The sequence below is a fragment of the Steroidobacter flavus genome (genome assembly GCF_042651805.1).
Lineage (GTDB): Bacteria > Pseudomonadota > Gammaproteobacteria > Steroidobacterales > Steroidobacteraceae > Steroidobacter > Steroidobacter flavus.
This window is the reverse complement of the sequence record NZ_JBHSDU010000015.1, coordinates 2,225,324-2,282,748: the sequence shown is the minus strand read 5'-3', so window position 1 is coordinate 2,282,748 and position 57,425 is coordinate 2,225,324. Positions and strand designations below refer to the sequence as shown.

At 62.3% G+C, this 57,425-nt stretch carries 48 protein-coding genes and 1 pseudogene (1 of these 49 cut by a window edge); 32 read left to right on the top strand and 17 right to left on the bottom strand.

Annotated features, from left to right (window positions below):
* The 3 genes in view from thiL to ACFPN2_RS36890 are tightly spaced (at most 15 nt apart) and all read left to right on the top strand, a layout consistent with a single transcriptional unit that may run on beyond the window.
* Window positions 1–803, top strand: the 3' portion of a protein-coding gene (gene thiL, locus ACFPN2_RS36900) for a thiamine-phosphate kinase (RefSeq protein WP_380606105.1). Its footprint begins 157 nt before the window's first position; only the last 803 of its 960 coding nucleotides appear in the window; its start codon lies beyond the left edge, outside the window; the stop codon is at window positions 801–803.
* The gene (locus ACFPN2_RS36895) at window positions 804–1,292 is read left to right on the top strand and encodes a phosphatidylglycerophosphatase A family protein (protein ID WP_380606103.1); all 489 of its coding nucleotides are present in this window, start codon (window positions 804–806) and stop codon (window positions 1,290–1,292) included.
* A 15-nt stretch (window positions 1,293–1,307) separates the two neighbouring features.
* On the top strand, window positions 1,308–2,621 hold the full coding sequence (locus ACFPN2_RS36890; protein ID WP_380606101.1) for a protein kinase domain-containing protein: 1,314 nt from the start codon (window positions 1,308–1,310) through the stop codon (window positions 2,619–2,621).
* A gap of 1 nt (window position 2,622) precedes the next feature.
* On the opposite strand, the gene ACFPN2_RS36885 is transcribed toward ACFPN2_RS36890, so the two are convergent.
* A complete protein-coding gene (locus ACFPN2_RS36885) occupies window positions 2,623–3,165 on the bottom strand; it encodes a hypothetical protein (protein WP_380606099.1) in 543 nt (180 codons plus the stop codon).
* A gap of 169 nt (window positions 3,166–3,334) precedes the next feature.
* Here ACFPN2_RS36885 and ACFPN2_RS36880 point away from each other — a divergent pair, with 169 nt between their 5' ends.
* Both ACFPN2_RS36880 and ACFPN2_RS36875 read left to right on the top strand, forming a co-directional pair.
* Window positions 3,335–3,790: a helix-turn-helix domain-containing protein gene (locus ACFPN2_RS36880; RefSeq protein WP_380606097.1), complete on the top strand. Its 456-nt coding sequence runs from the start codon at window positions 3,335–3,337 to the stop codon at window positions 3,788–3,790.
* Window positions 3,791–3,808: 18 nt separating this feature from the next.
* On the top strand, window positions 3,809–4,381 hold the full coding sequence (locus tag ACFPN2_RS36875) for a VapC50 family PIN domain-containing toxin (RefSeq protein WP_380606095.1): 573 nt from the start codon (window positions 3,809–3,811) through the stop codon (window positions 4,379–4,381).
* A gap of 6 nt (window positions 4,382–4,387) precedes the next feature.
* On the opposite strand, the gene folE2 is transcribed toward ACFPN2_RS36875, so the two are convergent.
* The 4 genes from folE2 to ACFPN2_RS36855 form a co-directional block, all read right to left on the bottom strand.
* Complete coding sequence (folE2, locus tag ACFPN2_RS36870) at window positions 4,388–5,221, bottom strand: GTP cyclohydrolase FolE2 (RefSeq protein ID WP_380606093.1); 834 nt, start codon at window positions 5,219–5,221, stop codon at window positions 4,388–4,390.
* A 142-nt stretch (window positions 5,222–5,363) separates the two neighbouring features.
* Entirely contained in the window at window positions 5,364–7,250 is a 1,887-nt protein-coding gene (dxs, locus tag ACFPN2_RS36865; RefSeq protein WP_380606091.1) for a 1-deoxy-D-xylulose-5-phosphate synthase, read from the bottom strand.
* Between the two features lie 82 nt (window positions 7,251–7,332).
* Complete coding sequence (locus ACFPN2_RS36860) at window positions 7,333–8,283, bottom strand: polyprenyl synthetase family protein (protein ID WP_380606089.1); 951 nt, start codon at window positions 8,281–8,283, stop codon at window positions 7,333–7,335.
* Between the two features lie 4 nt (window positions 8,284–8,287).
* Window positions 8,288–8,584, bottom strand: a complete 297-nt coding sequence (locus tag ACFPN2_RS36855) for an exodeoxyribonuclease VII small subunit (protein ID WP_380606087.1) — start codon at window positions 8,582–8,584, stop codon at window positions 8,288–8,290.
* A 163-nt stretch (window positions 8,585–8,747) separates the two neighbouring features.
* Between ACFPN2_RS36855 and ACFPN2_RS36850 the strand changes: the two genes are divergently transcribed.
* From ACFPN2_RS36850 to parC, 5 genes are all read left to right on the top strand, one after another.
* Window positions 8,748–9,164 carry a rubrerythrin family protein gene (locus tag ACFPN2_RS36850; RefSeq protein ID WP_129780524.1) on the top strand — a complete coding sequence of 139 codons (417 nt, stop codon included), beginning with the start codon at window positions 8,748–8,750 and terminating at the stop codon, window positions 9,162–9,164.
* Window positions 9,165–9,314: 150 nt separating this feature from the next.
* Entirely contained in the window at window positions 9,315–10,688 is a 1,374-nt protein-coding gene (locus ACFPN2_RS36845) for a heterodisulfide reductase-related iron-sulfur binding cluster (RefSeq protein WP_380606085.1), read from the top strand.
* A complete protein-coding gene (locus ACFPN2_RS36840) occupies window positions 10,678–11,280 on the top strand; it encodes a DUF3501 family protein (RefSeq protein WP_380606083.1) in 603 nt (200 codons plus the stop codon). Before ACFPN2_RS36845 ends, ACFPN2_RS36840 begins: the two co-directional genes overlap by 11 nt.
* A gap of 121 nt (window positions 11,281–11,401) precedes the next feature.
* A complete protein-coding gene (gene parE, locus ACFPN2_RS36835) occupies window positions 11,402–13,291 on the top strand; it encodes a DNA topoisomerase IV subunit B (protein WP_380606081.1) in 1,890 nt (629 codons plus the stop codon).
* Window positions 13,292–13,334: 43 nt separating this feature from the next.
* The gene (gene parC, locus ACFPN2_RS36830) at window positions 13,335–15,578 is read left to right on the top strand and encodes a DNA topoisomerase IV subunit A (RefSeq protein WP_380606079.1); all 2,244 of its coding nucleotides are present in this window, start codon (window positions 13,335–13,337) and stop codon (window positions 15,576–15,578) included.
* A gap of 15 nt (window positions 15,579–15,593) precedes the next feature.
* On the opposite strand, the gene ACFPN2_RS36825 is transcribed toward parC, so the two are convergent.
* The 3 genes from ACFPN2_RS36825 to ACFPN2_RS36815 all read right to left on the bottom strand — a co-directional run bounded on the left by ACFPN2_RS36825 (window position 15,594) and on the right by ACFPN2_RS36815 (window position 18,371).
* Entirely contained in the window at window positions 15,594–16,625 is a 1,032-nt protein-coding gene (locus ACFPN2_RS36825; RefSeq protein ID WP_380606077.1) for an AraC family transcriptional regulator, read from the bottom strand.
* Window positions 16,626–16,704: 79 nt separating this feature from the next.
* Window positions 16,705–17,136 (bottom strand): ester cyclase, encoded by a 432-nt coding sequence (locus tag ACFPN2_RS36820; RefSeq protein ID WP_380606075.1) that lies wholly within the window; start codon window positions 17,134–17,136, stop codon window positions 16,705–16,707.
* Window positions 17,133–18,371 (bottom strand): MFS transporter, encoded by a 1,239-nt coding sequence (locus ACFPN2_RS36815; RefSeq protein WP_380606073.1) that lies wholly within the window; start codon window positions 18,369–18,371, stop codon window positions 17,133–17,135. The genes ACFPN2_RS36820 and ACFPN2_RS36815 overlap by 4 nt, the downstream gene beginning before the upstream one ends.
* A gap of 238 nt (window positions 18,372–18,609) precedes the next feature.
* Between ACFPN2_RS36815 and ACFPN2_RS36810 the strand changes: the two genes are divergently transcribed.
* From ACFPN2_RS36810 to cofH, 5 genes are read left to right on the top strand one after another with little or no spacing between them, the layout of a single operon-like run.
* Complete coding sequence (locus ACFPN2_RS36810) at window positions 18,610–21,006, top strand: TonB-dependent receptor (RefSeq protein WP_380606071.1); 2,397 nt, start codon at window positions 18,610–18,612, stop codon at window positions 21,004–21,006.
* Window positions 21,006–22,004, top strand: a complete 999-nt coding sequence (locus tag ACFPN2_RS36805) for an LLM class flavin-dependent oxidoreductase (protein WP_380606069.1) — start codon at window positions 21,006–21,008, stop codon at window positions 22,002–22,004. The genes ACFPN2_RS36810 and ACFPN2_RS36805 overlap by 1 nt, the downstream gene beginning before the upstream one ends.
* A gap of 3 nt (window positions 22,005–22,007) precedes the next feature.
* The gene (gene npdG / locus ACFPN2_RS36800; RefSeq protein ID WP_380606067.1) at window positions 22,008–22,691 is read left to right on the top strand and encodes an NADPH-dependent F420 reductase; all 684 of its coding nucleotides are present in this window, start codon (window positions 22,008–22,010) and stop codon (window positions 22,689–22,691) included.
* The gene (gene cofC, locus ACFPN2_RS36795) at window positions 22,691–23,296 is read left to right on the top strand and encodes a 2-phospho-L-lactate guanylyltransferase (RefSeq protein WP_380606065.1); all 606 of its coding nucleotides are present in this window, start codon (window positions 22,691–22,693) and stop codon (window positions 23,294–23,296) included. Before npdG ends, cofC begins: the two co-directional genes overlap by 1 nt.
* Window positions 23,297–23,340: 44 nt before the next feature.
* The gene (cofH, locus tag ACFPN2_RS36790) at window positions 23,341–25,638 is read left to right on the top strand and encodes a 5-amino-6-(D-ribitylamino)uracil--L-tyrosine 4-hydroxyphenyl transferase CofH (protein ID WP_380606063.1); all 2,298 of its coding nucleotides are present in this window, start codon (window positions 23,341–23,343) and stop codon (window positions 25,636–25,638) included.
* On the opposite strand, the gene fic is transcribed toward cofH, so the two are convergent.
* From fic to epmB, 3 genes are all read right to left on the bottom strand, one after another.
* Window positions 25,620–26,774, bottom strand: coding sequence for a protein adenylyltransferase Fic (gene fic / locus ACFPN2_RS36785; protein ID WP_380606061.1), 1,155 nt, complete (start codon window positions 26,772–26,774; stop codon window positions 25,620–25,622). The genes cofH and fic overlap by 19 nt on opposite strands.
* A gap of 121 nt (window positions 26,775–26,895) precedes the next feature.
* Window positions 26,896–28,947, bottom strand: coding sequence for an EAL domain-containing protein (locus ACFPN2_RS36780; protein ID WP_380606059.1), 2,052 nt, complete (start codon window positions 28,945–28,947; stop codon window positions 26,896–26,898).
* 32 nt (window positions 28,948–28,979) lie between these two features.
* Window positions 28,980–30,029: an EF-P beta-lysylation protein EpmB gene (gene epmB, locus ACFPN2_RS36775; RefSeq protein ID WP_380606057.1), complete on the bottom strand. Its 1,050-nt coding sequence runs from the start codon at window positions 30,027–30,029 to the stop codon at window positions 28,980–28,982.
* A gap of 73 nt (window positions 30,030–30,102) precedes the next feature.
* Between epmB and efp the strand changes: the two genes are divergently transcribed.
* Window positions 30,103–30,678: an elongation factor P gene (gene efp / locus ACFPN2_RS36770; RefSeq protein ID WP_129780537.1), complete on the top strand. Its 576-nt coding sequence runs from the start codon at window positions 30,103–30,105 to the stop codon at window positions 30,676–30,678.
* Window positions 30,679–30,688: 10 nt separating this feature from the next.
* Here the strand turns inward: efp and ACFPN2_RS36765 are convergent, their stop codons facing one another.
* Window positions 30,689–31,171 (bottom strand): GAF domain-containing protein, encoded by a 483-nt coding sequence (locus ACFPN2_RS36765; protein ID WP_380606755.1) that lies wholly within the window; start codon window positions 31,169–31,171, stop codon window positions 30,689–30,691.
* Window positions 31,172–31,299: 128 nt separating this feature from the next.
* On the opposite strand from ACFPN2_RS36765, the gene ACFPN2_RS36760 reads away from it, so the two are divergent.
* Window positions 31,300–33,897, top strand: coding sequence for a serine/threonine-protein kinase (locus tag ACFPN2_RS36760; RefSeq protein WP_380606054.1), 2,598 nt, complete (start codon window positions 31,300–31,302; stop codon window positions 33,895–33,897).
* A 133-nt stretch (window positions 33,898–34,030) separates the two neighbouring features.
* Window positions 34,031–35,014 (top strand): aldo/keto reductase, encoded by a 984-nt coding sequence (locus ACFPN2_RS36755; protein WP_380606052.1) that lies wholly within the window; start codon window positions 34,031–34,033, stop codon window positions 35,012–35,014.
* A gap of 80 nt (window positions 35,015–35,094) precedes the next feature.
* Here ACFPN2_RS36755 and epmA read toward each other — a convergent pair whose 3' ends face one another.
* The 3 genes from epmA to ACFPN2_RS36740 form a co-directional block, all read right to left on the bottom strand.
* Window positions 35,095–36,051, bottom strand: a complete 957-nt coding sequence (gene epmA, locus ACFPN2_RS36750; RefSeq protein WP_380606050.1) for an EF-P lysine aminoacylase EpmA — start codon at window positions 36,049–36,051, stop codon at window positions 35,095–35,097.
* An 89-nt stretch (window positions 36,052–36,140) separates the two neighbouring features.
* Window positions 36,141–37,022, bottom strand: a complete 882-nt coding sequence (asd, locus tag ACFPN2_RS36745; RefSeq protein ID WP_380606048.1) for an archaetidylserine decarboxylase — start codon at window positions 37,020–37,022, stop codon at window positions 36,141–36,143.
* A complete protein-coding gene (locus ACFPN2_RS36740) occupies window positions 37,019–37,657 on the bottom strand; it encodes an SCO family protein (RefSeq protein ID WP_380606046.1) in 639 nt (212 codons plus the stop codon). The genes asd and ACFPN2_RS36740 overlap by 4 nt, the downstream gene beginning before the upstream one ends.
* Window positions 37,658–37,684: 27 nt before the next feature.
* Between ACFPN2_RS36740 and prmB the strand changes: the two genes are divergently transcribed.
* From prmB to ACFPN2_RS36680, 12 genes and pseudogenes are all read left to right on the top strand, one after another.
* Window positions 37,685–38,692, top strand: coding sequence for a 50S ribosomal protein L3 N(5)-glutamine methyltransferase (gene prmB, locus ACFPN2_RS36735; RefSeq protein ID WP_380606044.1), 1,008 nt, complete (start codon window positions 37,685–37,687; stop codon window positions 38,690–38,692).
* Between the two features lie 104 nt (window positions 38,693–38,796).
* Complete coding sequence (gene aroC, locus ACFPN2_RS36730) at window positions 38,797–39,903, top strand: chorismate synthase (protein WP_380606042.1); 1,107 nt, start codon at window positions 38,797–38,799, stop codon at window positions 39,901–39,903.
* A gap of 179 nt (window positions 39,904–40,082) precedes the next feature.
* Window positions 40,083–41,105 (top strand): aspartate-semialdehyde dehydrogenase, encoded by a 1,023-nt coding sequence (locus ACFPN2_RS36725; RefSeq protein WP_380606040.1) that lies wholly within the window; start codon window positions 40,083–40,085, stop codon window positions 41,103–41,105.
* Between the two features lie 176 nt (window positions 41,106–41,281).
* Window positions 41,282–44,305, top strand: coding sequence for a motility hub landmark protein FimV (locus tag ACFPN2_RS36720; RefSeq protein WP_380606038.1), 3,024 nt, complete (start codon window positions 41,282–41,284; stop codon window positions 44,303–44,305).
* 163 nt (window positions 44,306–44,468) lie between these two features.
* Window positions 44,469–45,290 (top strand): tRNA pseudouridine(38-40) synthase TruA, encoded by an 822-nt coding sequence (gene truA, locus ACFPN2_RS36715; RefSeq protein WP_380606036.1) that lies wholly within the window; start codon window positions 44,469–44,471, stop codon window positions 45,288–45,290.
* A gap of 29 nt (window positions 45,291–45,319) precedes the next feature.
* Window positions 45,320–46,174, top strand: a pseudogene (gene accD, locus ACFPN2_RS36710) (acetyl-CoA carboxylase, carboxyltransferase subunit beta); the annotation flags it as partial.
* A gap of 157 nt (window positions 46,175–46,331) precedes the next feature.
* Window positions 46,332–47,657, top strand: a complete 1,326-nt coding sequence (gene folC / locus ACFPN2_RS36705; protein ID WP_380606034.1) for a bifunctional tetrahydrofolate synthase/dihydrofolate synthase — start codon at window positions 46,332–46,334, stop codon at window positions 47,655–47,657.
* A 56-nt stretch (window positions 47,658–47,713) separates the two neighbouring features.
* Complete coding sequence (locus ACFPN2_RS36700) at window positions 47,714–48,478, top strand: SPOR domain-containing protein (protein ID WP_380606032.1); 765 nt, start codon at window positions 47,714–47,716, stop codon at window positions 48,476–48,478.
* A gap of 82 nt (window positions 48,479–48,560) precedes the next feature.
* Entirely contained in the window at window positions 48,561–49,085 is a 525-nt protein-coding gene (locus ACFPN2_RS36695) for a CvpA family protein (RefSeq protein WP_380606030.1), read from the top strand.
* A 2-nt stretch (window positions 49,086–49,087) separates the two neighbouring features.
* Window positions 49,088–50,593 carry an amidophosphoribosyltransferase gene (gene purF, locus ACFPN2_RS36690; RefSeq protein WP_380606028.1) on the top strand — a complete coding sequence of 502 codons (1,506 nt, stop codon included), beginning with the start codon at window positions 49,088–49,090 and terminating at the stop codon, window positions 50,591–50,593.
* Between the two features lie 30 nt (window positions 50,594–50,623).
* Complete coding sequence (locus ACFPN2_RS36685) at window positions 50,624–51,922, top strand: protein kinase domain-containing protein (protein ID WP_380606026.1); 1,299 nt, start codon at window positions 50,624–50,626, stop codon at window positions 51,920–51,922.
* The gene (locus ACFPN2_RS36680; RefSeq protein ID WP_380606024.1) at window positions 51,919–52,698 is read left to right on the top strand and encodes a MiaE family protein; all 780 of its coding nucleotides are present in this window, start codon (window positions 51,919–51,921) and stop codon (window positions 52,696–52,698) included. The genes ACFPN2_RS36685 and ACFPN2_RS36680 overlap by 4 nt, the downstream gene beginning before the upstream one ends.
* Before the next feature lie 83 nt (window positions 52,699–52,781).
* Here the strand turns inward: ACFPN2_RS36680 and lpxH are convergent, their stop codons facing one another.
* Complete coding sequence (gene lpxH / locus ACFPN2_RS36675) at window positions 52,782–53,525, bottom strand: UDP-2,3-diacylglucosamine diphosphatase (RefSeq protein WP_380606022.1); 744 nt, start codon at window positions 53,523–53,525, stop codon at window positions 52,782–52,784.
* Window positions 53,522–54,103 (bottom strand): peptidylprolyl isomerase, encoded by a 582-nt coding sequence (locus ACFPN2_RS36670; protein WP_380606020.1) that lies wholly within the window; start codon window positions 54,101–54,103, stop codon window positions 53,522–53,524. Before ACFPN2_RS36670 ends, lpxH begins: the two co-directional genes overlap by 4 nt.
* A 194-nt stretch (window positions 54,104–54,297) precedes the next feature.
* Here ACFPN2_RS36670 and gltX point away from each other — a divergent pair, with 194 nt between their 5' ends.
* Window positions 54,298–55,725 carry a glutamate--tRNA ligase gene (gene gltX, locus ACFPN2_RS36665; protein WP_380606018.1) on the top strand — a complete coding sequence of 476 codons (1,428 nt, stop codon included), beginning with the start codon at window positions 54,298–54,300 and terminating at the stop codon, window positions 55,723–55,725.
* Window positions 55,726–55,737: 12 nt separating this feature from the next.
* A complete protein-coding gene (gene cysS / locus ACFPN2_RS36660) occupies window positions 55,738–57,132 on the top strand; it encodes a cysteine--tRNA ligase (RefSeq protein WP_380606016.1) in 1,395 nt (464 codons plus the stop codon).
* Window positions 57,133–57,425: the final 293 nt, after the last annotated feature.

Here is a 57,425-nt window from a genome sequence, read left to right as displayed (position 1 = left end):
CTGTCGAGACCGATGCGGCTGACATCGGCTATCGCGCCCTCGCGGTGAATCTCAGCGACCTCGCCGCCATGGGCGCTGAGCCTGCCTGGATGACTTTGTCTCTCTCGCTGTCGCGCGCGAACGAGCAATGGCTCGATGGCTTTGCGAGCGGGCTGTTCGAGCTGGCGGATGAATACAACGTCGCGCTCGTCGGGGGCGATACGGTGCGCGGGCCGCTGGTGATCACGGTGCAAATCGCGGGCTGGGTTGAGTCCGATGCGTGGCTCACGCGTTCGGGCGCCAAGCCGGGCGATTTGTTATTTGTCTCTGGCATTCCAGGCGAGGCGGCCGCCGGTCTGGCGGTGATTCAGCGACGTATCCTGGGCGGCGAGCCTGCTGCCTTTCTCACGCATCGTTTCCTTCGGCCGCGGCCGCGAATCGAACTGGGCCGACAGTTGCGAACGGTAGCCACAGCAGCCATGGATGTTTCCGATGGTCTGCTGACGGATCTGAAGAAACTGTGTGCGGCGAGCGGTGTCGGCGCGCAGCTGAATGTCGATTTGTTGCCTGAGTCCGCCGCCATGCGCGAGCTGTTCGAAGCAGACGATGGATTGCAGTACGCGCTCGCCGGTGGCGACGACTATGAGCTGTTGTTCACCTTGCCGGCCGATCGTGCTGCCGCGGTGGTGAGCTCGTTGCAGCTTCAGCAACGGGTGACGCAAATCGGCGTCATTACGGCGGATACGGATGTGGTGTGCCTGCGGAACGGTCAGCCGTTCAGGATCAAACGTGCCGGTTACGATCATTTCGCGGCGGGCCAATAAATGATCAAAGCCATGAAATGGAGCGCGGACCCCGCGCTGATGCGCGACCCCGTGCATCTGGTCGCCTTCGGCTTCGGCAGCGGCCTGAGTCCCTGGGCGCCGGGCACGTTCGGCACCTTGATCGCAATCCCAATCGTGCTTTTTGTGATGCAGTTCGGCTTTGCCGTGCATCTAGCTTTCGCCGTCCTGGCCGCTATCTTCGGCATCTACGTGTGCGGCGAGAGCGCGAAGCGGCTCGGCGTGCACGATCATCCTGGTATCGTATGGGATGAGATCACCGGCCTCGCCGTCACCCTGTTGACGGTGCCTGCCAATCTTTACTCGGTAGTCGCCGGTTTTGCTTTGTTTCGGTTGTTCGATATCTGGAAGCCCTGGCCGATCCGTGTGGCTGATCACAGTCTCTCCGGGGGGCTGGGAATTATGCTTGATGACGTTATTGCGGGCATTTTCGCGGCAGCGGTTTTGTTCGCGGTACGACACCTCTTCTAGTCCAGTGAGCCCGAAGTGAGCCCGAGCAGTGAGATGGGCGGTCTGATGGCACAGCGCAACGCCACACGCGAACAGCGCATTCCCGAGAAGATCGGGAAATATGTCATCGTCAAAGAAGTCGGTCGCGGCAGCACCGGCGTCGTATATCTTTCTCACGATCCGTACTACCGGCGAGACGTCGCGATCAAGGTCTACAACCTCGAGTCGCACGACGAAGACCGCGCCCGGGTCACGCGCAAGATGTTCCTTTCCGAAGCGCACATGGTCGGTATGCTTCAACATCCGAACATCCTGCCGATCTTCGACGCCGGCGAGGAAAACGGTCACTACTACATCGTCACCGAGCACGTGCACGGCGCCCGCACGCTGTCGGCTTACTGCAAACCGGACAATCTGCTGCCCGTCGATGACGTGGTGGAGATCATGTACAAGTGCGCCAAGGCGCTGCACTACGCGCACAGCCGCGGCGTCATTCATCGCGACATCAAGCCGTCGAACATCATGCTCACGCAGGCGAACGACGTGCGCATCATCGACTTCGGTATCGCGCTGGTCGCTGATTCGGATATTTCGCGCATCGAAGGCATCGCGGGCAGCCCGTCGTATATGTCGCCCGAGCAGGTGCAGTCGCTCGAGATCACCAACCGATCCGATCTTTATTCGCTCGGTGCGGTGCTGTACGAAATGTTGACCGGCTTCCGTCCGTTCCGCGGCGGCAATCTATCCAAACTGTTGCATCAGATCGTGTATGCCACCGCGCAGCCGATCCATGCATTGCGCCCGGATATTCCAGAAGTGCTGGAGACGGCGATCGCCAAGGCGCTGCAGAAGGATCCAGCCAAGCGTTATCGCAACGGCCTGGAACTGGCGGCTGATCTCACGCGCGTTCACCAGGTCCTGCGCGATGGGACGTCGAAGCTCGATCGTCAGGAACAGTTTTCGATTCTGCGCACGCTCAAGTTCTTCCATGACTTCTCGCAGTCGGAGATTCTTGAGGTGCTGCGTGCGAGCACGTGGCAGGACTACGATCAGGGTGAAGAGATCGTCAAAGAAGGCGAGATGGACGATCGCTTCTACGTCATCGTGTCGGGCAGCGTTGCGGTGATGCGCGCGGGCAATGTGGTTGGTCAACTGGAAGCGGGCGATTGCTTCGGTGAGACCAGCTACGTTCGCGGTGCGAAGCGTCTCGCGACCATCAAAGCGCTGACGGGCGTGACGTTGATGAAGGTGAGCTCGACGTTGCTGGAGCAGAGTTCAGCGGCGTGCCAGCTGCGTTTCAACAAGGTGTTCCTGCGTAGCTTGATCAGCCGACTGCAGAGCGCCAGCTAAATTACAAGCCGGCGGCTTCCATCAACGCCGGCACGACGCGCTCCAGGTGTTGGATAACGATCGGCTCCACCCGAAACAGTCGGGGCTCCTTCGTAAAGATCCCTTCGAGCGTGTGCGCTATTTCTTCCAGCGGATTGTTCTCATATCCGCCCCCGGCGAGATGTCCGAGCGCATAGGCGAGGATGAATCGATCGACGCCGAGGTTGTGCCACTGGATCGTGTGCACCAGCTCGTGAAAGTGCAACGACTCATCGTTCGCCCGCGCCTTGACCACGAAATACACATCCCCGTAGGTCAGCCCGGCGCCGTTTAGCTGTTCGAAATCGGCGAACTGATGCAGCCCCAGCGCCGCCAGCGGCGGCTTCGGTACCACATCGACCTCGATCACCGAGACCCGCTTGAGCGTCGCCGCATCAAAGTAATGCCCGAGCCTCGCGAACCCAAACGACGCCAGCGGCCGCGCCGCGGGCCGATGCTCCTCGACAGTGGTATCGATCCACTTGCGGATGGCGGGAAGCCGGGTCTGGAGGGGCGAGATATCCATCAAGGGCTCTCTGGCAGTTCATGGGCGAGGAGGGGCTTCCCTCCCATTAACAACGTATTGCCTTGTAAGTTAATTATTTACAAGCATCTAGATTGGTTTTGATAGTTTCGACTATTGTTTCGATTATTTCGTTTGTGTACCCTGGGGCTGTCCGATCTCGGGAGATGCCATGTCCGCCGTACTTGCTGAGCCAGTGCAGCCCACCGAAGAAGTGTCCGCTCTTGCCGCGGATGCCAGTCGTCGGCTGTTCCGTGTGATCGGCGCGAGCCAAGGGGAAACTTGTGTCGTGCGCTTCGAGAGCGCGCCTGACGAGCCGGTAGTCCTGCCCGCGGCAGCCGTGCGGCTGCTGGGTGCGCTACTGGCGGAACTCGCGAAGGGTAACGCCGTGACACTCATGCCGTACCACGCGGAATTGACGACACAGGAGGCGGCGGATCTTCTGAATGTCTCGCGCCCGTTTTTAGTGGGCCTGCTCGAGAGCGGACAGCTGCCCTATCACAAAGTGGGCACGCATCGGCGCGTTAGATTCTCTGATTTGATGACTTATAAGAGGCAGAGAGATTCCGAGAGTGAGGCAGCATTGCGCGAGCTGGCTTCGCTGTCCCAGGACATGAAGCTCGACTAACAAACTTGAGGGGAGTGCTTGGCGAGCTTCACGGTCGTTTACGATGCCTGCGTACTCTATCCCGCATCGATTCGCGATCTGACGGTGGAGATTGCGAGAACGGGATTGGTGCGAGCGAAGTGGACGGATCGAATCCACTCCGAATGGATCGCTGCGGTGAGTCGTGAGAGGCCCGATCTTGATCGTGCTCGGCTCGAACGAGTCGCTCAGCTTATGAACGCTGCCGTGCTGGATTGTCTGGTGACAGGGTTCGAGTCGCTTGAGGCTGGGCTTTCAGCGTTACCCGATCCCGATGATCGTCACGTACTCGCCGCGGCGATTCACTGCGGCGCTCAGGAAATCGTCACTTTCAATCTCAGGCACTTTCCGAAGGAGGCGCTGCGTCCGTATGGAGTTTGCGCCATTCATCCGGATGCATTCATTGCGCATCTGCTCGATCTGAACGCCGAGGTTGTTTGCGAGGCCGTCCGTAGAATTCGACGCAGGCTGACAAATCCGCCGCGAACGGCCGAAGAGATGATCGTCGGTTATGAACGAAATGGCCTGGCGGGCAGCGCGTCGATTCTGAGGGCGCGCATCAAATCGCTTTGAACCGAGTTAGCTGCCGACGACCTCGTCCTTATCCTTCTCAATCAGCGCGTACGCCGAGTGGTTATGGATGGACTCGAAGTTCTCCGCTTCGACGACGTAGGCGCGAACGCGATCCTCGTTGTTCATTCGTACGGCCACATCGCGGACGATGTCTTCGACGAACTTGGGGTTCTCGTAGGCGCGCTCGGTGACGTGTTTTTCGTCGGCGCGTTTGAGGATGCCGTAGACCTCGCAGGAGGCTTCCGACTCGGCGATGTCGATCAGTTCTTCCAGCCACATGTGACCATCGACCTTGGCCTTGATGGTGATGTGGGAGCGCTGGTTGTGGGCGCCGTACTTGGAAATGTCCTTGGAGCAAGGGCACAGGCTGGTCGCCGCGACCACGACCTTGAGCCACAGCTCGGACACGCCGTTGTGAAGCTCGCCGATCAGCGAGGCTTGATAGTTCATCAAGCTCTCGACGCCGGACACCGGCGCCTTCTTCATCACGAAGAACGGAAACGCCATTTCGATGTGACCGGTCTGCGCATTCAGCTTCTCAGTCATCTGCGCGAGGATGTCCCGGAACGATTCGACGGAGATCTCGCGCTCGTTACCGTGAAGCAGCTCGACGAAGCGTGACATGTGCGTGCCCTTGAAGTTGTGGGGCAGGGCCACGTACATGTTGAAGTTGGCGATGGTGTGCTGCTCGCCGCTGGAGCGATCTTTCACCCGCACGGGGTGATACACGTCCTTGATGCCGACCTTGTTGATCGGAATGCGGCGGGAATCGGCGCGTGCCTGGACGTCCTCGATGGAGGTCGGGGGCGGGGAGGCGACGCTTTTCGGCAATGTCGACATACAGGATTTCCGGACCGGGCCGGGGCGCCGGCCTAAGACTGCTATCGATTTGGTCGAGCGCAGTATAGATCAAGGGGCGGGAAGGCCGTTCCCCCGCCCTGGAAATACTCAAATGCCCAAAAAGTGAGGTATTTCGACCGACTCAGCCGACGGCCAGGCGCTTCTCGCCCTGCCACCACCGGGTAATGGCCGACTCCAGCGACGCCAGGTCCAGCCCGGCGGCTGCCAGGCAGTCCTCGCGGGAGCCGTGTTCCATGAAGCGGTCGGGGATGCCCAGGTTCAGGGTCGGTGGAATATGACCGTGCGCGGCCAGGCACTCGGCGATGGCCGAGCCGGCGCCGCCCGCCACCACATTCTCCTCAACCGTCACGAGGGCGCGGTGATTGGCCGCCACGCGCACGATCAGCTCCTCATCCAGCGGCTTGATGAAGCGCAGGTTCACGACGGTCGCGTCGATTTTCTCGGCGATCCGTTCGCACAGCGGGACCATCGCGCCGACGGCGAAGATCGCCAGCCCGCAACGGCCCTCGCGCCGGATCTGCGCCTTGCCGATGGGCAGGGCGCGCATGGTCGATTCGATGGCGGTGCCCGGGCCTTGGCCGCGCGGGTAACGCACGGCTGCGGGCACGTTGGATTGAACCGCCGTGTACAGCATCTGACGGCACTCGTTCTCGTCGGCCGGCGCCATCACGAGCAGATTCGGAATACAGCGCATGAACGACAGGTCGTAACTGCCCTGGTGAGTCGCGCCGTCGCCGCCGACCAGGCCGGCGCGATCGATCGCAAACGTCACGGGCAAATTCTGAATCGCGACGTCGTGAATCAATTGATCGTACGCACGCTGCAGAAACGTCGAATAGATCGCGACCACCGGCCGCAACCCTTCGCACGCCATGCCGGCCGCCAAGGTCACCGCATGTTGTTCGGCAATCGCCACGTCGAAGTAACGAGAGGCGAAACGTTTGGAATATTCGACCAGCCCGGAGCCTTCGCGCATCGCCGGCGTGATCGCGACCACTTTCGGGTCGGCCGCCGCCATGTCGCACATCCACTGGCCGAACACTTGAGAGTAGCTCGGGCCGCTGGCCTTCTCTTTGAAGATCACGCCGCTCTTGGGATCGAACGGGCCCGGGCCGTGCCACTTGATCGGATCGGCTTCGGCCGGCGCATAGCCCTTACCCTTGCGCGTGATCACATGCAGGAACTGCGGGCCTTTCAGATCGCGCAGATTTCGCAGGGTCGCAACCAGTGCATTCACATCGTGACCGTCGATGGGCCCGATGTAGTTGAAGCCCATTTCCTCGAAGATCGTCCCGGGCAGCACCATGCCTTTCATGTGCTCTTCGGAACGGCGCGCCAGCTCCCACACCGTGGGCATGCGGCTCAGCACTTTCTTGCTGCCTTCACGCAGCGTTGCATACAACTTGCCGGACAGGACACGTGCGAAGTAATTCGAGAACGCACCGACGTTCTCCGAGATCGACATGTCGTTGTCGTTGAGGATCACGAGCATGTCGACATCGAGGCTGCCGGCGTGATTCAGCGCTTCGAACGCCATGCCGGCGCTCATCGCGCCATCGCCGATCACGGCCACGACGCGACGATCTTCCTTCTTGGCGGCGGCACCGATGGCCATGCCGAGCGCGGCACTGATCGAAGTGCTGGAATGACCGACGCCAAACGTGTCGTATTCGCTTTCGCTGCGCGTTGGAAACGGCGCGAGACCATCCTTTTGTTTGATGGTGTGCAGCTGATCGCGACGACCGGTCAGCACCTTATGTGGATACGCCTGATGTCCCACATCCCACACCAGCCGGTCGTGAGGAGTATCGAAGACATAATGCAAAGCGACCGTGAGCTCGACCGTGCCGAGGCCGGCGGCGAAATGGCCGCCCATCTGGCTGACGGTGTCGATCAGGTACTGGCGCAGTTCCGAGGTGACTTGCGGTAACTCGCTGGCCGGGAGCTTGCGCAGGTCGGCAGGTGAGTTGAGCGCAGCCAACAACGGATGAGGCGTGGCGGAATTCATGTCCGGTGAATTCTACAGGAAACCAGGCGGGTGATTGCTGGCGCAGTCGGGGCAGGCACGGGATGAATTCTGGCGCCCAAGATCAGTATTTCCGCAGAACCAGCCAATCCGACATCGCGGCCAATGGCGCGCTCTGCAGGCCCGCTGCATCCAGCTTGGCGAGCGCCGCCAGGGCGCGAGTATGTAGCTCGTGCATGCGCTGGCGCGACGGCTCGATGCCGGCGACGGAAGGATAGGTGGGTTTATCGAGCGCTTTATCCGCGCCCGTGGCTTTACCGATGACCGCGACATCGCCTTCGACATCCAGCAAGTCATCCTGAATCTGAAATGCGAGTCCGATGGCGCGAGCATATTCATCCAATACACGCGTGACGCTCTCGGAAGGTTGCGGAGCGCAGGCGCCGGCCATCATCACGCATGCATGAATGAGCGCGCCGGTCTTGCGAACATGCATCTCTTCGACTTCAGCCAACGAGAGCTTGCGACCGATGGCGGCGAGATCGAGCGCCTGTCCGCCGGCCATGCCGCTCGTGCCACTGGCGACCGCGAGCAACTGAACGAGCTTGAGTCGCACGCTTGGTTGGGACGGCAATCCCGGCCCGTCGGCGAGCAGTTCGAACGCCAGACATTGCAACGAATCGCCGACCAGAATCGCGGTCGCTTCATCGAACTTCTTGTGACAGGTCGGCAGCCCGCGGCGCAGATCGTCGTTGTCCATGGCCGGCAGGTCGTCATGCACCAGCGAATACGCGTGAATCAACTCGACCGCGCACGCCGCGCCATCGAGGATTGATTCGGGAATGCCGAGGGCCGCGCCGGTCGCATAAACGAGCGCCGGGCGTACGCGCTTACCGCCGCCGAGTACGCTATAGCGAATGGCTTCGTGCAGTCGTTGCGGTTGAATCTCGGGGGAAGGCAGCCGCGCCAGGAGCTCGCGCTCGATGCGGGCCTGCCATTGCTTGAGCTGAGCCGCAAAGTCCGGATGCCGGCCCGCGACGGGCGAGGGCTGGACGACGCTGGAATGGACCGCCATGCGGTTAACGCTCGTCGTCCGTATCGGCGTCGAACGGGGCCGCTGCGAAATCGCCCTCGGCGCCGCTGCGACGAAGGAGAATTTCTACTTTCTGTTCGGCCTGCTTGAGCGCACTCTGACAGGAGCGCGTCAACTGCACGCCGCGCTCAAAGTGGCGCAGCGAGTCGTCCAGCGACAGATCGCCATGCTCGAGCTTGTCGACGATGGCTTCGAGCTCGGCGAGCGATCGTTCGAAGTCCGCAGTCGTCTCCGCGGGTTCGGTGGAAGGGGTTTTGCTGGTCACGATGGGCGTGGGCGTCATTGGCGGCGCGGCAAGCTTATAGCTTCTCGGTCGGCAGCGACAGTTACTGTCTCCCGCCGTTGACTCCGCGCGCGGCCAGGACTAGATTCTTGCTCGATTAGACTATGTCTAATGGTGAGTGTTTTTGCCACTTCCTACCCGCCGGCAATCGAGGTGAGCTGCAATGAAGAGTCTGAAAGGGTCGAGTACCGAAAAGAATTTGAAGGACGCCTTTGCGGGCGAATCCCAGGCCAACCGTCGTTATCTTTATTTCGCAGCCAAGGCGGACGTCGAAGGTTTCAACGATGTCGCCGCGGTGTTCCGCTCGACGGCCGAGGGTGAAACCGGCCACGCACACGGACATCTGGAATACCTGGAGGCTGTGGGCGATCCGGCGACGGGCCTGCCGATCGGCCCGACCGGGGCGAATTTGAAGGCGGCCATCGCTGGCGAGACGCACGAGTACACCGACATGTACCCGGGCATGGCCAAGCAGGCTCGCGACGAGGGCTTCGAGGAAATCGCCGACTGGTTCGAGACGCTGGCCAAGGCCGAGCGCTCGCATGCCAATCGCTTCCAGAAGGCGCTCGATACGCTGTAATTATTCCGCTCGCGCCGTTCATCGTGCGCGCTCGCGGTCAATGAAAAGCCGGCCGGCAGGGAGATCTCTGCCGGCCGTTGGCTTTACGGCTCGCGTGTTTCTCCCGTTTCATTTGCTTCACTCAGTCCCAGCCATTCGCCAGGTAACTGCGTGTCCGAACAAAAAGTAGCCCGCGAGGGCAGCCTCGAAGCGCCGACCCGTCATCCGATCGCGTGGAAAGATCCGGAGTACGGCAACGAAGCGTCGCTGTTCAAAGAGCTCGAGCGCGTCTTCGATATCTGCCACGGCTGTCGCCGCTGCTTCAGCCTGTGCAACTCATTTCCGACGCTGTTCGACGCGGTCGATGAATCCTCGACCGGCGAAGTGGATGGCGTCGACAAGAAGGTCTACTGGGACGTCGTCGACCACTGTTATCTCTGCGACATGTGCTACATGACCAAGTGTCCGTACGTGCCGCCGCATCCCTGGAACGTCGACTTCCCGCACTTGATGCTTCGAGCCAAGGCATTCAAGTTCAACAATGCTCCCGAGGGGGCGAAGCCGATCACGACGCGAGACAAGATTCTCAGCGCCACCGATCTGGTCGGCAGCATCGCCGGCATTCCGGTGGTCGCCGAAGCGGTCAACGCCATCAACAAGACCGAGTTCGGTCGCAAGATGCTGGATAAGACGCTCGGCGTGCATCCGAAAGCGCCGGTACCGGAATATCACAGCAACACGTATCGCAAGCGGCACGCAAGAAACGAACATCCGACGTTCGATGCGAAACCCGCGGGCGACACTCGTGGCAAAGTGGTGTTGTTTGCGACGTGCTACGGCAATCGCAACGAGCCGCAGCTCGGCGAAGATCTCACCGCGATCTTCGAGCACAACGGCATCCCGGTGAGGATCGCAGGCCGCGAGAAGTGCTGTGGCATGCCGAAGCTCGAGCTCGGCGATCTGAAAGCAATAGAACAGCTGAAAAACGAGAACATTCCGGAACTGGCTAAACTCGTGGACGAAGGCTGGGACATCGTCACGCCGGTGCCTTCCTGCACGCTGATGTTCAAGCAGGAGCTGCCGCTGATGTTCCCTGACGATCCGCAGGTCATCAAGGTGCGCGACGCGATGTTCGATCCGTTCGAATACTTGTGGGCGCGTTACAAAGAGAACCTGCTGAACACCGACTTCCCGCATCGACTGGGCAAGATCAGTTATCACGTGCCCTGTCACTTGCGCGTGCAGAATCTGGGTTTGAAGACGAGAGATGTGCTGATGCTGGTGCCGGAGACGGAGGTCGATGCGATTGAGCGTTGCTCCGGGCACAACGGAACCTATGGGGTGAAGAAGGAATATCGGGAGGTGTCGATGAAAATCGGCAAGCCGGTCATCCGCCGCGTCAACGACGCGGGCGCCGACTACTACTCCAGCGACTGTCCGATGGCCGGCCACCAGATCGAGTCCGGCCTCACCGGGGCCGACACCGGCACGGCCGCGCCGCCAGTGCATCCCCTCACTCTATTGCGGAGGGCCTATGGGATCTGATTCCGTTCAGCGCGGTCGATTGGCTCGCGCGGATTTGATGAGCTTGGAGCAGTACTCGACGGCGAGGAAGGAGTTTCGAGCCAAGGTGCTCGAGCACAAGCGCAATCGCCTGATTCCGATCGGGCCGAATGTGACCTGGGCGTTCGAGGACCGGCTCACGATCCAGTATCAGGTGCAGGAGATGCTCCGAGTCGAGCGCATCTTCGAGTCGGCCGGCATTCAGGATGAGCTCGATGCATATAACCCGCTGATTCCGGACGGCTCCAATTGGAAAGTGACGTTTCTGATCGAGTTTCCCGATCCGGACGAGCGCAAGCAGCGGCTGGCCGGGCTCAAGGGCGTGGAAGATCGCTGCTGGGTTCAGGTGGAGGGGCTGGAGCGATCATTTGCCATTGCGGATGAGGACTTGGAGCGGGAGAACGAGGAGAAGACGTCCTCGGTGCACTTCCTGCGCTTCGAGTTGAGTGCGGAGATGGCGTCCAGGGTGAAGGCGGGGGGCGCGATCAAGGTCGGTATCGATCATCCGAGTTATCGCTACGAGGTGCAGCTGTCGCAGCCGCAGCGGGATTCGTTGGCTAAAGACCTGGGCTGAGGCGTCGGTCGCGGGCGACGTCGGGGGCCGGCGGAAAATCCTGGGGGGATGTACAGCCGACCCTGCGTGCTATGATCCGCCGCCTCAATTTCCGCCCCTAACGAAATCAGCTCGTTACCCGATGGCACAATCGTATAACGCGTCCGACATTGAAGTTCTCAGCGGTCTCGACCCCGTGCGCCGGCGTCCCGGCATGTATACGGATACGAGTCGCCCCAACCATCTAGCCCACGAAGTCATCGACAACTCCGTCGACGAGGCCATGTCCGGGCACGCCAAACGTATCGACGTGAAGGTGTACAAGGACGGCTCGCTCGAAGTCGCCGACGACGGTCGCGGCATGCCGGTGGATATCCATCCCAAGGAGAAGGTCAGCGGCGTCGAGCTGATCCTGACCAAGCTCCACGCCGGCGGTAAGTTCGACGACAAGAACTACAAGTTCGCCGGCGGCCTGCACGGCGTCGGTGTGTCGGTCGTGAACGCGCTGTCCAAGAAGCTGGACACCTTCGTCAAGCGCGGCGGCAAGGAGTACCACATCGGCTTTGCCTCCGGTAAAGCGACCTCCAAGCTCAAAGTCATTGGCGATGTCGGCGGCCGCAATACCGGCACGCGCGTGCGCTTCTGGCCGGACGCGAGCTATTTCGACTCGGCGACCTTCTCGGTGCCGAAGCTGAAGCATGTGCTCAAGGCCAAGGCGGTGTTGTGCCCCGGCCTGCATGTCACGTTGGAAGTCGAAGGCGGCGAGAAGGAAGAGTGGCAGTACTCCGGCGGTCTGCAGGAGTACCTGACCGGATCGCTCGGGGAGGGCGAGTGGCTGCCGCAGGAACTGTTCACGGGCGCCATCGAAGGCGAGAAGGAAGCCGTCGATTGGGCGCTGGCCTGGCGCGTCGATGACGGTCCGCGCATCGAAGAAAGCTACGTCAACCTGATTCCGACCGAGCAAGGCGGCACGCACGTCAATGGTTTGCGCGTCGGTCTCACCGACGCCATTCGCGAGTTCTGCGAGTTTCGTAACTTGTTGCCCAAGGGCCTGAAGCTGGCGCCCGAAGACGTCTGGGACGGCGTCACCTACGTGCTGTCGATGAAGATGAAAGAGGCGCAGTTCGCCGGCCAGACCAAAGAGCGTCTGTCGTCGCGCGAAGCGGCCGCTTTCGTATCAGGCATCGTCAAGGATCAGTTCGGTCATTGGCTGAACCAGCATCCGGAGTCGGGCGAGAAGATTGCGCAGCTGGCGATCCAGAGCGCGCAGACCCGGTTGAAAGCGTCCAAAGCCGTCACTCGCAAACGGTTGACCTCCGGCCCGGCGTTGCCTGGCAAGCTGTCCGACTGCTCATCCGAGCAGCCTGAGCGCGGCGAGTTGTTCCTGGTCGAAGGTGATTCCGCCGGTGGCTCGGCCAAGCAGGCGCGCGATCGTGAGTTCCAGGCCGTCATGCCCTTGCGCGGCAAGATCCTGAACACTTGGGAAGTCGACGCCAGCGAAGTGCTGTCCTCTCAGGAAGTGCACCACATTGCCATCGCGCTCGGCGTCGATCCGGGCTCGGACAAGCTCGACGGTCTGCGCTATCACAAGGTTTGTATCCTCGCGGACGCCGACTCCGACGGTCAGCACATCGCCACGCTGTTGTGCGCGCTGTTCCTCCGTCATTTCCGTCCGTTGGTGCTGGCCGGTCACGTGTACGTCGCGATGCCGCCGTTGTATCGCATCGATCTGGGCAAGCAGGTGTTCTACGCGCTCGACGACGCCGAGCGTCAGGGCGTCCTCGATCGGCTCGCGGCGGAACATCCGCGCGGCAAGCCGACGGTCACCCGCTTCAAAGGTCTGGGTGAGATGAGCGCTCTGCAACTGCGCGAGACGACCATGGCGCCCGAGACGCGCCGGCTGGTGCAGCTGACGGTCGAAGCCAAGGACGAGGCCGATGCGACGATGGACATGCTGCTGGCGAAGAAGCGGGCGAGCGATCGCCGCGAATGGCTCGAGACCAAAGGCAACCTTGCCGAAGTCGTCCCCTGAGCACGCGCGCCTCGCCTCCATCTAACAAACATTCTCTGGATCTATGCCCACGCAACCTCCTTTGAACTTCGAAGGCGTCGAGCAGCAACCGCTGCGCACCTTCACCGAGAAGGCGTACCTCGATTATTCGATGTACGTCATCCTCGATCGCGCTCTGCCGCACATCGGCGACGGCTTGAAGCCGGTGCAACGGCGCATCGTTTACGTCATGAGCGAGCAGGGCTCGTGGCAGGCGTCGAAACACAAGAAGGCCGCCCGCGCGATCGGCGACGTCATCGGTAAGTACCATCCGCACGGCGACGCGGCGTGCTACGAAGCGATGGTGCTGATGGCACAACCTTTCTCCTATCGCTATCCGTTGGTGGATGGACAGGGGAATTTCGGTCATCCCGACGATCCGAAATCGTTCGCCGCTTATCGTTACACCGAAGCGCGTCTGACGAAATATTCCGAGCTGCTGCTGTCCGAGCTGGGGCAGGGCACGGTGGAATGGATTCCGAACTTCGACGGCACGATGGAAGAGCCGAAGCTGCTGCCCGCGCGCGTGCCGAACATTCTGTTGAACGGTGCGACCGGTATCGCGGTCGGCATGGCCACCGACATTCCGCCGCACAATCTGCGCGAAGTCGTCAGCGCCTGTATCAAGCTGCTCGAAGATCCGGACACGCCGTTGCGCGAGCTGATGAAGGACGTGAAGGGCCCGGACTTCCCGACCTATGGCGAGATCATTTCGCCCAAGGCCGATATCAAACAAATCTACGAGACCGGCAACGGTACCTTCCGCGCACGCGCGACGTACGAGCTGGAGGACGGCGAGATCGTCGTCACCTCGCTGCCGTATCAGGTGTCGGGCGCGAAGATTCAGGAGCAGGTCGCCGCGCAGATCAACGGCAAGAAACTGCCGATGGTCGAGAACATCCGCGACGAGTCCGACCACGAGAATCCTACCCGCATCGTGATCGTGCCGAAGAGCAATCGCGTGGACCTGGTGCAGGTGATGAATCACCTGTTCGCCACCACCGATCTCGAGCGCACGTATCGCGTCAACCTGAACATCATCGGCCTCGACGGCAAGCCGCGAGTGATGGGGCTGAAGGAGCTGCTGGAAGAGTGGCTCAAGTACCGCATCGACACCGTCACGCGCCGCCTGCAGTGGCGCCTCGACAAGGTGAAGGCGCGCATGCATATCTTGGAAGGCTTGCTGGTCGCCTTCCTGAACCTGGATGAAGTGATCCGGATCATTCGTCGCGAGGACGAGCCGAAGCCGGTCTTGATGAAGCGCTTCAAGATCACCGAGATTCAAGCCGACGCGATTCTCGACACGCGCCTGCGTCACCTCGCCAAGCTGGAAGAAATGAAGATCCGCGGCGAGCAGGACGAGTTGGCGGCGGAGCAGGACCGTCTCGACAAGCTGCTCGGCAGCAAGGCCAAGCTGAAGAAGCTGGTGCGCGACGAGCTGGAAGCGGATGCGAAGGAATTCGGCGACGACCGTCGCACCAAGATCGTCGAACGCGCGGCCGCGGTCGCCATCGACGAGACCGAGCTGGTGCAGACCGAGCCGACGACGGTGATTCTGTCCGAGCGTGGATGGGTGCGCGCCGCGAAGGGCCACGAAATCGATCCAACGTCGGTTTCTTACAAGACGGGCGATGCGTTCCTCGCCGCTGCGAAGGGCAAGAACACGCAGCAAGCGGTGTTCCTGGACAGCACGGGCCGCACGTACACATTGATCGCCCATTCGTTGCCGTCGGCGCGTGGTAACGGTGAGCCGTTGTCCGGTCGCCTCGATCCGCCGGAGGGTGCGACGTTCTCGGGCGTGCTCATCGGCGAAGCGGAAGAAAAGTGCGTGCTGGCTTCCGATGCGGGCTACGGCTTCATTGTGAATCTCGGCGAGCTGCACTCTCGTAACAAAGCCGGTAAGGCCGTGCTCAAGGTGCCCGAGGGCAGCAAGTCGCTCGCGCCGGCGCTCGTGCCCGCGAATGAAAAGGCATTGATCTGCGCGACCAGCAGCGAAGGCAAGATGCTGGTGTTCCCGGTGAAGGATCTGCCCGAGCTGCCGAAGGGCAAGGGCAACAAGATCTTCGGTGTGTCCCCGAAGGGCGACGAAACCATGACGGCCATCGCCGTCATCACCCCGGAGCAGAATCTGGTGGTCCGCTCCGGCGATCGCAAGATGACCATCAAGTACGCCGACCTCAAGGAATACAAGGGCGAGCGCGCTCAGCGCGGCGCCGTGTTGCCGCGAGGCTGGCGCAAGGTCGACAAGCTGGAAGTCGAGCCTGCCTAAAGCGAACGTCCGCGCTCAGCGTTGCTTGAGCGCGGACCGCAACGTCGCCGAGGGCGATTCGCCGAACAGCTTGTGATAGTTGATCGCGAATCGCCCGCCATGATGCATCCAGTAGCGATGCGCGACGTCGATCACCTGCACGCCCTCGCGAGCCCCCGCCAATAAATCCTGACGGGCCTGCTCGAATCGTTTCTCACGCAACCAGCGCATCGGCGTGCTGCTGCGAAATCGTTTGAATCCATAGTGCAGCGTCCGGGCGGGAACGCCCGCCGCTTTGACGATGTCGTCGAGCCGGATGTCGTCGGTCAGATGCTGCTGCATGAAACGTTCGGCGCGATGAACGAAGCCCGGCACGATGCTCGACTTGGTAACGCCGGACATCCGGTCCGGGAACAGCATGCTTCGAAGCATGGTGATGAAGGTGTTCTCCACACCGGCGCGCACGCCTTCCGAGCGCAGCAGGGCGCCGCCTCGATTGAACTCGTTGCAGATGAAGCCGATGTAGTCGAGCAGACTCTCGCTGGATTCATCGATGCTCACCGGATCGAGTCCTTGCGCGAGTTTTTCGTTACAGGTCGCATCGGACATCTCGATGCGGTGGCGAGGAATGCCCACCGCCAGATGCGCGTCTTTCTCGTAGTGAGTGAATCGATAGCCGACGTGGGGGCTCATCAGCATCATCGTGCCGGCGGTGAGATCCCAACTACGCTCGCGTGAATGCATCTGCATGGTCCCGCGCAGTGGAATGACCAACACGAAACGACTGCGGCGGGGCTCGTTCACCAGCACGTCCAGCTCGCCGCCATAGGTGATCTGATTGAACGAGATCTGCGACAGACGGCTGGCGCTGTGACGGAACTCCAGCAGCTGGCGTTCGTGATGCAGGCGGACGTGATGCGGAAAGAAAACGCGGCTGACACTCGCGACTGCCGTTTGGGCATCGATGGATTCGGTGCGCGACGACTTGCCCTCGGATGTTTCGACCTGAGGGGCAATGAAGTAGTCGTCAGCCGACATGCGGCTGAAGGTCGGGGAGAGTGACTGCATGATCGCGCTACACCACTTCCGTGATTTTGGGGATAAGGGCCCTCTAAGGAGGAGTAGCGGATTCCTTGCGCAAACCGGCTCACGCCGGCTCGAAAGCAACCTTTGCTCCGGGGCGCAGGACCTTGGCGAGCGCCACAAAGTCCCAGCAATCGATATTCAATCGGATCTTGTTGTCGACCAGTTCATAGCGCGACAGCCCGGTGAAGCGCGTCGCCCGGCCGGTGCAGTCGGCGCCCTCGAAGTCGCCGCGCCAGGTGCCGGTGATGATCCATTCCGACGCTGCTTGATTGCCTGCGCCGAAACGCACCGGAAACTGCAGGTAGAAGTTGGGCAGTGTGGAATAAACGTGACGGGCGAAGTCGCGCAGCCCGGCGTGACCGCGCGAAGTCACATTGAAGGCCATGTCGATGTAGGTGCAGTCGGGCGTGAACAGCGCGCACAGCGCGTCCAGGTTCTGTGAGTTCCAGGCACTGGCCAGTGAATCGAACAGGACATCGACGGGTCGTTTCATGACAGTCTTGCACTCGAAGTTTTGATGACACGGAGCGATTTGCCGGCGGCCAGATGGCGGCCCACAGCGATGAGGATCAGCGTTGCCGCCGGCAGGGCGGTCGCGACGTAATAGAGGGACGTGATCGAGGCCGTGCCTTTGATCAAACCAATGGTGTATGTGCCCAGTCCGATGCCGACCATTTGCGCGGTGATCATCATCGAAGCGATCCAAGCGACACGCTGAGGGAATGCTCCAGCGGCATAAGCAACCAGCATTGGGAAATACGCTGAACACGCGAGCCCTGCGAATGCGAACGCGCCGATCAGACCGGCCGCGCTGCCTGTGAGAGGCAACAAACAAAAGGCTGCTGTCATCAGCGGCGGGAGCGCCAGCAGGAACGCGAGCGGTGGCAGTCGAATGACGAGGAACGAAGCGAGCAGTCGGCCGCTCGTCAGTGCGCCCCAGAAGCAAGTGAGGGCAAGCGAGGCGGTCGCGGCGTCCAGCCCGCGCTCTTCCTGGATGAACAACATCGCCCAGTTGGAAAAGATGCCTTCGGCGACCGAATAGATCACCGCGATGGCTGCGCAGATCCAGAACAACGCGTCCCGCTCCGGTCGTACTGCCGTTGCGCCTGTTACTGCTTCGCTCGTTGCAATGGGCGGGAACTCGGCGAGCAGCGCGGTCAGCAAGACGATGAGCGTCACGGCGGACAGTACGAGCACGCCGAGCAACCAATGGTCGTGCTGAGCGAACGTCGACAAATACAGCGGCGCGAGCATCATGCCGACGCCCACGATCGTATGCAGTGCTGTGAGCGCGGTGTTGCTCACTGCTGGAAACAAAACGACGGGATAGGCGTTGAGCGGCCCGCTGCTCAGACCGATGCCCAAGCCGATGCAACCGGTCGTGATCATCAACGCCGCCAACGCCAGATCTGGATGTAACGTCGCGCTGGCGGCCAAAGCAAACTGCGCCACCAGCAAACATAACAGCGCCAGTACCAGCAGCCGTTTGGTTCCCAATAGGGTTGTGAGCATGCCGCCGGCCACGCCGCCGACGATGGCGCTCAACAGTTGCGGCAGATAGATCGCGCCGTACTGCGCATCGCTGAAGCCATGCAACTGTTTGAGCAGCGCACTGCTCGCGGGCACGCTCACCAGCGTCATACCCAATATCAAACCGCCCGCGTACACGCTGAACGCCGCGCCGGTCGCGCTGGAGGAATGACTCGTCGATTTGTTTGAGCTCGCCATGTGGCGGCGGAGAGTACATGGCGCGCGTGGGTCGAGCCGTTGTCGGTCCAGGCCTTGCAAACAAACTTGCGCGAACTGGATAGCAGTCGGAAAAGCCGAACGTGTCGCGGCTCACAATGCGTCGGGTGGCTTGCAGAAACCGTACTGACTTGCCGGAACTGGCTTTCTGCAAGCGAGCGTGCGCAGGGAAGATGCGCCCCGCCGGTCGTGCCGGCCTCGACTATCAACGACGGGGTTAATGATGACGTTTTCTACAGTGGGCCGCCGCGCGGTTCATGGATGGTTGGCGGTGGCTTGCGTGCCGGTGGCAATGGGCTGTGGCGGCTCGGTCTGGGCGCAGGATGTTTCGGATACGGTGCTGGAGGAGCTGACTGTCACTGCTCGCAAACGCGAGGAGAATGTTCAGACCACGCCGCTGTCGGTGAGTGCGTTCGGCGAGCGCGCTCTGCAGGAACGGAATATTCAGTCGGCCGCCGATGTCACAGGCTACGTGCCGAACGTGCAGTTCGACAGCGTCGCGAGCGAATCCGGCGGTGGCGCGGCCACGCAGATCGCGATTCGCGGCATCGGTCAGACGGACTACGTGCTCACTGTGGAGCCCGGCGTCGGCATCTATCTCGACGGCGTGTATGTCGGCAAGTCCATCGGCTCGCTGCTCGATACGGTCGACATCGAACGCTTGGAGGTGCTGCGCGGTCCGCAGGGAACCTTGTTCGGCAAGAACACGCTCGGTGGCGCGATTCAGCTGGTGTCTCGACGCCCTAGCACCGAGCCGGAGTTCTATAGCGAAGTGGTCACCGGCGCGTTCGACCGCTTCGATGTGAAGACCGGCTTGTCTTCACCCATCAATGACAGCTTGCGACTGCGCTTCACCGGCAGCTATCAAAGCCGCGACGGTCACGTGAAGCGTGTGTCTCCCGTCACCGGTCGAGACACGGGCAAGCGACAGGGCAACAAAGATCAGTTGTCGGGCCGTTTGGTTGCCGAGATCGACTTGATGGACAATCTGCTCGCGACGGTTGCGATCGATGGCTCGCGGATCGACGAAGAAGCGGCGGGTGCGGTGGTGCTCAAGGCCGATGAGAACGGCGGGTTCTCTTCTTTGTACAACGCGGGAGTACCAGGCGGCGTGTGCTTGCCCAGCGCCGGCGCGGCGCGCTTCAATAATCCGCTCTGTTACAACAGTCAGTACGATCGTTCGTTGTCGTCCCGCGAGACCACGAACAACAACGACGCGGCGAACTTCTCCGAGGCCAATATCTGGGGCACGTCGCTAACGTTAGACTGGACACTCGATGCTTTCAGCGTGCGCTCGATCTCCGCTTACCGGCGGGTGAGCGTCGACATCATGCAGGAGCTGACAGGCTCGGCGTACTACGTCGACACCATCGGTCAGAGCATCGGCACCAAGCAGCTCAGTCAGGAACTGCAGCTCACGGGCGACCTGCTCGATGACCGGCTGCACCTCGTCGCGGGCGCTTACTATCTCCATGAAGAAGGCGAGCAGCGCTTTCCGGTGGACATCACGCTCGTGCAGTTTCTCTCGGGCGGCGCTATCGAAAACGACAGCTACGCCGCGTTCAGTCAGGTTACTTACGATCTGACCGATCAGCTGTCGTTGACCGGCGGCTTGCGCTACACGCATGAGGTGCGTGAGTTCAACCCGGGCCTGCAGGCGCTGCAGGGTTATAACGGAGGCTCGTCGACGCGCATTCCTGGGTTTGTCAATCTCGTCGCCGGCGCGTTCGGTGCGCCCGGTACGCCGCTGTTTCCCGCGGGCTGGTATGAGCGCACGAGCGATTCGACCACGCCGATGGCGTCGCTCAACTATGTCTTCGCCAACGACGCGATGGCGTATGTTTCATATGCGAAAGGGTTCAAGGGTGGCGGCTTCACGATGCGCTACTTCCCGCCCGTGTTGCCGGCGGCCGGCACCGATCCGGACGACATCGTTTCCTATGCTGGGCCGGAAACCGCGGTCACGTATGAAGTGGGCTTGAAGAGCGAATGGTTCCAGCGCCGGCTGCGCTTGAACGTCGCTGCCTTCCAGACCGATTACGACGACATTCAAGTCACCTACAACATCGATCCGGATGGCGCCGGCCCGATCGGCAACTTCGTGCCGGTGCTGTCGAACGCCGCGTCAGCGGAGATTCGCGGCCTCGAGATCGAAGCCTCGTTGGCCGCGACCGATTGGTTGCGCGTCGACTCGTCCGTCGGTTACGTCGATGCCGAGTACACCTACTTCTCGCCGCTGGCACGCGCGAACTACCCCGGCATCGAGTCGGCCGAATTGCCGAATACGCCGGAGTGGACGGCAAACATCGGCGGGACCGTGACCTTCATGGACAACGTCGCGGGGCGACTCGCGCTGCGTGCGGATTACAGCTATCGCAGCGAGCAGTTCAAAGAATTCACCAACAGCCCGATTCTGAAGCAGGACGCGTACGGCGTGCTGAATGCCGCGCTCACGTATGTGACGCCAGGCGGGCAGTGGCAAGCGTCGTTGGGCGGCACCAATCTCACTGACGAAGCCTACATGGTCAACGGCGTCGCCAATCCTGGCACTGGATTTTTCCAGGCGGCCGTGTCCCGACCGCGCGAGTGGTATCTGAGCCTGCGGTACGGCTTCTAATGACGACGTTCAGCATGACCGTGACCGGCTCGCTGCCGATGCGGGACTATGTCCCCATCGCGCAGCAGGCCGAGCAATATGGGTTCGATGAGATTCACGTTTCCGACGATCTCATCATGCGGCCGGCCTGGCCCATCCTCACATTGATGGCCACGCATACGACGCGCGTGAAGTTGGGACCGTTCATCGTCACTCCGCAGGTGGCGAATCCCGTCTATCACGCTGCGAATCTCGCGGCGCTGGATGAGCTCAGCAATGGGCGCATGGTGTGCGGGCTCGGCCGCGGTGGCTTCAATCAGATGCTCGGCGTCGCGAAAGCGGTGAAGCCGGTGCGTGCGCTGAAGGAAGCGTACTTGTTGATGGAACATGTGCTGGCGGCGAAGACCGAGCACTTCGACGGCGAGTTCTTCCAGGCCACCGCGGATTTGAAGTTTCAGTTCCCCGCGCCCCGACGCATTCCGATCTTCATCGGCACCTGGGGACCGCAGATGGCGCGCATGGCGGGAGGCGTCGCCTCGGGCATCAAGGCGGATTGCATTGGCAGCGGCGCTTACTTGTCCAAGCTGCGAACCGAGATGCTTGCCGGTGCCATCGAGGCTGACCGCGATCCGTCGAGCGTGAAACTCATCGTCGGCCCGTTGTCCTCGATTGCCGAAGATCGAGCGAGCGCGGAGGATTGTATTCGCGGCATGCTTGCCCTGATTCAACCGTTCCTCGCGCCGATGACGACCGAGGCGGGCCTCGATCCAGAAGCCATCGACGCGGCCTATCGCGCTTACGTGAGTGGCGACTTGGTGCGTGCAAAAGCATTGGTGCCGCAGAAGGCCATCAGAGCGTTCACGTTAACCGGTACGCCGCGCGATGTGATCGAGCAGGTTGAAGAACTGATTGCAGCGGGCGCGGATCACGTGTCGTTCGGCACGCCGACCGGTCCCGATCCTGCGCGTGCCATGCATCTCGTCGGTACGCAGATCCTGCCTCATTTCCGACGGAACTGACCCGTGCACTCATCGATACGTATCAAAACAATCGCTGTGCTCGGTGGCACCGGTCGCGAGGGTAGAGGGCTGGCGTTGCGCTGGGCGCGTGCGGGTTATCACGTCATTCTCGGCGGCAGAGATCTGGCGCGAGCGGAGACGGCTGCGGCGAGCCTGCGCGAAAAGTTGGATTCGATAGCTCGTATCAGCGGCGCGCTCAATCTCGCCGCCGCTGAGCAAGCGGACGTAATCGTGCTTGCGGTGCCGTTCGCTGCTCAGCTCGACACGGCGCTGCATGTGCGGAGCGCTCTCAAGGGAAAGATCTTGATCGATGTGACTGTGCCACTGGTTCCGCCGAAGGTTGAGGTTGCGCAACTGCCGGGCGGATCTGCTGTGGAGCGACTGCAGGCGGTGCTCGGGTCGGACGTTGCGGTCGTGTCGGCGTTTCAGAATGTTTCGGCCCATCATCTCGCCGATCTGGATCATGCGATCGATTGTGACGTGTTGATCTGCGCCGACGACGAGCGTGCCGCGCAGACCGCGGTGGAGCTGGCTGAGGCTGCCGGGCTGCAGGGCTGGCGATGCGGCCCGCTCAAGAACTCGCTGGTGACGGAAGGGCTCACGTCTCTGCTGATCGCCATCAATCGCCGCTACAAAGTGCCGAGCGCGGGCATTCGCATCACGGGCGTCCCGACGGGCGCGCATTGATGGCGACGCAGGCGATCGTCGCGTTGAAACATCCGGATCGAGCGAAGACACGGCTGTCAGCGAAGCTGACCGCTCAGTCGCGGCGTGAGCTGTATTTTCGGATGGCCGAACATGTGCTGAAGACGCTGCTTCGGACCGAGTCGATTGCGAGTGTGGCCGTCGCGACGGCGAGCGATGAGGTGGCGAGTTTTGCGCGGGGGATGGGTGCTACGGCGATTGATCTCTATGTGGATCTCGGCACGCGCGCGGCGTATCAGCAGGCCATTGCGATCCATCGGCCGAGCGGCGAGCTGTTGCTTATCAATGGCGATCTGCCTTTCTTGCAACCGGAAGACGTTGAGACGATGGCTTGCGACCGGGATGACGTTGTCATCGCCCCCGACCGGCATGGTCGCGGCACGAATGCACTTTGGTGTCGCACGGCGGGGATGGTCGAGCCGCTGTTCGGTGAGAACAGCTTCAAGCGTCATTGCGCTGCTGCCCGGGCGATGGGCGTGACGCCTCGTATCGTCAGGAGACTGGGGTTGGGATTCGACGTCGACGATCCGCAGGATCTGGAATTGATCGGTCACAGGGATGTCGCTCGTCCGAGTTTGCTTTCGTGAGGCGGGTGACTGCGATTGGGGAACGGGCGACGGCGGAGCAGGCGATGGCCTTGCTCGATGTCGACTGGCGCTCGCTCGCGCCCGCGGCGTCGGAGCGTCGAGATGCAGGGTGGGGCTCGCTTATCACCTATTCGCGGAAGGTGTTCATTCCGCTGACGCGGTTGTGCCGGGATGTTTGTCACTACTGCACATTCGCGACGACGCCTCGTTCGTTGGAGCGCGCGTACCTGAACATCGACGATGTGCTTGCGATTGCACGCGCCGGTGCGAATGCGGGTTGTAAGGAAGCGCTGTTCACCCTTGGCGATCGACCGGAGGCGCGGTATTCACACGCGCGTCTCGCGCTGGCTGAGCTGGGACATGCGTCGACGCTGTCGTATCTGAAAGAGGTTGCTGCGCGGGTCAGGGTGGAGACGGGGCTGTTGCCGCATCTGAATCCCGGCGTGATGGATGAGGCGGAGCTTCAATCGTTGCGTCCCGTAGCGCCGTCGATGGGATTGATGCTGGAGTCCGCGTCGCCGCGATTGTCACAACGAGGTGGGCCGCACTTTGGGTCGCCGGATAAGATTCCCGAACGTCGACTGGCGAGTCTGCGCGCGGCCGGTGTTGCGAAGGTGCCGACGACCAGCGGCATTCTGATTGGCATCGGCGAGACGCGCGTCGAACGCATCGAAGCGCTGCTGGCGTTGCGAGCGTTGCATGATGAGTTCGGGCATCTGCAGGAAATCATCATTCAGAACTTCCGCGCCAAGCCGGGCACGCTGATGGCCGCTGCGCCCGAGCCGTCGATGGATGAGTTGGCGTGGACAGTGGCGGTGGCGCGTTTGTTGTTCGGGCCGAGCATGAGTATTCAGGTGCCGCCGAATCTTTACGTCGGCGATTTCGCTGAGCTGGTGGATGCGGGCATCAACGACTGCGGCGGCATTTCGCCGGTGACCCCGGATCACGTGAATCCCGAGGCGCCGTGGCCGCACGTCGAACAACTCGCCGCAACGCTGGCGTCGCGCGGCTCGATGTTGGTTGAGCGGTTGACTGTGTATCCGAGTTACATCTCACGACGCGATGAATGGATCGATCCAGGGCTGCATGCGCCTGTGTTGCGGTGGAGCGATGGTGCAGGCCTTGCGCGCATTGGATCGTGGTCCCCTGGCGGGGCCGAGGCGCCGAATGAGGCGGAGCTTCGAGAGCTTACAAGCACTGCCTCTTTCTCACGCGCGAGCTCGATTGCGTCGACGGTGAATATTTTGGCGCGCGGCGGGAAAGTAGGCGACGCGGCGATTGCTGAGTTGTTTACCGCGCGCGGCGCGGACTTTCTCTACGTGCAAGCGGCGGCGGACGAGCTTCGTCGTGAGCAGGCGGGCGATGACGTGACTTACGTCGTCAATCGAAACATCAACTACACCAACATCTGCTTGTATCGCTGCACCTTCTGCGCGTTCTCCAAAGGGCGCTCGCACGCGGCGCTGCGAGGGCCGGCGTATGTGATGGACCTGGAAGAGATCAGCCGCCGCGTCGATGAAGCGTGGCAGCGCGGGGCCACGGAAGTTTGCATGCAGGGTGGCATTCACCCCAGCTTCGACGGCAACACCTACCTCGAAATTTGCCGAACCGCCAAACGCGTGCAGCCTCAGATGCACGTGCATGCGTTCTCGCCGCTGGAGATTACGCACGGGGCGCGCACGCTGGGTATTTCTGTGGGCGAGTTTCTTGCCGAGCTGCGGAGTGTGGGGCTGGGATCGTTGCCGGGAACGGCGGCGGAAATTCTCGATGATGAAGTGCGGCGGGTGATCGCCCCTGACAAGCCGGATACGGATAGCTGGTTACAAGTGATGCGTACCGCGCATCGCCTCAACATTCGCAGCACGGCGACCATCATGTTCGGTCACGTCGATGGCTACCTGCACTGGGTGCGCCATCTGAGGAGAGTTTTGGAATTGCAGGAGGAAACGGGCGGCTTTACCGAATTTGTGCCGCTGCCGTTCGTTCACATGGAGACGCCGATGTATTTGAAGGGAAGGGCGCGTCGTGGCCCTACGCTTCGTGAAACGATCCTCATGCATGCGGTCTCACGACTCGTGCTCGGGGAGAGCATTCGCAATATCCAGGTGTCCTGGGTGAAGCTCGGGCCGCAGTGGGCGCAGCGTTGCTTACGAGCCGGCGCGAATGATCTCGGCGGCACTTTGATGAACGAGTCGATCAGCAAGGCCGCCGGCGCCAGCCATGGCCAGGAATTCGAGGTTCGTGGCATGGCGGTCTTGATCGGTGAAATCGGCCGGCGCGAGGCGCAGCGGACGACGCTGTATCGACGCGTGCAGGAGATTGCTCAGGGTGTTTTGCCATAGCTGCGGACCGGATGATCGTCACTGGTCAGCAGATGAACGAAGCTTGGATGTATGAAAAGCTTCTCGCGCCCAACCTTGACTTCCCGAAGTACGCCGATGGATTCGAGCGTCTTGAGATACGTGGAGGCCGTCTGGCGTTTTGCGATCTTCGCTTCGACGATGTTCTGGATCCGGCAGTAAGGCTGAGTGAAAACGATCTCGACGAGCTCCCGACTGTAAATTTTGGATGCGTGGGTGCGAATGTACTCTGTCGCCTGCGCCTGCAGGCGCTGAATGGCCTTGATCTTATCGGTAGTCCACGCTGCGGTTTGAGCCACCGCGTGCAGCATATAAAGAATCCAGTCTTCCCATCGGCCATCCGCCGTTACACCGAGAAGCAGTCGGTAGTAATCGCTCTTCGAACGAATGATGGCGCGCGACAGATAGAGAATCGGCAGCTCGAGCAATCCCAGCTGGACCAGGATGAGTAGATTGAGCACACGGCCGGTACGGCCATTACCATCGGTGAAAGGGTGAATGGCTTCGAATTGATAGTGCGCCACCGCCATCCGGATCAGCGGATCGACTTCGTCGTGCTCATGAACGAATCGCTCCCAATTCGCCAGCTTTGTCCGTAGCAGCGCTTCGCCTTCCGGTGGCGTGTAGATGACTTCCTTGGAGGACTGATTGCCCAGCGCGACGCCAGGTACGCGCCGTATCTGCATCTTGGTGCCTTTGATGTGTGCGCAGACTTCAATGGCTGTATTCGTAGAGAGCGGTCGCTGCTTCAGCGAACGGAAGCCACGTTCCAAGGCGGTTCGATAGCGCAGAGCTTCCTTCGTGGCAATGTCGGGACTTTGATCTTCGATCTGCGCGTAACGAAACAGCGCGTCGGAAGTGGTGACGATGTTCTCGATTTCCGAGCTCGCCTGTGCCTCCAGCAACGGAATACTGTTGATGAGGACAGTCTGATTGGGCAGCTGCGCGCCGGCTTGCTTCAGGCCTTCGAGCGCGGCTCGGGCTGAGATGCAAGCCTTTAAAACAGGCTTGGTTTCGATCTCCGCGACGGGTGGCAAAAGGGGCAGGTCATTGAAGGGCCGTTGCGGATTGAACTTGGGCGTCGTTCTGGCCGGCTTTTTGCTCGTTCTGGAAGCCATGGTCGAAACCGGATCGCGCCCGTATGTTTACGTGATCGACATTTGGCCAGGACGTGTCGAAATTTTCAAGTTTTTTCGACATGTTTTCCGGACATGTCGATGGCATCGACATATGGCTGTCTCACCCCATCACCACCTGCTCCGGCTCATTCACAAAATACCCCTGAATGAATTCAATCCCGAGCTGCCACAACACCGCCATCGTATTCGCATCTTCAACACGCTCAGCGATCGTCGCGACGTTGCGGCCTTTCGCCTGATCGACCAGCTCGCGCACGCGTTGTTGCAAGCCTTGATCGACGGCCAGGCCTTGCATCAGTGTGCCATCCACCTTCACGTAATCGATCGGTAAGTGAGCGATCAAACGTTGCGGGTCGCGGCCGGTGCCGAAGTGCTCGATAGCAAATCGGAAGCCGATCTTCCGCAGGCCGTTGGCCAGTTCGCTCGTGTCGCCCAAATATTCCGTGGCGATCTGCTCGCTCACCTGGAAGGCCAGGCGGCCGGGCTCGATGCGCGACGACTTGAGCTGATTGAGCAGCCACTGCAGGAGCGACTTATCGCGCACCGAGTCTTTCGACAGGCGCACGAACAATTGTTTCACCGGCCGGCTCGCGATGAAGGTCATGGACGCGCCGATCACCCAGCGGTCGATGTTCTTCATCAGGTCGTTGCGCTCGGCGGCGGCCATGAATTCGGCGGGCAGCAGTTCTTCGCCTTGCTCGTCGACCATGCGCACCAGCACGTCGAACATGCCTTTGTCTTCGCCGAGCAGGCTGGCGATCGGCTGTTGCATGAGGCGGAAGCGGTTTTCCATGAGGGCGGCGCGGATGCGCTTCACCCACAATTCATCGGCCGCTTCGCGCTTGGTCGATTCTTCGCGCTGGTCGACGATGTTTACTCGCGCGCCGCCGGCGGTCTCGGCGGTGCGGCGGGCGGTCAGGGCGTCGACGATGGCATTGCCGGCGTTGGGCGAGCGCGGATCGATCAGGCCGATGCCGACGCTGCACGTGCAGGAGATTTGTTTCTCGCTGAGCCGGAACACCTGGGTGCCGACTTTGCGAATCAGATTCGTCGCCCACACTTCGATATCACGCGCGGTGCCGCGTTCCATCAGCAACAGCAGCGTGCCGTCGCCGAAGCGACCGAACAGATCGGAGGCCTGGCGCGTCTCGCCGATCAGCCCGGCGAATTGGGAGATGAAATCTTCGAGGGCCAGCGGGCCGATGTCGTCGCTGATGGCTTCGAGCTTGTCGGCTTGAATGGCCACCAGTTCGCGTACGCCCGCCTTGATCGGCTGGGCCAGCGTCTTCTTCAAATGCTCGATGAAGAAGCGGCGTTGCAAAGCGCCGGTGCTCGCGTCGCGCTCCAACGCCTCGGTGAGTTGTTCGTTGAGATTACCGGTCTCGCGTTTGCGCGCGGCGAAACACAATCGTACCGCTGGTTCGCCATCGAACTCGGTGCGCGACAGTTCCATTTCCAGCGGCACGCTCGAGCCGTCGTTCAACAACGCATTCGCTTTGAGCGGATGATTCGACCACTTGCCTTGCAAACAGGCGACCAGCGCGCCCTTGAGCGCGGCATGGGCATCGGCATCGAAGACATCCATCAACGGCGTGCCGACCAGCGCGTCGGGCTCGGTGAAGCCGTACAGATCCAGCCACGCCGGATTGGCGTCGACGATGATGCCTTCCTGCACGTGGGCGATGGCGTCGGCGGAGCCGGCCATGAACGATTTCAATTGATCGCGATATTCGCGCGCCGAGCTGATGGTGCTGTTGAGCGCGCGGGCCTGGCGATTCGCTTCGAGCTCGCGGGCGACGACGCCGCGCAGTCGATGGGGATTCATCAGCGTGACCACATCGCGTGCGCCCTGTTGCATGGCGTTGGCGATGATTTCCTCATCGACCTGATCGCGCGCGAACAGCACCGGCACGTCGGCGCCGTACTGCTTGGCCACCGTCATGACCTTGGTCATGTCGGCCGGGTCCGGCCCCACGAACGCCACCAGCATGTGCGCATTGATCTGCTGCAAGGCTTCGCCGAGGTCGGTCAGCTCCTTGATCCAATTGCAACGCACGGCCACGCCGGCGTTGCGCAGGTTGCTGTTGATCGCCTCGACGTTGTCCTGATGACGGGTCAGGACGATCATCGGCACGGCGCTAGATTCGGCCAACGTTCTACTCCACAAAAACTCTTCGTTACGGCTCAAAGACCCACGACGGCGGTCTTCGCCGGGGCACCGGCGATCTCCCGGACCAGCTTCGGCACCAGGTAGCCGGGCAGCCGGGCGGTCAGCTCCCGATGGAGCTCGAGGGCCCGCGACTCGGGCAGGTCGAAATGTGCCGCGCCCCTCACTTTGTCCAATACATGGAGGTAATAAGGAAGGACGTGTGTCTCGAATAGCGCTTCACTTAATTCGGCCAGGGCGATCACGCTATCGTTGACCCCTTTGAGCAGCACCGACTGATTCAGCAGCGTGGTGCCGGCCGCCGCCAGCTTCCGGCATGCCTCGCGCACCGATTCGTCGATTTCATGGGCGTGATTGGCGTGCATGACCACCACTTTCTGCAGCCGCACGCCCTGCAGCCAGTCGAGCAACCCGGAATCGATCCGCTCCGGAAGCACGATTGGGTAGCGGGTATGAACCCGGAGGCGCCGGATATGGGGGAGGGCCTGGAGCGCGTCGGTCAGCTGCTTGAGCCGTCGATCGCTCAGACTCCAGGGATCGCCGCCGCTCAGGATCACCTCGGTGATGGTCGTATCGGCGCGCAGGTGCTCGAGGGCGCCGAGCCAGCCCTGTTGAAGCGCGGACTCTTCGCCATAGGGAAAATGCCGGCGGAAGCAGTATCGGCAATGGACCGCGCAGGCGCCGGTGGTCACCAGCAGCGCGCGGCCCTGGTACTTATGCAATAACCCCTGGGCGGCCCGTCGGTCCATGTCGCCGACCGGGTCGGTCACGAAGCCCTCGACCAGCTGCGTTTCCGCGGCAACGGGCAGGACTTGCAGCAGCAACGGATCGTTGGGATCGCCCTTGCGCATGCGGGCGACATAGCTCCGGGGCACTCGCAGGGCGAAGTCCTTGGCGGCCGCTACGGCGGGCAGCACCAGGGCCGGATCGAGCTCGAGCAGGGTGCACAGCTCCCGGGGATCGGTCACCGCGTCCGCCAGCAATTGCTGCCAGCCGGGGGCGGACGGGAGGGGAACGGGGTCGAACGGGGTGGCCAACTGGTTTGCGTGGGAGGTTGCGGCTATCATCTGCGCCCTTTGCCGGGCCCCGCTGGAACTGCGAGGCCGGTCCATTTTCGCAGACTTTAACCCTCGGTGCCCAATGGCCAGTTATTCCACCAATGAATTCAAGTCGGGCGTCAAGATCCTGCTTGAAGGTACTCCGTACTCCATCGTCGAGAACGAGATGGTCAAGCCCGGCAAAGGCCAGGCCTTCAACCGCGTCAAAGTGCGCAATCTGAAGAACGGCAAGGTGACCGAGCGCACCTTCAAGTCCGGCGATACCGCCGAGGCGGCCGACGTGGTCGAGACCGAGATGCAATATCTCTACACCGACGGCGAGTTCTGGACCTTCATGAACCCGGAGTCGTTCGAGCAGTACACCGCCGGTAAGGAAGCCCTCGGCGACGGCGCGATCTGGCTGAAGGACGGCATGAACTGCACCGTCATGTTGTGGAATGGGGAGCCGCTGAACGTGACGCCGCCGGCGCACGTCGAACTCAAGGTCATCGAGACCGACCCGGGCCTGCGCGGTGACACGGCAACTGGCGGCGGCAAGCCCGCCAAGCTGGAAACCGGCGCCACGGTGCGCGTCCCGTTGTTCATCGACCAGGGCGAGTACATCCGCGTCGACACCCGCACCGCCGAGTACATCGCTCGCGCGAAGGCGCCGGCGTAATCAGTCTGAGTTACGTGGCGGCGAGCAGCGCCGCCACGAACGCTTCGAGTCCCTGCCGATCCTCTTCATCGAATCTCGCCAGCTTCGGGCTGTCGAGATCGAGCACGCCGATCACCTCGCCATTGCGGATCATCGGCACCACGATTTCAGAGTTCGACGCCGCGTCACACGCAATGTGACCGGGAAACTCGTGCACGTCTCGCACGAGTTGAGTCTTGCGCTGAGCCGCGGCGGTTCCGCACACACCCTTGCCCATTGCGATGCGCACGCACGCAGGCTTGCCCTGAAACGGGCCGACCACCAGCTCGCCGTCTTTGAGTAAATAGAAGCCTGCCCAATTCAAATCGGGCAGCGAGTGATATATCAGCGCGGCGCTGTTGGCGAGATTGGCGATCCAATCGGCTTCGCCTGCGATCAAACTGCGCAGCTCCTCGACTAGTTGCCGATAAAGCACTGACTTTGGTTGGGTCGAATCGATGTGGCTTTCGTGCATGGCGCGAACCCGAACATTACAAGTGACGCCATTGTACCCCGCAGTGTGATGCTCCTTCTTCAGCAATGCCCGCCGCGCGTGTACGCTGCGCACGGCTCGATCATGTAACAAACTTCAGCGGACGAACTATGGAGCCGGGAGTCAGCCCTGAGCGCGCACCTGACGCGGCGCTCGATCTCACTGTGGATCATCCAAACCCTGCAGGGCCTGTCCGGCGCGAGCTGCCGCCGGGAGAAATCGTCGGTCGATATCGCATCGTGCGCCTGCTCGGGCGCGGCGGCATGGGGTCGGTGTATTTCGCGGAGCGTGCCGACGAGGAATATCAACAGTCGGTGGCGTTGAAGGTTGTCGAGTGGTGCCCGGCCGTGACGGATCTCGCCGGTCGCTTCCGTGCTGAGCGGCAGATTCTTGCCCGCCTGACGCACGAGAACATCGCGCGGCTGCTCGATGGCGGTCAGATGCCGGATGGTACGCCGTACCTGGTGATGGAGCACATCGACGGCACGCGCATCGATCACTACTGCAAGCTCGGCCGGCTCAATATCGAAGCCAGGCTCAAGTTGATGCAGCAAGTGTGCGCGAGCGTGCAGTACGCGCATCAGAACCTGGTGATCCATCGCGATCTGAAACCGTCGAACATCCTGGTGACGGAGCAGGGCGTGGTGAAGCTGCTGGATTTCGGCGTCGCCAAGCTGCTGAGCGCGGATCACGACAGCGATCCCTCGATGACACAGCAGATCGATCGCGTGTTGACGCCCGATCATGCGAGCCCGGAGCAGTTGCTGGGCCAACCGGTCGGCACGACGTCAGACATCTACGCGCTCGGCGTGCTGCTGTACGAGCTGCTGAGCGGCAAGCGTCCGTTCGAGTTCGCGAATCTGTCGCTGAGCGAGATCACGCGAATCGTCGGTCTCACCAGTCCCGCGCCACCGAGTGCGCGCATTCGCACTGAGACCGACCGACGCGGCCTCGCCAATGAGTTGCGCGGCGATCTGGATAACATCGTGCTCAAGGCAATGCATCGCGATCCGAACCGTCGTTATCCGTCAGCGGCGGCGCTCGCGGCGGACATTCAGAACTATCTCGATGGCCGACCGGTGCAGGCACGGCCGGACACCTTCACGTATCGCGCTCGCAAGTTCCTGCGCCGGAATGTGTGGGCGGTCGCGGGAGTCACGGCGTCGGTGATGATGATCGTCACGGTCATCTCGTTCTACACCGTTCGACTCTCCGAAGAGCGTGACATCGCGCAACGCGAGCGCAAGGCCGCGGATACGGTCGCCGAGTTCATGATCGACGTGTTCCGTCGTGCTAATCCCAATGAGACGCGCGGTGCCGAAGTGACGGCGCGCGATGCGCTCGATGCCGCCGCTGCTCGTATTGATCGAGATCTCAACAACGAGCCGCGGTTGCGATTGGCGCTCATGCGCAAGATGGGGCAGTCGTACAGCGGTTTGGGATTGATGCCCGAAGCGTTGAGCTTGATGGAACGGCAAGTGAGCGTGGCGCGGGAGCTGTTCGGCGAGACGGATGTCGAGCTGGCGCGGGCATTGGAAGCGCTCGGTCATGTGCATCACTCGATGTCGAAGTTCATTCTGGCGGAGCAGGCCTTCGGCGAGGCGGAGTTGATCCGCATCCGATTGGGATTGGAGCACGATGCCGAGTGGGTGCTCCTGCTGCATTCCGTCGCGACCAACTTGCGAGCCGAGCAGCGTTTCGAGGACGCAATCAAATATCACCTGCGAGCCGAGCAGGGGGCGCGAGCGCTGCCCGAATCGGAGCACGCAACGCTGGGCAACGTGTTGCAAGGGATGGCGTTCACGTACGGCGAGTCGGGGGACTACGTTCGTGCTGAACGCTACGCGCGTGAAGCATTGCCGCTGCTGGAAGGCGCGGTCTACGAAGGTCACGATCTGTACGGCAACGGCTTGAACACACTGGGCCACATCCTGCGGCGCCAGTTCAAGATCGAGGAGGCCGAGCCGTTGTTTCGTCGCTTCGTCGCGCGTCAGACAGAAATGCTCGGCAAGAATCATTTCCTCGTCGCTCGTGCGCAGAACAATCTTGCGACGCTGTTGCGAGCGAAGGCCGACTACAAAGGCGCGGAAGAGGCGCTGCTCGAAGCGTTGCGCATTTATCAGTCGGGCCGCGAGCCGGATCAGCTGGATCTCGCCATCGCGCATCACAATCTGGCGGGCGTGTATCGTGAGGCCGGCGATTTCGTGCACGCGCTCGAGCACGCCGATATAGCGATTGCACTGAAACGCGAAGCGGTCGGCCCGGGCAGTCCGCAGTTGGTGAGCTCGTTGCTGGAGCGAGCCGGTGCGTTACGCGAGCTGGGTAAGTTCGCCGATGCGCACGTGGCGTTGGCGGAAGCCGAGACGATTGCCGCTCAGCGCTTCGATCAGAAGGATCGTCGTCATGTGATGGTCACCATCGAGCGCGGTCGCTTGAATTTCGTGACTGGCAAGACAGTGGAGGCGCAACAGGATCTCGAAGCCGCTGTCGCGAGTTTGCGCAAGCAGGATGAACCGGCGCGACTCGCTGAGGCGCTGTGTAATTTGGCCGAACTGCGTACCGACGCGGGTGACATGGCGGGCGCGCGAACTTTGCTCGACGAAGCAGCGACATTGCGTCGGAAGATCATGCCGGCGGCCCATCCGGCGCTGGCGGCCGTGCAACGTCAGTTGAGTGCCCTCAAGGGGACCGATCACACCGCTCCGTAACATTCGCGCCCTTGTCGACGGCTGCGGCGAGGCGCATGTTTAGGCAAGCTTTCTGCGGCTTCGGATTACCGCCTCGCACCGGTCGGCGGCGACAATGCGTGCCGTGACGATCAGTTGAACCATCGAGGTCACCATGCAACAACGTAAATTGGGTACACAGGGTCTGACAGTGTCCGCGCTCGGTCTGGGCTGCATGGGCATGGCGCAGGTCTACGGCGAGAGCGACGATGCGGAGAGCATCGCGACCATTCATCGCGCCCTCGAGCTCGGCGTGAATTTTTTCGATACGGCTGAAGTCTACGGGCCGTACACAAATGAAGAATTGCTTGGCAGAGCACTCAAGGGCAAGCGTCAGCAAGCCATCGTCGCCACCAAGTTCGGCTTCGATCTGACCTCCAAGGACCGTCTCGGCGCCGTCAACAGCCGGCCGGAGAACGTGTTCAAGGTCGCGAATGAAAGTCTGAAGCGGCTCGACACCGACTACATCGATTTGTTTTATCAGCATCGCGTCGATCCGGCCGTGCCCATCGAAGAGACGGTCGGTGCCATGGCGGAGCTGGTGAAGCAGGGCAAGGTGCGTTATCTCGGCTTGTCCGAAGCCGGCGCGGCGAATATTCGGCGGGCGCATGCGGTCCATCCGATCTCGGCGTTGCAGAGCGAGTACTCGCTGTGGGAGCGCAATCTCGAGCCCGAGATCATTCCGTTGGTGCGCGAGTTGGGCATCGGCCTCGTGCCCTATTGTCCGCTCGGTCGCGGCTTTCTCACTGGCGCGGCGCCCCGTCTGGATTCGACGAACGAAGCTGACTTCCGTCGCCGCGATCCACGCTTCCAGGGCGAGAACTACGATCGCAATTTACATCTGGTCGAAGAAGTGAAGGCGGTCGCCAAGAAGAAGGACGTGACCGCGGCGCAGATTGCGCTCGCGTGGGTGCTGCAGAAGGGGAACGACATCGTTCCGATTCCGGGCACCAAGCGTCGCAAGTATCTCGAAGAGAATGTCGCTTCCGCGTCGGTCACGTTGACGCCGCAGGAGATGCAACAGATCGACGCCATCGGCGCCGGCGACGTGTCCGGTCCTCGCTATAACGAGACGTTCATGAAGCTGGTCGATCGCTGATCAGGCGGGAGCGAGGTATTCGCGAGATAGTCGCTGATCAGGCGCAGGGGCGAGGTATTCGCGAGTTGGTGGGTCGCTGATCAGGCGCGGTCGAACGGGAATGCGAGCACGGCGTCGATATGTTTGGCGCCGGTCGCGCACATCACGAGGCGGTCGAAGCCCAGCGCGACCCCGGAGCATTCCGGCAAGCCGTGCTCGAGCGCCGCGAGGAAACGTTCGTCCATCGGCATCGAGGGCAAACCGCGTTTGGCGCGCTCGGCGAGATCACGTTCGAACCGGGCGCGCTGTTCAGCTGCATTGGCCAGCTCGTGAAAGCCATTGCACAGCTCGAGCCCATCCATGTAAGCCTCGAAGCGCGACGCGACCGGCCCGCGAATTTGCGCGAGTGCGGCTTGCGAAGCGGGATAGTCGTAGATGAAGGTCAGGCGGTCGTGACCGAGCTGCGGGCCGACCAGGATGCCCATGATCAAGTCCAGGCAGGCGTCGCGATCGTTCCTCACATCGCGCGGCACTTCGATCTCTGCGCTCTCCAATCTCGCAATCAACATTTCGATGGGGTCGTCGAACGGATCGATGCCCGTGTGCAGATGGACGGCCTCTCGATAGGTCAGCCGTTCGGAGCGATCGAACGCCCGTGATGGCGGCAGCATCGCGCCGATCAGACGTTCGACATCCGACATCAACGCGTGATGATCCATGCCGAGCCGATACCACTCGATCATGGTGAATTCGGGGTTGTGCGAGCGGCCGCTCTCGCCGTCGCGATATACCTTGCAGATCTGCCAGATGTCGCCGCAGCCGGCGGCGAGCAGACGTTTCATCGCGTACTCGGGCGACGTATGCAGGAAAGATTGTCGGCCGATGGCGGTCGCTGCGACGCTGGCCAGATGCACGTCGGTCACAGCGGCCGAGCTGATCGTCGGCGTGTCCACTTCCAGCGCACGGGTGGCAGTGAAATATTCGCGCGCGGCCCTCAGCATGGTGGCGCGAATCTCGAGCGTCGCAATGGGCGCTGTCGGCCGCCAGTCGTTACTCATTGCGCGGTCCAGACGATGGGACAGCCGAGTGCCAGTCGTTACTCATTGCGCGGTCCAGACGATGGAACGGCTGAGTGCCGGTCGTTTACTCATTGCGAGACTCGAGCGATGGGGCGGCCCAGCTGCACGGTCGTATTCGGATGCAGCGACGAATTCCAGTGAATGCGGCTGCGCTCGAACAACAGCACGACGGTCGAGCCCATGTTGAACCGACCGAGCTCCTCACCCTTGTCGAACTCGTGGCCCACACCCTTGGCGATAATTTCCGGACGCTTGCGACGCCGCGGCGGCGGATTCACTTCGCCACAGTGCACGGTCTCGATGCTGCCGACATGCAGCGCGCCGACCAGAATCACGGCGACGCGTCCGATGGACGTGGTGAACTCACAAATCAATCGTTCATTGCGAGCAAACACGCGTGGCACGGCCCGCGCGGTCGACGCGTTGACGCTGAACAGTTCACCCGGCACATAAATGTTCTTGAACGCCGTACCCGCGTACGGCATGTGAATGCGGTGATAGTTGTACGGCGCGAGATAGATACACGCGAAGCTGCCGTTGCGATACGTGGCGATGGACTCCTCATCGCCGGCCAGCAGTTCCTGCAGCGTGTAGTGCTGTCCCTTGGCCTGCAGGATCGACTCGTTCAATAGATCGCCGACCTGACTCACGGTGCCGTCGACCGGGCTGACGACGAACTCCTGTTCGATCGCGATCGGACGGGCGCCGGGCTTCAGGGCGCGAGTGAAGAAGTCGTTGAACGTGCGATACGCAAACGGATCGGGCTGCGCCGCCTCGGCCATGTTGATATCGAACAGGTTCAGGAAGATGCGCAGGAACGTATTCTTGACGAACGACGACTGGCTGCGCGTGATCGCGTAGATCGCGCGCGACATCAGATGTTTGGGCAGGACGTACTGAAGCGCGGCGAACAGCCGGTCGCCAGTGCTGACCTCGGGTACTTCGCTCATGTGGACGGCGGGTAGGCGGCGACGAGGGCGCGATAGTCTTCGGCGATGATGGGCACTTCGTGCGGCGTCGAGGACAGGGCTCGAAGCGCGCCGTTCGGGTCGACCACGAAGATCGCGGCGGAGTGATCGACCGTGTAGTTGCCATCCGGCTGCTCCGAAATCGCGACGGGCACGCCCATCTTGAGCGCGAACTCATGAATGGCGTCCTGCTCGCCGGTGATGCCGGTGAACGTGGGGCTGAACGATTTCACGTACTGCGCCAGGCGCTCCGGCGTGTCGCGCTTGGGATCGACCGACACGAGCACGATGTGCGGTCGTTGTTCGCTCGGCATGTCGGCGAGCTTCTTCTCCACTTGCGCCAGCAGCGCGAGCGTCGTCGGGCACACATCCGGGCAGGACGTGAAGCCGAAGAACAGAATGCTCCAGTGACCGCGCAACTGCTCCGGGCCGAAGGGCTGGCCCTGCTCGTCGATGAACGCCATGGGCGGCAGCGGCCGGGCTGGATCGATCAGCGTGGCCTTGGCCAGGGTCGGGCCGCCGGAGCGATCCAGCAGTGCACGCGACAACAGCATGCCGGCCGCAATCGCTACAATGCCGACCAGCGCCGCGAGTCCTATCGTTTTTGCTCGACTCATTTGTCTCCTCGTGGCGCGAAGTATCGCATGCCCGCCAAGAAATCCGCCTCCAGGAAGTCCACCGCCAAGCTGCGCGCCGTCCCCGGCCGCGGCACTTCGACCAAGCTCAGCGCGAAGAAATCCGCGACGACCGCCTCGCCGATCGCGGGCGCGCCCGAGCCGGTCACCGTGGCACAGCTCATCAGCTTCGCCGCCGAGCGCTTCGCGCATGCCGAGCTCTGGTTCGGGCACGGCACCGACAACGCCGTCGATGAAGCCGCCGAGTTGGTGTTTTTCGCGGCCGGCCTGCGGCACGACGACGCCGATGAAGTGTACGGCCAGACGCTCAAGGCCGCGCAGCGGACCAAGGCGCTGGGGCTGATTGAACGGCGCATTCGGGAGCGCGTGCCCGCTGCCTATCTCACGCATCGCATGTGGTTCGCGGGCCATGAGTTCTACGTCGACGATCGCGTGCTTGTGCCGCGTTCGCCGATCGCCGAGCTGATCCACGCGCGCTTTCGTCCCTGGATCGATCCCACCAAGGTCAAACGCATCGTCGATATCGGCACCGGCTCGGGCTGTATCGCGATTGCCAGCGCGCTGGCGTTTCCCAAAGCCAAGGTGGATGCGGCGGATCTGTCGCCCGACGCGTTGGCGGTGACGCGCAAGAACATCGAGCGTCATGACGTTCAGGAGCGGGTGCGCGCCGTGAAGTCGGACGTGTTCGACGGATTGAAGGACGAGCGCTACGACGTGATCGTTTCCAATCCGCCCTATGTCGGCGATGAAGAGCTGGCCGGCCTGCCGGAGGAATATCGCCGCGAGCCGCTGATGGGCTTGCACGGCGGCCGCGACGGCCTCGACATCGTGCATCGGATCATCGACCAGGCCGCCGCGCACCTGCAGCCGCATGGAATATTGATCGTCGAGGTGGGGAATTCCGAGGATGCGCTGGTCGAGGCGCGGCCCAGAATGCCGTTCACCTGGCTCGAATTCGAGCGCGGCGGCGGCGGGGTGTTCCTGCTTACCAGAGAACAGCTGGTCGCAAAGTCGTAAAAAAGTCTGTAAATCGCGAGCAGGGCGCAGCGCGTGGCCACCCGGTCTGTGGGTAGAATCGGTATGTATGTGCGTACGTACCAACTGGCTCTCCGCGTTGCTCCATGTCCGGTAACACCTTAGGCAAGCTCTTCACTGTCACCACCTTCGGCGAAAGCCACGGGCCGGCGCTCGGCTGCATCGTCGATGGCTGTCCGCCGGGCCTGGAGATCTCGGAGGCGGACATTCAGCCGGAGCTGGAGCGGCGCCGCACCGGCACTTCCCGGCACACCAGCCAGCGCAAAGAGCCGGATCAAGTGAAGATCCTGTCCGGCGTGTTCGAAGGCCGCACCACGGGCACGCCCATCGGGTTGCTGATCGAGAATACCGACCAGCGCTCGCGCGACTACGAGAAGATCAAAGATCGGTTCCGCCCGGGGCACGCCGACTACACGTACGACCAGAAATACGGCTTTCGTGACTATCGCGGCGGCGGACGATCCTCGGCCCGCGAGACGGTGATGCGGGTCGCGGCCGGCGCCATTGCTCGTAAATATCTGCGTGAGCGCCTGGGTGTGAGCATTCAGGGATACCTCGCGCAGCTCGGTCCGCTGGTGCTGGAGCCGAAATCGTTGAGCACGGTGTACGACAACCCGTTCTTCAGTCCCGACCCGTCGCGGCTGGAAGAGCTGGAGGAGTACATGATCAACCTGCGTCGCGACGGCGATTCCGTCGGCGCGCGGGTGAATGTGATCGCGAGCGGTGTACCGGCGGGGCTCGGTGAGCCGGTATTCGACCGGCTGGACGCGGACATCGCCTTTGCGATGATGAGCATCAACGCGGTGAAGGGCGTCGAGATCGGCGCGGGGTTTGCGAGCGTGAGCCAGAAGGGCAGCGAGCATCGCGACGAGATCACGCCGCAGGGCTTTCTCTCCAACAATGCCGGCGGCGTGTTAGGCGGCATTTCCTCGGGCCAGGACGTTGTCGTGAGCATCGCGCTCAAGCCCACGTCCAGCATCATCGTTCCCGGGCGCTCGATCGATCTGGACGGCAACCCGGTCGAGGTCGTCACGACGGGGCGGCACGACCCGTGTGTAGGACTGCGCGCCACGCCGATCGCCGAGGCCATGCTGGCGTTGGTATTGATGGACCACTACCTCAGGCACCGAGGCCAAAATGCGGATGTGACCAGCAAATTCGCGCTCAAGACGCTGCTTCCGGGCGGTGATTAAGGTAGTGTGCGCGGCCCGATTTACTGAACTACTAGTTTGATTTAAAGGGGACAGATCTATTTTCGTACACGAATTGGTCGTTTCCGCGGCGTAGCCGCGAAAATAGATCTATCCCCTTTTGGCAGGCTATTCAGCATGGGGCTGGATGGCCGCTTTGGTGAGCAACTGAGTCTGGAGTCATGAGCAAGCGTTGGAATGTGGCGGTTCTGGGTGCGACTGGTCTGGTCGGCGGCAACATGCTGTCGATTCTGGAACAGCGCAATTTTCCGGTGGGCGAGCTGTTTCCCCTGGCGAGCGCCAAATCCGTCGGCAAAACCATTCGCTTCAAAGGTAAAGACATTCCAGTCCTGGACGTCGAGACATTCGACTTCACGAAAGCGCAGGTCGGCCTGTTCTCGGCCGGTGCCAGTGTTTCGAAGGTGCACGCCGTGCGCGCCGGCCAGGCCGGCTGCGTCGTGGTCGATAACACCTCGCAGTTCCGTTATCAGGACGACATCCCGCTGGTGGTGACCGAGGTCAATCCGCACGCCATCGCGGGCTACAAGAAGCACAACATCATCGCCAACCCGAACTGCTCGACCATGCAGATGCTGGTGGCGTTGAAGCCGCTGCACGATGCCGCCGGTATCGAGCGCATCAACGTGGCCACCTATCAGTCGGTGTCGGGCGGCGGCCAGAAGGCCATCGACGAGCTGCAGGGCCAGACCGAGACCCTGCTGAAGGGCGGCTCGGTGACCCCGAAGGTGATCGCCAAGCAGATCGCGTTCAACGTCGTGCCGCAGATCGACGTGTTCCTGGACAACGGCTACACCAAGGAAGAGATGAAGATGTTCTGGGAAACCCAGAAAATCTTCGAGGACAAGAACATCAAAGTGAACGCGACCGCGGTCCGCGTCGGCGTGTTCGTCGGCCATTCCGAGGCCGTCAGCATCGAAACCCGACGCAAGCTCACTGAAGGGCAAGCCAGGGAATTGCTGAGCAAGGCCCCTGGGGTGGTGCTGATGGACGAGCGCAAGCCGGGCGGGTATCCAACCCCCGTCACCGAAGCGGCTGGCACCGATCCGGTGTTCGTGGGACGCATCCGGGAAGACATCAGTCATGACCGGGGTCTAAATCTGTGGATTGTGTCCGATAACGTTCGCAAGGGAGCAGCGTTAAATAGCGTCCAAATCGCCGAGATTTTGGTGAAAGAGTATTTGTGAGCTATAGTTGCGCGCCTAAAGTCAGGAAGCACATGAACTTTTCATGGAGTTTCAGGGCGAGCGCGCTGGTTCATCTGTAGCAAGGGCGCTTGCCATAAGGTCGTTGCATAACGCCTTAGGGGCAAGCTCCCCCACATCGCTATAAGGATGCTTCGGGACACGTACCGGGAGAGCTGATGAGAAGACACCTGCCGCGCCTGCTGCTGACGGGCGCACTGCTGTCCCCTGTGACGCTGTACGCGCTGGGTCTGGGGGAAATTCGCCTGAATTCCGCCCTGAATCAGCCCTTCAATGCGGAAATCGAGCTGTTGTCGCCGACCACGGAGGAGCTGGGCAGCCTGAAGGTTGCGCTTGCCAGCAACGACGTGTTCTCGCGCTATGGCATCGACCGGCCGCAATACCTGAGCAACTTCGATTTCGCTGTCAGCCGGAACCGCGAAGGCAAGGCGACCATCAAAGTCACCTCGAATCGTTCGGTGACCGAGCCGTATGTGACGTTGCTGGTCGAGGCGACCTGGGCCCGCGGACGCTTGGTTCGCGAGTACACGGTGCTGCTCGATCCGCCGGTGTTCATGCCGTCGCAGAACGAAGCACCCGCTCCGGTCACGACGCCGCAGTCGGCGACGACCGCGGAAGGTCGCATCGAGCGTCGTCCGACGCCGGCCCCCGAGCAGCCCGCTCCTGTTCCGTCTCCGCGTGCCACCGCGCCTGCGCCGACGCCGGCTCCCGAGCGTACGCCTGAGCCGACCGCTCAGCGCGCCGAGCCGAGCAACGATCAGCAGATGATCATTGCTTCGCCGGGCAGCGAGTACACCGTTCAGCGTAACGACACGTTGTCGAAGATCGCGTCCGCCGCGAACCCCGGCAACCGTCGCGTCAACAACCGCACGATGATCGCGTTGTTCCGCGCGAACCCGCAGGCGTTCAGCGGCAACAACATCAATCGTCTGCGCGCCGGCAGCGTGCTGCGCATTCCCGATTTGTCCGAGATCGAGGCAGTCTCCAACGACGAAGCTTCCGCGGAAGTGGCTCGTCAGGCAGCGGAGTGGTCGGGCGGCGTCGTTGCCGACACCACGCCGGAAGCCGATCGCCTCCGGTTGGTGACGCCGCAAGAAACGCCGGCTCAGCCCGCGCCGGCCCCGGCTCCGCAGACGCAGGCTCAAACGCCGAAGCCGTCTACGTCGGCCGCGCCGAGCACGCCGGCCGCGCCGGATCGTCGTCTCGAAGTCGAGAATCCTGGCCTGGCGCAGGCTCAACGTAACATCGAGCCGAAGCCTGCCGAGCAGCCGCCAGTCGAACAGACGCCGCCGACGGAAGCTCAAGCGCCGACGCCGAGCGAACCGGCTCCGACTGCTGAACCGCAGCCTGCTCCCACGGCCGAACCGGCTCCGCAGACGCCGCGCGCTCAGACGCCGCCGGTTACGGAGACCCCTGAGCCGTCGCTGGTCGAACGCATCACTGAGTATTGGTGGGCGGTCGTGGCGCTCGGCCTCGCCGTCGTCATCGGTGTGTTGTTCATGCGCCGTCGTCGCGAGAGCGAGGACGATTCGCTCGATTCGCTGTCGTCGCCGCTCGCGTTCGATCCGCCGGCCGAACGTCCGGCCCGTGCGCTCGCGCCGTCGAACAAGGGCGGTCGCGCCGACGCGTTCCTCGTGGAAGGCGAGGACGACGCCGGTCTGGTGAAGACCAACCTCGACGAAGATCTGGATTTCGATGAGCCCGCGCCGCAGACCCTGCGTCGCGAGCCGGCACGTGGCTTCGAGCCCGCGGCCGCTCCGGCCGCTGCCCGCGCTGTCGAAGACACGATGAGCAGCGAGTCGGCGGTCCGCTTCGATCAGCAGGACGCGCTGGCCGAGGCCGACTTCCACATGGCGTACGGTCTGTACGACCAGGCCGCGGATCTGGTGAAGATCGCCATCGATCGCGAGCCGTCGCGTCGCGACCTGAAGTTGAAGCTGCTCGAGATCTACTTCGTCTGGGGCAACAAGGATCTGTTCCTCGACACCGCGCGCGATCTGTACGAGACGCGTGACGATGCCGCGCCGGGCGAGTGGGACAAGGTCCTGATCATGGGCAAGCAGATCGCCCCCGAGAACGACATGTTCCAGGGCGAAGGCAGTCATGTCGGCCTGGTCGACGTGAACCTCGAAGGCGGCGAGAACCGCGTCGACGTCGATTTGTTTGCCGAGCCGAACGGCGAAGAGCGCCAGGGCCTGGATCTGGAATTCGCCAGCGGCGAGCGCCGCGGTCCGAACGACGCGACCCAGGTCGCGAGCGATCTGGACTTCCTGCTCGACGAGCCGAACGACGACGACACTCAGGAACAGCGCACGCGTGAAATCGACGCGCTGGCCCGCACGCAGGAAACGCCGACCATCGAATCGCCGATGATCGATCGCGCGGCCTCGACCGTGCGCGAGAAGGTCGACAACGCGCTGTTCAGCAAGGGCACCAACACCGGCGATACCGCCGAGCTGTCCATCGACGATCTCGGCCTCGACGCCGACTCGCTCGATCAGGGCCGCGCGCTGGAAGACACGCATTCGCTCGACAAGGACACGATCGAAGACGTGCGGCCGCTGCGCGACGATGAAATGACCCAGCTGGCGCCGTCGCTGAGCAGCTTCGATCGCACGATGGAAGCGCCGCGCGTCGCGGAGCGCTTCGATGGCGACATCGAGAGCACCGGCACGATCTATATCGATCAGGTGGATCTGACCGGCGGCGGTGACACGGCCGAGCATCCACGTCCGGACGTGGACTCGACGGCGTCGATGAAGAGCTCGCTGGCGATGACCGACATCGACCTGGATCTGGACGATCTGAGCGATGCCCGCCCGAACTCGGACACCGTGCGTCATCCGCGCAAGGACGAGGACATTTTCTCGGGCGACGTGTTCGGCAGCGACGACCGCACGCAGGAAGTGCCGCGCGGCGGCCTCGATCTCGACGTGGGCGAGCCGCTGTCCTCGCACGAGGATCGCGAGCCGACGCAGCGTCACGCCATGGCAACCGAAATGGAGCTGTCCGAGCTCGAGCCGGTCACCATGAGCGAGGTCGGCACCAAGCTCGACCTGGCCCGCGCCTACATGGACATGGGCGACCCGGACGGTGCCCGCAGCATCCTCGACGAGGTGCTGTCGGAAGGTAATCCGAGCCAGAAGCAGGAAGCTCAGCGGCTCATGGATTCCATTCGCTGATAATTTGACGGCCGGGCTGTCGCCCGGCCTTTCCCACAGACTAGCTGCCGGGAGGAGATACCCCCTTCCCGACAGTCGCCGATACGTCGGCGGCAGACCCTGCGATAATTACGCGGCAGCGCTGAACTCTCATTCCCGCGTCTTTCCATTGCCAAACCTCTGAATGCCCCGAATCGCGCTCGGTATTGAATACGACGGCAGCAGCTTCGCTGGCTGGCAGTCGCAGTTGCACGCCACTGGAGTGCAGGCCGTGGTGGAGAAGGGCCTGTCGGTGGTGGCCGATCATCCCGTGGAAGTCGTCGCGGCGGGCCGCACGGACGCGGGTGTGCACGCGGCCATGCAAGTCGTTCACTTCGACACCACCGCAGATCGCACCGAGCGTTCCTGGCTGCTCGGCGCCGTGTCGAACATGCCGAAGGAAGTCAGTGTTCTCTGGTCGCGCGAAGTGCCGGAAGGGTTCCACGCGCGCTTCTCAGCCATCGCGCGTCGCTATAGATATGTGATCTTGAACCGCGTGCCGCGCCCGGCGCTGAACGCCCACCGCGCAGCCTGGGTCCGCGAGCACCTGGACGAGCAGCGCATGAACGAAGCGGCCCAACATCTGGTGGGCCTGCACGACTTTTCATCCTTTCGCGCCGCGCAGTGTCAGGCGCGGACCCCCATGCGTGACCTGCATGAAATCTCAGTGACGCGGCATGGCGAACTGGTCATTCTGACGGTCTGCGCGAACGCCTTCCTGCATCACATGGTGAGGAATATTGCCGGCGTGCTGATCGCGATCGGTACCGGCGAGCGGCCGGTGGACTGGACGGCCCAGGTGTTGGGCTACAAAGATCGGAAGCTGGGCGGCGTGACCGCCGTGCCGGGCGGCTTGTACCTGGCGGGCATCCGCTACGCCGCGGCCTTGAAACTGCCCAGCGAGCCGGAATTCACAGTTTTGGCGCCGGTCCCGGCAACTTGCCCGCAGGTTCGGGACCAAGTATAGATGCACCCCTCTCAATTCAGGCTGTCACCATGACCTGGTTCGAAAAGATCATGCCTTCGCGGATCAAGACCGAGCGCCGCACGCGCTCCGTCCCGGAAGGCCTGTGGATGAAGTGCTCGGCCTGCGACGCGGTTCTGTACCGCGCCGAGCTGGAGCGCAATCTGCACGTGTGTCCGAAGTGCGGTCATCACATGCGCATCGGCGCCCGCGACCGCCTGGAAGCGTTCCTCGATCCGGAAGGGCAGGTGGAGCTGGCCGACAATATCGAGCCGGAAGATCCGCTCAAATTCCGTGACACCAAGAAATATCGCGATCGTTTGCAGGCCGCGCAAAAGACCACGCAGGAGAAAGACGCATTGATCGTCATGACCGGCACGCTGATGAGCGAGCCCGTGGTGGCGTGCGCGTTCGAGTTCTCGTTCCTCGGCGGCTCGATGGGCTCCGCGGTGGGTGAGCGCTTCACGCGCGCAGCTGAGCATGCTCTCGAGCATCGCAAGCCGCTCATTTGTTTCTCCGCGAGCGGTGGCGCACGCATGCAGGAAGCGTTGTTGTCGCTGCTGCAAATGGCGAAGACCAGCTCCGCGCTCGCTCGCCTCGCGCAGGCCCGCATTCCCTATATCTCGGTGCTGACCGATCCGACGACGGGTGGCGTGTCCGCCAGTCTCGCGATGCTCGGCGACGTGAACATCGGCGAGCCCAAGGCGCTGATCGGTTTCGCCGGTGCGCGCGTCATTCAACAGACCGTGCGAGAGACGTTGCCCGAGGGGTTCCAGCGCAGCGAGTTCCTGCTGGAAAAGGGCGCGCTGGACATGATCGTCGACCGTCGTGACATGCGCGAGCGCATCGCCGGTCTGCTGACCATCTTCACGCACAAGCCGGCGCCGCAGCCGAAGGTCGCGGCTTAACCCGCACAATCACAGCGGCGCGTGACCCGCGCCGCTGCAGTCGCCGCGACATGAGCGAAGTTGTCGCCGCCACGCACGAGCATCCCTCCGCCGCGATAGTCGTCATGAAACCTCTGGCCGCAGTGATAATTGCTCCATGAAATCCCTGGCCGACTGGCTGCGCTGGCAGGAAACGCTGCATCCGAGCGCCATCGATCTCGGCTTGGACCGCATGCGTCGCACGCTGCAGCGGCTGAACTGGCAGCAGCCCGCGTGCCCCGTTATCACCGTCGCGGGCACGAACGGCAAAGGCTCAACCGTCGCGCTCACCTCGCAAATCCTGCGCGCGGCCGGCTATCGGGTCGGCACGTTCACCTCACCGCATCTGATTCGTTACAACGAGCGCATCGTCATCGATGGGCGCGAAGTGTCCGATGCGTCGCTGGTCGCGGCGTTCGAGCGCATCGAAGCAGTGCGCGGCACTGACACACTCACATTCTTCGAGTTCAACACCATCGCCGCGTTGCTCGTGTTCGACACCGCGGGTGTCGATGCCATCGTGCTCGAAGTCGGGCTCGGCGGACGTCTCGACAGCGTCAATGTTGTCGATGCCGATGTGGCGATCGTCAGCTCCATCGCGCTGGATCACACCGACTGGTTAGGCCCGGACGTCGAAACCATCGGTCGCGAGAAGGCCGGTATTTTCCGCGCGGGCAAGCCCGCGATCTTCGGCTCGCGCGACATGCCCACATCCATCGGTGATGTCGCTCAAGAGCTGGGCGCGCCGCTGTATCGCCTCGGGGAAGATTTCGACTGGCAGCGCGAGGGCCAGCGCTGGTCGTGGCGCGGACGAACGACGAGTTACGACAACCTCCTACGCCCCGCGCTTCACGGCGAACTGCAGTTTGATAACGCCTCGGCTGTGCTGTGCGCGTTGGAATGTCTGTCGTCGCGACTGCCAGTGACGCGCGAAGCGATCGAGACCGGTCTGCAGAAAGTGACGTTGCCTGGACGCTTTCAGGTCGTGCGTCGGACCGAGCCGGTTTCCCGCGGGATTTCCTCGGCCGCGCTACTTGGGTCGCACAGCCTCCCGGTGGCGGTCGATTGGATTCTCGATGTCGCGCATAACCCCGCGGCGGCCCAGGCACTCTCCGGACAGCTCGCATCGCGGCCCACGGGCGGACGAACCCTCGCGGTCTGCGGCATCCTGGGCGACAAGGACATCGAAGGCATCGCGACCGCTCTGCGTAATTCATTCGACAGCTGGATCGTTGTCGGAGTGCCAAGCGCTCGTGCCGTCCCTGTCCATGACCTGGCGGAAAGACTGGCCAAGATGGGCGCACACATAGCGAAGACTGCCGCGACGGTCGCGGACGGTTGCGAAGCCGCGCGCATGATGGCGCATGCCGGCGATCGCATCGTCGTGTTCGGCTCGTTTCTGACCGTCGGGCCCGCGCTCGAATGGCTGCAAGCAGGAAACTGAGTTCCAGTCGTTAAGTCGCGTGTCGTTCGCGCGCCGCGCCTTTTATACTTCGCGCCGTGGAACGCCCTGTTAAAGAACGCCTGATCGGCGCGGCTGTGTTGATGGCCGCGGCCATCATCCTGATTCCCGAGATGCTCTCGGGACCCAGCCGCGAATCCGCGGAGAAACAGGCGCAGACGGCTGACAACGGTGGGGGCAGCGGCGAAGCTGCGATCAAGACCTACACCATCGATCTGAACAAGGCGCCCGGTTCCCAGCCGCCGACGCCAGTCGAGCAAACTGACAATCGCGCGCCACCGCCGGAAGAAGCGCCGCCGCCGGAGACGTCAGCACCTGAGCAAGCCGCGCAGCCGCCTGCCGCGACTCAGGTTTCCCCTGAACCAAAAGCACCCACACCCGCTGAGCAGCCCGAAACTCCGAAACCAGAGCCGCGCAGTGAATCTCCGCGCCAGGTGGCCGCACAGCCAGCGCGTGCCGAGGCGCCGCCCAAGCCTGAGCCGAAACCTGAATCGAGGCCTGAATCGCCCAAACCCGAGCCGCGAGCCGTTGCTTCCGCGCCGTCCGCCCCCAAGTCGGCGGTTCCTACGGGCAAAGGCTGGGCTGTGCAATTGGCAAGTTATGCCAGCGAGGCGACGGCGGAGCGGGTCATGAACGAATGGCGCGGTAAAGGTCAGAGCGCTTTCGTGATGCCGGTGACCACTGGTGGCAAGACGCTATATCGCGTCCGTATTGGTCCCACCAAGGATCGCGCTAGTGCCGATGCCGTGCTGAAGGTCGTAAAGGCTTCCATCCCGAGCGCCGCCGTGGTGGCGCATCCGTGAGCGCTCCGTTGTTTCCAAACCGAGCCGCGCTGATAGAATTCGCGCGCCCCAGGTCGCGAGGCCGTAAATCGTTGTTGCGCTTATGAATGGTGCTGACTACCTGATTATCGGCGTGTTGGTTCTTTCGATGGTGTTGGGGTTCGTCCGCGGATTCGTCCGAGAGGCCATTGGCGTGATCGCGTGGCTGGGCGGACTGTGGCTCGCCTGGCGTTATGCTCACGTGGTGGAGCCGCTGCTGGCAGGCAGAGTCGGTGATCCTCCGGTAAGCACCTGGGCCGCGCGTACGCTGATCGTGCTCGCGGTACTGATCGTCGGCTGGATCCTCGCGGGCATCCTCAGTTACATGCTCCGCCATTCGGGTCTTAGCATCATGGTGGACCGCCTGCTCGGGCTGGTCACCGGTTTCGTGCGCGGCGCGGTGATCGTCGCGGTATTCGTGTTGTTGGGGCAGTTCGTGCAGCTCACCTCAACCCACTGGTGGAAGGGCTCACGGCTGATCCCATATGCCTCGGAAGCGGCAGGTTGGCTGCAATCGTTTGCGGAGACCGGTATGAGCGTGCTGGACAAGCAGGCTCGCGGTTCCGCGTTGAGCAAAGCAGGAGTCTGAGCATGTGTGGCATCGTTGGCATCGTCGGACACAGTCCGGTCAATCAACAGATCTACGACGCGCTCACGGTCTTGCAGCACCGTGGTCAGGATGCCGCGGGCATCATGACGTACCACGACGGCGAGCTCTTCATGCGCAAGAAGACCGGCCTGGTGCGCGACGTGTTCCAGGAAAATCACATGCTGAAGCTGAAGGGCAACGTGGGCATCGGCCACGTGCGCTATCCCACGGCCGGCTGTGACAGCGCCTCCGAAGCGCAACCGTTCTTCGTAAATTCGCCGTACGGCATTTGCCTCGGCCACAACGGTAATCTCACCAACACCGCCGAGCTCGCCGAAGTCCTGACGCGTGAAGATCTGCGTCACCTGAACACCACCTCCGATTCCGAAGTCCTGCTCAACGTGCTGGCGAGCGAGCTGTCCCGCGTGCGGACACCGCGTGCTTCAGCCGCGGATATCTTCTCCGCGCTGAGCGCCGTTTATCGCCGCGTGCGTGGTGGCTTCGCGGTTGTCACGATGATCGTCGGTCACGGCCTGCTCGGCTTCCGCGATCCGCACGGCATTCGCCCGCTGGTGCTCGGCAAGCGCGAGTCGGCGCAGGGTCCTGAGTACATGCTGGCGTCGGAGAGCGTGGCGCTGGACATGCTCGGCTTCACGCTGGAGCGCGATGTGAATCCGGGCGAGGCGGTGTTCATCGACGAACACGGTCGCCTGTACTCGCAACAGTGCGCGCCGGCCGCGAAACATACGCCGTGCATTTTCGAGTACGTTTATTTCGCGCGCCCCGATTCGAAGATGGACAACATCTCGGTGCACAAGGCGCGGCTGCGCATGGGCGATCTGCTTGCCGAGAAGATCAAGCGCGTCTGGCCGGATCACGACATCGATGTGGTCATTCCGATTCCCGATACGAGCCGCACGGCGGCGGTGCAGGTCGCGCAGTTGCTCGGCGTGAAGTACCGCGAAGGCTTCGTGAAGAACCGCTACATCGGCCGCACGTTCATCATGCCGGGCCAGGAACAGCGCAAGAAGTCCGTGCGCTCCAAGCTGAACGTCATCGACCTCGAGTTCCGCGGTAAGAACGTGCTGCTGATCGATGACTCCATCGTGCGTGGCACGACCTCTGCGCAGATCATCGATCTCGCGCGCGAAGCTGGCGCTCGTCGCGTGTACTTCGCGTCGGCCGCTCCGCCGGTGCGCCACGCCAACGTGTACGGCATCGACATGCCGACGGCCTCCGAGCTGGTCGCCAGCAACAAGACCGACGAGGAAGTCGCCAAGTCCATTGGCGCGGACAAGCTGATCTATCAGGACCTCGACGACCTGGTCCGCGCGTGCCTGCACCACGACTCGCATATCGAGCAGTTCGATACGTCGTGCTTCTCGGGCGAGTACGTCACGGGCGACATCACGCCGGCGTACCTGAAGCGTCTGGAGGACGAGCGCTCGGATCAGGCCAAGGCGAAGCGTCGTCAGTCGCCGTCGCTGAAAGCTATCCGCGCGGTGTGAGCAACCTGGCCGGCATTGTGAGCTGACGACATGGCTCTACCTGCCGGCCCTGCCTCCCGTCCGCTCGCCGCGGCGTCCGCCACCCTGGCGCCGCGCATCCTGATCATCACCGATCACTTGGAGCTGGCGCGGGCTCTCGAACATCACATCTCCATCGTCTGGGCGGACGCCGAGTGCCGGGTTCACGCCCCGATGATTTCTGGACGTCTGCATTCCGCTTTCGCCGCCGTTGGATACGACGCGGTGCTGCTGGATGATCGCAGCGAGCGTGGCCGCGGGGAGGAGTGGTTGGAGAATTTCCTGTATCGCTCCGGCTTCCCACCGATTGTCTATCTCGCCCCCGGCGACGATCCCGCGTTGGCCGCCCGCGCGGTGAAGCGCGGTGCTATTGAGTGCGTCGTGCGCGAGCGCATTGATCATCGACGCCTCGCAAACTCGCTGCGCGATGCCGTTCAGCGTCGCCGCCAGGAATTGGCGCTGTGGCGTACCAGCGCGCAGGCTATGCAGCTGTCGCGCTTCGGGCCGGTGACCATTCTCGGCCATCGTTTCATTCGCGAACTCGCCATCGGCGGCACATCGATGGTGTATCTCGCCGAAAGCGAGCGCGCGGGCGACCTGGTCGTGTTGAAAGTGCTGCGAGACGCGCCGGAGACGGGCGATCAGCACATGCAGTTCTCGCGCTTCCTGCAGGAATACGAGCTGATCTCGAAGATCCTTCATCCCAACGTGGTGCGCATTTTCGATCTGGGCATTTCCGACGATCACGCCTACATCGCCATGGAATATTTCCAGCGCGGCGATTTGCGCGGGCGGATCGGGAAGGGCATCGAGCCGCGGCAGGCGTTGCAGTATCTGGTGCAAATGGCGGCGGCGTTGCAGGTGGTGCACGAGGTCGGCGTGCTGCATCGGGATTTGAAGCCCGGCAATATCATGGAGCGCGCCGATGGCTCGCTCGCCCTCATCGATTTCGGTCTGGCGAAGCACACTGAAGTTGATATGGATATGACGGGTGCCGGCGAAATTTTCGGCACGCCGTATTACATGAGTCCGGAGCAGGGGCACGGCCAGCCGCTCGACGAGCGCAGCGATTTGTATAGTCTGGGTGTGATTTTCTACGAAATGCTGACGGGCAAGAAACCGTTCCTCGCGCCGACTCCGATGGGCGTCATCTATCTCCATGGCAACGCTCCGCGGCCGGAGTTGAATGCGGAGCTGAGTGCGTATCAGCCGCTGCTGAGCAAGCTGATCGCGATCGAGCCGGCGGATCGGTTCGCATCCGCGCGTGAGTTGGTCGCTGCCGCGATGACGCTTGAGGCCGCGCAAGTATGAATGCAGTGACGATAGACAACGAGGTTGTAACTTCGCGAGCCGGTGAAGTCGTGGCATCCGATGCGACCGTTCACGTCGATGCTGTCGCGTCTGGCGCTAGCGCGCCGCCGCTTTCTATTGAAGGCGATGTGCAGTCGAAGGGCTTTGTGGCCGGCGACACGCGTGGTACTGCCGCGCCGTCGCGCTATGCTGGCGTACTACTCGCGGCGACGCCGGCGCGTTGGTATGAGGTTGCTTGCGAGCGCTGGCGCGAGCTTCTGGTCGATCACGCCAATTGCGAGAAAAAGGCTGCGTCGACTGCGTTGAGCCTGATCTTCTCTTATCCCGAAGACATGGCGCTCACCGACAAAATGTCTCGTCTCGCCCGCGAAGAGCTGCGTCACTTCGAGCAGGTGCAGAAGCTCATGCAAGAGCTGAAAGTTCCTTTCTCTCGTATGCAGCCGTCGCGCTATGGGGCGGGCTTGCGGGCCGCGACCCATCGCGCCGAACCGGAGCGACTGTTAGATTTGTTACTGTGTGGCGCGCTCATCGAAGCCCGCTCGTGCGAGCGCTTCGAAGGCCTCGGTCCACTGTTGACTGAGCCGCTGCGCGGCTTCTACACCGGACTCGCTGTATCAGAAGCGAGGCATCAAAGTTTGTATCTGCGCCTGGCCGAGCAGAGAGCCGGTGACATCGACTGGCGCGCCCGCCTGCAGCAGCTCGCCGAGATCGAAGCGGATTTGGCTACGAGCCCCGATGAGCAATTCCGCTTCCACTCCGGCTCACCCGCCTTCTGACGCAGACTGCTGCGCCTCCTATTCCGGGCCAGCGCCGCAGGTCCCAAAGAATAACTGCTGTGTCCGAAGCGCGCTGACGGCCTTCAGCGTCTCAGCCCGGCCAACTCAAATCCCTGCTCATCCCAGCGAAGCACGCTGCCTTGCTCATACCAATCGCCTAACACGATGCGCTTGAATGCGTGGTCCCCGACCGAAACATCGTGGATCGCCGGCCGATGCGTATGCCCATGCACGATCACCTCCGCCTGCTCCTGCTCGAAGGTCCGCCGAACAGCTCCTTGGTTCACATCCATGATCTGCGGCGCCGTCCGGTCCTTCGACTCGATGTGTTTCTTGCTGCCCGCCCGCATCTTCGTCGCCAGCTTCTGCCGTTGCCCCAACGACAAACATCGCAAAATAAACTGCACGAAGGGATTGCGTACGATGCGTCGTAGCCGCTGATAGTCGGGGTCGTCGATGCACAGCGTGTCGCCATGCATGAGCAGCACGCGCTTGCCGTACAGCTCGATCAACGTGCCATCCGGCAACAACTTCACGCCGGTCTCCTTGGCAAACCGCCGCCCGATCAAAAAATCCCGATTGCCGTGAATGAAATAAACGGGCACGCCGCCGTGAGTCAGCGACTTCAGCGCAGCGATCACGCGGCGCTTATCCGGATCGGGGTCGTCATCCCCAATCCACGCTTCGAACAGATCGCCCAGGATGTAAAGCCCGGACGACTGCCGGGCCTCGCGGTCGAGGAACTCGAGAAACTGCGCCGTGATGTCGGGGCGCTCGCCGTCCAGGTGCAGGTCGGAGATGAACAGCGTCGGCCGAGCCTCGCTCATTGCAACACTTCGACCCGCTTGATCACGATGGGCTGCATCGGGGCGTCGCGATCGAACGGACCGACGCTGCCAGTGGCCACCGCGCCAATGTCATCGACCACGTTCATCCCATCGATCACGCGACCGAACACGGTGTAACCCCAGCGGCTGGGTTGCGGATCGAGCGCCGCGTTGTCCGCCAGGTTCACGTAGAACTGCGCCGTGCCGCTGTGAGGCTCGCCGGTGCGCGCCAGGCCCACCATGCCGCGACGGTTCGACAGGCCGTTGCCCGACTCGTTGGGCGTGGCGGGGCGAGTGGGCTTTTCGACATATTTGGTGTCGAAGCCGCCGCCCTGGACCACGAAGTTGCCGATCACGCGATGGAACACGGTGTCGGTGTAGAAGCCGGCTTTCGCGTATTCGAGAAAGGAGGCCACGGTCAGCGGCGCACGCTGCGGGTCCAGCTCGATGGTGAAGCTGCCCAGGGTCGTGTCCACCCGCACGCGGGGCGCGGCCGACTGGGCCGAGACCAGCGATGCGAGACCGAGCGCCAGGACGGCCGTCAGGGCGAGGAGGCGAGCAAATCCGGGAATGCGCATGAGTGACCGCCGTAGGGATAAGGCCGGCGATCTTATCAAAAGGGCCGTGCGACGCCGGCTACCCGGTCTCCCGCAGGATATCCTCGGCCGCGCTGCTTGGATCGCGCGGCCTCCTGGTCTTACAGCGCCGACCGCCCCGGCCGTATAGAATGCGCGGCTACATGGACGCAAGCCCTTCAATGTCCTCAGATTCGATGTCTTCAGCATCCCCCGACCCGCTCGTTACGCGCTTCGCCCCCAGTCCCTCTGGGTACCTGCATTTAGGCAATGCGCGCACCGCGCTGCTGAGTTTCCTCGCGGCTCGCAAGGCCGGCGGGCGCTTCATCCTGCGCGTCGAGGACACCGACGAGGTGCGCTCCAGCGAAGAGCACATGCTCGCCCTGTTCGCCGACCTGAAATGGCTGGGCCTCAATTGGGACGAGGGCCCGGACATCGGCGGTCCGCATGCGAGCTATCGCCAGCAGGAGCGCGGGGCCATTTATCAGCGGTATCTGTCGCAGCTGGACGCGGCGGGACTGACCTATCAGTGCTTCTGTACGCCCGCCGAGCTGAACATTTCTCGCAAGCGCCAGCTCGCCGCCGGCCAGCCGCCGCGCTATGCCGGCACCTGCCGGAATCTCACGACGGAAGAGCGCGCTGACCGACTGGTTCGCGGCTTGCCCGCGGCTCTGCGATTCCGCGTGCCCGAGGGACAGATCGTATCGTTCGTGGATGTGGTCCACGGCGAGCAGCGCTTCAACAGCAGCGACATCGGCGATTTCATCATCCGCCGCACCGACGGCAGCACCGCGTTCTTTTTCTCGAACGCAGTGGACGATGCGCTGATGGGCGTGACGCTGGTCCTGCGCGGCGACGATCACATGACCAACACGCCGCGTCAGATCCTCATTCTGCAGGCGCTGAGCCTGCGCATTCCTCAGTACGCGCACGTCGCGCTGCTGCTCGGCATGGATGGCGCGCCGCTGTCGAAGCGTCATGGCGATACCAGCTTGCGAGACCTGCGCGAGCGCGGTTATCTGCCCGGCGCTTTGCGAAATCATTTGGTGCGGCTCGGTCACTCCTGCGTGAGCGATGGCTGGCTCGACGACGCCGGCCTGATCGCGGACTTCGATTTGAATCGCCTGGGCCGCGCCGCGGCCAAGTTCGATGACGCGCAGTTGCGTCACTGGCAGAAAGAAACGGTCGCCCATCTATCGACGGACGAGTTCGTGCAGTGGATTGCGGCCGAGCTGCCTGCCGGCCTCGATCCGCAGCAGCAGGTGCAGTTCGTCAATGTCGTGCGCGCGAATATCGAGCTGCCGTCGGATGCTCGGGTTTGGGCGAAGGTGGTGTTCGGCAAGCTGGACGAGTTCGAGCCGACCGCACTCGCTGCAATTCGCGAGGCGGGCGAGGGCTTTTTCACTGAGGCCCTGAAGGTCATCGGCCATCCCGGCTCGGAATTCAAACAGGCCGCGAAAGCGCTGGGGCAGGCCGCCGGCAAGAAAGGCCCGGCGCTGTTCATGCCGCTGCGCGCGGCGCTGACTGGCTTTACCCACGGGCCGGAACTGGCGCCCATGCTCGCCCTGCTGCCGTTCGCCGAGGTGCAGGCGCGTCTCGAGCATGCCCGCCGGCTCGCGGTCTGACACAATCCGTCTATGCAGATATTCAACTCACTGACCGGTCGCAAAGAAACGTTCCGCTCTCTGCAGGACGGCGTGGTCCGCATGTATGTCTGCGGCGATACGGTTTATGACTTCTGCCACATCGGTCATGCGCGCTCGAAAGTCGCTTTCGACGTCGTTCGCCGTTACCTAGAGTACCGGGGCAACGAGGTAGTGTTCGTTCGAAACATCACGGACATCGACGACAAGATCATCAATCGCGCCCACGAGAATGGCGAGTCCATCCATTCGCTGACCGATCGTTTCATCAAATACATGCACGAGGACTACGATCGCCTCGGCATTCTGCGTCCGACCCACGAGCCGAAGGCGACCGAGCACATTGCCGGCATCATCCAGATGACACAGCAGCTCATCGACAAGGGCTACGCCTACGTCGCGAGCAATGGCGACGTGTTGTATTCCGTGTCGAAGTTCGCGCCGTATGGAAAATTGTCGGGCCGAAATCTAGAAGACATGCGAGCGGGTGCGCGCGTGGCGGTCGACGAGGCCAAGCACGATCCGGCGGACTTCGTGTTGTGGAAGCGCGCGAAGCCGGGCGAGCCGTTCTGGCCGTCGCCTTGGGGCGATGGCCGGCCGGGCTGGCACATCGAATGCTCCGCGATGTCGCTCGATCTGCTCGGCTCGCGGTTCGATATTCACGGCGGCGGCATGGATTTGAAGTTTCCCCATCACGAGAACGAGATCGCGCAGTCGTGCGCGGCGACGGACGATTCGTTCGCGCAGTACTGGATGCATAACGGCTTCGTGAATGTCGACGATGAGAAGATGTCGAAGTCGCTGAACAACTTCTTCCGTATTCGAGATGTGCTCGATTCGGGGAAGCTGCGGGATCCGGAAGTGCTGCGGTTCTTCCTCGTGTCCAGCCAATACCGCGGGCCGATCAATTATTCGCTCGTTCAAATTGAGCAGGCGGATGCGGCGTTGGGGCGGCTCTACACCGCGTTACGCGATGTGACACCTTCCACTGGGTTTGAGCCCGGTGAGGCGACGCGACGGTTCGAAGAGGCGATGGATGATGACTTCAACACGCCCGATGCCATCGCTGCGCTACAAACATTAGCTACTGAGATCAATCGCGCTAAGAGCGCGGGCGACGCCGCTACCGCAGGCGCACTCGCGGCGGAGCTTAAGAAGCTGGCGGATGTGCTGGGGTTGTTGAAGCTTTCGCCTGAGGCGTTTCTTCAGAAGGGCATCGGTTCTTCTGCGCTGAGCGATGCGGACATCGAGCGGCTGATTGGTGAGCGCAAGGCGGCTCGCGTTGGTCGTAATTTCAAAGAAGCCGACCGGCTTAGACAGCAATTGTCCGATGCCGGGATCGTGCTTGAAGACAAGCCGGACGGGACTACTACTTGGCGTCGGAGCTGAGGCTCCCGTAACAGACGTCGGTGGCTTGCGCTGCCGGCGTTGTCGGAGTCGGAGTCGGAAGCGTCGGTGGTCCGGCGTCGCCAGGGTGAGGGATCTCCTCCCCGGCACCGCGACACACGCCGGCGCTACGCTTCGCTCCCTCTCCCAGTTTCGAGCGACAGCAAGAAACGCCCAGCGCTCGTAGAGCGCGCTAGCTTGCGAACGAAGTTCGCTGGAGTGGGCTCCGCTCAACCGCATCGGCGGCGTCGGGAGGGTCTATCTCCTCCTGGCAGCCTCGAACAAGAGGGACCTTG

What these genes read in the sequence shown, in the direction of transcription:
- ACFPN2_RS36895 (WP_380606103.1), top strand. Translation starts at nt 804, where the DNA reads ATGATCAAAGCCATGAAATGGAGCGCGGACCCCGCGCTGATGCGCGAC.
- ACFPN2_RS36885 (WP_380606099.1), bottom strand. Translation starts at nt 3,165, where the DNA reads ATGGATATCTCGCCCCTCCAGACCCGGCTTCCCGCCATCCGCAAGTGG.
- ACFPN2_RS36880 (WP_380606097.1), top strand. Translation starts at nt 3,335, where the DNA reads ATGTCCGCCGTACTTGCTGAGCCAGTGCAGCCCACCGAAGAAGTGTCC.
- folE2 (WP_380606093.1), bottom strand. Translation starts at nt 5,221, where the DNA reads ATGTCGACATTGCCGAAAAGCGTCGCCTCCCCGCCCCCGACCTCCATC.
- dxs (WP_380606091.1), bottom strand. Translation starts at nt 7,250, where the DNA reads ATGAATTCCGCCACGCCTCATCCGTTGTTGGCTGCGCTCAACTCACCT.
- ACFPN2_RS36860 (WP_380606089.1), bottom strand. Translation starts at nt 8,283, where the DNA reads ATGGCGGTCCATTCCAGCGTCGTCCAGCCCTCGCCCGTCGCGGGCCGG.
- ACFPN2_RS36855 (WP_380606087.1), bottom strand. Translation starts at nt 8,584, where the DNA reads ATGACGCCCACGCCCATCGTGACCAGCAAAACCCCTTCCACCGAACCC.
- ACFPN2_RS36850 (WP_129780524.1), top strand. Translation starts at nt 8,748, where the DNA reads ATGAAGAGTCTGAAAGGGTCGAGTACCGAAAAGAATTTGAAGGACGCC.
- ACFPN2_RS36840 (WP_380606083.1), top strand. Translation starts at nt 10,678, where the DNA reads ATGGGATCTGATTCCGTTCAGCGCGGTCGATTGGCTCGCGCGGATTTG.
- parE (WP_380606081.1), top strand. Translation starts at nt 11,402, where the DNA reads ATGGCACAATCGTATAACGCGTCCGACATTGAAGTTCTCAGCGGTCTC.
- parC (WP_380606079.1), top strand. Translation starts at nt 13,335, where the DNA reads ATGCCCACGCAACCTCCTTTGAACTTCGAAGGCGTCGAGCAGCAACCG.
- ACFPN2_RS36825 (WP_380606077.1), bottom strand. Translation starts at nt 16,625, where the DNA reads ATGCAGTCACTCTCCCCGACCTTCAGCCGCATGTCGGCTGACGACTAC.
- ACFPN2_RS36820 (WP_380606075.1), bottom strand. Translation starts at nt 17,136, where the DNA reads ATGAAACGACCCGTCGATGTCCTGTTCGATTCACTGGCCAGTGCCTGG.
- ACFPN2_RS36815 (WP_380606073.1), bottom strand. Translation starts at nt 18,371, where the DNA reads ATGGCGAGCTCAAACAAATCGACGAGTCATTCCTCCAGCGCGACCGGC.
- ACFPN2_RS36810 (WP_380606071.1), top strand. Translation starts at nt 18,610, where the DNA reads ATGATGACGTTTTCTACAGTGGGCCGCCGCGCGGTTCATGGATGGTTG.
- ACFPN2_RS36805 (WP_380606069.1), top strand. Translation starts at nt 21,006, where the DNA reads ATGACGACGTTCAGCATGACCGTGACCGGCTCGCTGCCGATGCGGGAC.
- cofC (WP_380606065.1), top strand. Translation starts at nt 22,691, where the DNA reads ATGGCGACGCAGGCGATCGTCGCGTTGAAACATCCGGATCGAGCGAAG.
- cofH (WP_380606063.1), top strand. Translation starts at nt 23,341, where the DNA reads ATGGCCTTGCTCGATGTCGACTGGCGCTCGCTCGCGCCCGCGGCGTCG.
- fic (WP_380606061.1), bottom strand. Translation starts at nt 26,774, where the DNA reads ATGGCTTCCAGAACGAGCAAAAAGCCGGCCAGAACGACGCCCAAGTTC.
- epmB (WP_380606057.1), bottom strand. Translation starts at nt 30,029, where the DNA reads ATGATAGCCGCAACCTCCCACGCAAACCAGTTGGCCACCCCGTTCGAC.
- efp (WP_129780537.1), top strand. Translation starts at nt 30,103, where the DNA reads ATGGCCAGTTATTCCACCAATGAATTCAAGTCGGGCGTCAAGATCCTG.
- ACFPN2_RS36765 (WP_380606755.1), bottom strand. Translation starts at nt 31,171, where the DNA reads ATGCACGAAAGCCACATCGATTCGACCCAACCAAAGTCAGTGCTTTAT.
- ACFPN2_RS36760 (WP_380606054.1), top strand. Translation starts at nt 31,300, where the DNA reads ATGGAGCCGGGAGTCAGCCCTGAGCGCGCACCTGACGCGGCGCTCGAT.
- ACFPN2_RS36755 (WP_380606052.1), top strand. Translation starts at nt 34,031, where the DNA reads ATGCAACAACGTAAATTGGGTACACAGGGTCTGACAGTGTCCGCGCTC.
- epmA (WP_380606050.1), bottom strand. Translation starts at nt 36,051, where the DNA reads ATGAGTAACGACTGGCGGCCGACAGCGCCCATTGCGACGCTCGAGATT.
- asd (WP_380606048.1), bottom strand. Translation starts at nt 37,022, where the DNA reads ATGAGCGAAGTACCCGAGGTCAGCACTGGCGACCGGCTGTTCGCCGCG.
- ACFPN2_RS36740 (WP_380606046.1), bottom strand. Translation starts at nt 37,657, where the DNA reads ATGAGTCGAGCAAAAACGATAGGACTCGCGGCGCTGGTCGGCATTGTA.
- prmB (WP_380606044.1), top strand. Translation starts at nt 37,685, where the DNA reads ATGCCCGCCAAGAAATCCGCCTCCAGGAAGTCCACCGCCAAGCTGCGC.
- aroC (WP_380606042.1), top strand. Translation starts at nt 38,797, where the DNA reads ATGTCCGGTAACACCTTAGGCAAGCTCTTCACTGTCACCACCTTCGGC.
- ACFPN2_RS36725 (WP_380606040.1), top strand. Translation starts at nt 40,083, where the DNA reads ATGAGCAAGCGTTGGAATGTGGCGGTTCTGGGTGCGACTGGTCTGGTC.
- ACFPN2_RS36720 (WP_380606038.1), top strand. Translation starts at nt 41,282, where the DNA reads ATGAGAAGACACCTGCCGCGCCTGCTGCTGACGGGCGCACTGCTGTCC.
- truA (WP_380606036.1), top strand. Translation starts at nt 44,469, where the DNA reads ATGCCCCGAATCGCGCTCGGTATTGAATACGACGGCAGCAGCTTCGCT.
- folC (WP_380606034.1), top strand. Translation starts at nt 46,332, where the DNA reads ATGAAATCCCTGGCCGACTGGCTGCGCTGGCAGGAAACGCTGCATCCG.
- ACFPN2_RS36695 (WP_380606030.1), top strand. Translation starts at nt 48,561, where the DNA reads ATGAATGGTGCTGACTACCTGATTATCGGCGTGTTGGTTCTTTCGATG.
- purF (WP_380606028.1), top strand. Translation starts at nt 49,088, where the DNA reads ATGTGTGGCATCGTTGGCATCGTCGGACACAGTCCGGTCAATCAACAG.
- ACFPN2_RS36685 (WP_380606026.1), top strand. Translation starts at nt 50,624, where the DNA reads ATGGCTCTACCTGCCGGCCCTGCCTCCCGTCCGCTCGCCGCGGCGTCC.
- ACFPN2_RS36680 (WP_380606024.1), top strand. Translation starts at nt 51,919, where the DNA reads ATGAATGCAGTGACGATAGACAACGAGGTTGTAACTTCGCGAGCCGGT.
- lpxH (WP_380606022.1), bottom strand. Translation starts at nt 53,525, where the DNA reads ATGAGCGAGGCTCGGCCGACGCTGTTCATCTCCGACCTGCACCTGGAC.
- ACFPN2_RS36670 (WP_380606020.1), bottom strand. Translation starts at nt 54,103, where the DNA reads ATGCGCATTCCCGGATTTGCTCGCCTCCTCGCCCTGACGGCCGTCCTG.
- gltX (WP_380606018.1), top strand. Translation starts at nt 54,298, where the DNA reads ATGTCTTCAGCATCCCCCGACCCGCTCGTTACGCGCTTCGCCCCCAGT.
- cysS (WP_380606016.1), top strand. Translation starts at nt 55,738, where the DNA reads ATGCAGATATTCAACTCACTGACCGGTCGCAAAGAAACGTTCCGCTCT.